The sequence below is a fragment of the Pseudomonas sp. ok266 genome, assembly GCF_900110195.1.
In the GTDB taxonomy this organism is placed as follows: Bacteria; Pseudomonadota; Gammaproteobacteria; order Pseudomonadales; family Pseudomonadaceae; genus Aquipseudomonas; species Aquipseudomonas neuropathica.
In genome coordinates, this window is sequence record NZ_FOCU01000006.1 from 229,605 (window position 1) to 283,966 (window position 54,362).

Genomic DNA, 54,362 nt, shown 5'->3' on the forward strand with positions numbered 1-54,362 from the left:
TTGATGCCATCCAGCGCAACCTGCGCATGTGCATCAGCACGCTGGAGATCCTTGGCAACACGCGACCGGATGCCAGCGACCCCGAGGCCATGGCGCATCTGCAATCAGCGCTGAAGGCCGAGCACCGGCAGATTCGCGTGCAACTGATCGGCATGGCCCGAGCGTTGAAAACCGGCGCTTCGCAACGCCTGGACAAGCCGCTCGAGTTGCCGGAAGCCAACCTCGATGCGCCGGTTTACAGCACGCTGGATGGCTACCGACTGTTGACCCGGCAACTGGCAGCGAACATCGGCGAGATGCGCCAGCGCCTGGCGAAAAGCGCACCGCACTGGAACATCTGAGGGTTACTGCGCAGCCAGCCGCCGGGACTTCAGGCCCCAGCCTTGTTGCATACCGGCGGCGGCCAACAGAATCGCCGCCACGCCGACCCATTGCAGGATTTCCAGACGATGGCCGAACGCGAACCAGTCGACGAAGATCGCCGCGATCGGGTAGATGAACGACAGTGCACCGGTCAATGCGGTCGGCAATTTCTGGATCGCGCCGTACAGCAGCACATACATCAGACCGGTGTGGACGATGCCCAATGTGACCAGGCTGGCCCAGGCACTCGGTGCTTGCGGCAATGCGCTGAAGTGCGCAAAAGGCGCCAGCAACAGAACCCCGGTGCAGACCTGAATCAGCGCGATCAAATGCGGTGGCGTGCCGGTCAGGCGCTTGATGATCAACGCGGCAATCGCATAGAGAAACGCCGCACCCAAGGCCAGCGCAATGCCCATCAGATAGTCATTGCCGCTTTCACTCTGGGTGCCATGGGCACTGACAATCGCCAACATGCCCATGAACGAAATCGCCAGCCAGAACAGCTTTTGCAAGGTGATTTTCTCGCCAAGAAACAGCGCCGCCAAACCGACCAGCATGAACGGCTGCACGTTGTACACCGCCGTGCCGATGGCAATCGAAGCCCTTGAATAGGAGGCAAACAACAACACCCAGTTACCGACAATCGCCATCCCGCTGAGCACTGCAAGCAGGAAGGTGGTTCGGGTCAGAATGCCCGGGCGCAGGAAGCCGAATACCGCGCAGATCAACAACAAGGTGCCAGCGCCGAACACGCAGCGCCAGAACACCACGTCCAGCACCGGTTGCCCGGAGACCAGCACAAACCAGCCGATCGTCCCGGAAATCAACATGGCGGCAGTCATTTCGAATGAGCCGCGCCGCAGGGTCTTGTCCATCATCAATCTCCTCAACAATTGAACAAAGTATGCCAAGGCGTCCCGGCGGCGCTCCAGAGCAAAAAGCAGGCTAAACTCGTAATCTGCCTTCTTTATCGTGGGTGGTTTTCATCATTCACCTAATACTGGAGTTTTTATGACTGATGACATTGATCAGATCCTCATCGGCGCATTGATGGAGGATTCGCGGCGTTCGCTCAAGGCGCTGGCGCAGATCAGCGGCTTGTCGTCGCCGAGTGTGGCCGAACGCTTGCGCCGACTGGAGGAACGCGGTGTGCTCAGGGGCTACACAGTGGAAATCGATCCGAAGTTTTTTGGCTATCAGTTGCAGGCAATCGTCCGGGTTCGGCCGCTGCCGGGACAACTGCAGGAAGTCGAGCGGCAGATTCTGGCGATTCCCGAGTTCACCGAGTGCGACAAGGTCACCGGCGAGGACTGCTTCATCGCTCGCCTGCATGTGCGCTCGATGGAACAGCTCGACACCCTGCTCGACCGCCTCAATACCTTGGCCGAAACCAACACCGCAATCGTCAAGAAAACCCCGGTCAAGCGTCGATTGCCGCCGATGGCCTAAGAGCTTTTTCCGCATGTTCGGCGTAAATTGAGGTTTTTCCGGCGAAGGATTGGCGGTATGAAAGTTCAGGCAATGATGCTGAGTGCATTAGTGTTGAGTGGTTGCGGGACAGTGCAAACGGTCATGCGCGACGATCAGGTCGCCGTGGACGATTTGAGATCGAACAAATCCTATTGCGGAGCGGTGCCGAGAATCTACAGCGGCGTGATGTATGACTTCTGCAGTCTGCATGCGCCGATAGACCAAGGTAACAAGTACAACGCCGCCCTGCCCGGCTGGGCGATTGATGCTGTGGCGTCCGGGGTGCTCGACACGTTGTTGTTGCCTTACACCATTTACAAACAGCAGACTGATGGCAGCATCCTGATCAACTGAAAAAAGCCTGCGCACGCCGAAACGTGCGCAGGCTTTGCGCTGCTTACTCCAGCAGTTGCTGCAGGCTCGGGTCACGAATGACTTTCTGCAATGGCTTCGGCGTGGCGTTGTTGGTGGAATTGAGCATTTTCAGTTTCATGTCCGACGCTTTGCTGCACGCGTTCTTGCCGTCGGCGTAGATGCCGCTCATGTCGCATTTCCACTCGAAGTAATTCACCAGACCGCCGGACAACTGCAGGCTGTAGTCAGTGCTTTGAGTGCCCGGCGTGAAAGCATGGCCGGCCGGAATGTTCTGGAACCACTTCATCCATTCAGGCGAACCCGGCTTCGGCGCATTGGCCTGGAACGTTGGATTCATGATCGCCACTTGCGGCGTTTCGGCGGTCGCATGGCAGCTCAGGCAGGAACTGTTGGGGTTGTCCACCGGACCATTGAGGCGACCATTCCAGCCCAGATGGGTGGGTGGCAACTCTTGGGTCTTGGCGTTGATCGCGGTCTGTTGCAACGCGGGGTTGATCTTGGTCTGCGTCGGTTGCGGGTTGGTGAAGTCGTTGCCGATTTCTTCCGGATCGTTGCCCCACATGATCCCTACCGGGACGAGGTTGTCCCAGCCAGGCTTGCCGGTTTTCGCGCCGTTGTACTGAAAGGTGCCGAAGATCCAGCCGGTGGCGCTCATGCGCTTATCGCGCACGGCGATGTCCATCTGGATCAAGGCGACATCCTTGATCTTGCGATTGGCCGAGGTGAACGTCTCGGTGACGTAGCCCTTCCATAACACCGGGTTCACCAGGAACGGCACGGTGCTGCGATCAATATCGGCGAACAGGGCTTTGCAGACTACGGTGCCGTCGGGGAAGCTGTTGGGTGCCGATGTGTATTTCGGATCAGGGTTGTTCGGGTCTTTCCAGACCTCTCCGATGGTATAGGCGCCGATGTCGTTATAGATGCCCACCGCGTAAGTCTGGCCAGTAGCGGTCTGCGTGGGGGCGAGTTGCTTGACCTGGATCTGCGCCTCTTTGGTCAGGCCGTGAATCCCTTCGCGTCCCAGCGGGCCGTAGTGCTGCCACGGCATGTGATACCACTGACGTTTTTTATTGTTCTGCACGTACCAATCAGCCTCGACGTTGCCTTCGAGGCAATAGGTTTTGACTTCCTCCATGTACGCACGCCAAGTCTCAAAATTGTTATCTGGCTTGGTCGGTAGATTCTTGAAAAAACCGGGGAGCGGTACTTTCGGCGCTGTGGCCGGGTAACTCTGGCTCAACTCGAACAGTGGACCAGAGTATTGGCTGGAAGGTGGTTGATAGCCGAAGTCAGGATAGACGCCGGCGAGGGTTGACGCGCTGAACAGCGCGGTGGTGACGGCCAGTACAGCCAGTTTTCCTTGGGGCTGGTTCATCGATGATCTCCTTGATTGGGACAACGCCTGCAATGGCAGGGCCTCCATTATTTTTTTCTGGTATCAGGGCCCCGGTCGTTCGCCGGGATACGGTCACGGTGCATGGCATTTGGCGTGGTTCACCTCCCGGTTTTCACTGGACGAACGAATACAGTCGCTCTCGACCGAAAGGCCTGGCGATCAACAGCAAGGGAAGTGAATGCGAGGGACGCAGGATTACACGAGGGGTGCTGGTTACCGACTCCTGTCGATCAGGCTACTGCTCTTCCTTGGTAATTAGGTGTAGGTGATTTCCAAAAAGACGCCACTATTTTCAGATCATTTTGTACGTAAAAGGCCACTACGCTTTTCGGCGAGCAACAAAAAACCCGCCGAAGCGGGTTTTTTGTTGAAACGACTAACGATCAGTCGTCGCGGCTCATGATGCCGAAGATCTGCAACAAGCTGATGAACAGGTTGTAGATCGATACATACAGGCTGATGGTCGCCATGATGTAGTTGCGCTCGCCGCCGTGGATGATGGCGCTGGTCTGGAACAGGATGCACACCGACGAGAACAGCACGAAACCTGCGCTGATCGCCAGTTGCAGGCCGCTGATCTGGAAGAAGAAGCTCGCCAGCGTTGCACCCAGCAACACGAAGAAACCAGCGGTGATGAAACCACCGAGGAAGCTCATGTCCTTGCGGGTGATCAGCACGTAGGCCGACAGACCACCAAACACCAGGGCAGTCATCGCGAACGCCGAGCTGACCACTTCAGCGCCGCCCTGCATGCCCAGGTAACGGTTGAGGATCGGGCCGAGCAGGAAACCCATGAAACCGGTCAGCGCAAAAGCGGACACCAGGCCCCAAGCGGAGTCACGGAGTTTGTTGGTGAGGAAGAACAGCCCGTAGAAGCCGATCAGCACCACGAAAATGTTCGGGTAGCCAACGCGCATCTGCTGAGCAACGAAAGCCATGACGCCGCTGAATGCGAGGGTCAGAGCCAGTAGGCCGTAAGTGTTGCGCAGGACGCGGCTAACCTCTAGCTGCTCAGCCTGCACGCTGTTATTAACTGCGTAATCCTGTTCGCGCATGGCGACACTCCTGTTGGTTTGAAACGTTCAGTCGCAAAGATCATAACAGACGCTCTGTAACAAGCCATGCAGAGAGTTTGACAGTGTGTTTCATTCAGGTATTATGGCGCCCGCAACGCAACGGAGGTGTGGCCGAGTGGTTTAAGGCAACGGTCTTGAAAACCGTCGACTGTAACAGGTCCATGAGTTCGAATCCCATCGCCTCCGCCATATTTGGTACCGACAAAGCCCTGATTATTCAGGGCTTTGTCGTTTCTGGCATTCGGAAATCTTGCTCCTCTTTTTATGGATCGTTTCCACATTTTTCCGGTTATTGCCGCATCCCTGCCCTGGCGACGCTACTACGCTTGGGCAAATCGAATCACTCGAAGCAGAGCGCGTTGATTGCATTGACTTTGGTCAACAGGCAGCTTTCGGCCAGAAGCAGATCTCGCCCAGACGACGCCCTCAGACCAAAAAAGGGTTTCTCTTAAAAATGCCGATAGGCTTATGTATTTGCTATCAGTAAAAATCCAGGCGAAAGGACATGGCAATTTCTAAAGGTGATTTCATAAAACTGATCAGCGTTGATCAATCAAAGGTAGTTTTCACTGATTGGATTAGCTCTCGAGAGGCGGCACCGGGAGATATCGCATTGGTGGAGGAAGTTTCTTTCGCAGAGGATGGGCGGATCGTTCGCCTTCTGTGCGAGGACCGTCCAGGTTTTCTAGAGTGGCGAACGTGCCTTTATGAGGCAGGGTTGATCTATGAGGTCCTTCTCGGCCCCACTGAAGTCGCCACTTAATTCTTTGCATCAGACAATTGTTGCTCGCCACCACGAGCTGATTATTGCCTATCGAGATCGAGCGTCAGGTTCGGACGGAAAGCGGACCCGACCCGGTAAGCCCGTTCGATTTGACTGACAGTCAGATTGCCTGGTTGTCATATGCTTACTCAAACGGTTGAATTCGTGGCTGGATGGGCTATTGCTTAACCCCATATCACATGGATTGGAGCAAGCGCATGGAACAGGGAATGAGGGCCGCTGCGCTGACCAGCCTGGTGTTGTTCCTTTTACACTGTCTCGTCACGCAGATTCGCCGAGTTCGGAAATGGAGGCTGGACGTTCAAACGGACTTTGAAGCCGCGCTACAACGCCTGAACATCGATAGCTATGATTTCCTTGCAAATCGGAACACACCGCCCGGCATGCGCAGACCGCCCGATGTCTATCGAATTCTGCGCGATCAGCAAGGTCGCTACTTCTTATACCTGCACTCGGGCGCAAACCCTGGCGTTTTCCACGCACTTACAGAGGAGCGTGCACTTTTGGCTGCAAAGCTGAATGGCTAACCTGGCATTCGCCTGTGGCAGACCTACACCCATCCAAGACTCTCAATTGCTGATGCCACTAGACATCAAATAGGTTTGCTCATCTATACCACTGGCCCGTGAATGGATGTCTGCTATGGGTCAGAAACAGCATATTTCGAACGGCAGTTTCTGACCGTTTTCTGCCTGTCACTCAGCCGAATGCAGGTTGAGTCCCGGACAGAGCAAACCTGAACACTAACACCACCCGCAGTTTAGAAATTGCAGCTGTATTGATATTCGAAGGGAAAAAAGACAGTGTCGACCACTAGAGAAAATGGCGCGTCGATCAGTAAAAAGGGAATCAGTTTTCCTTTGGACGTGCCCACCAACCACCAGTCAAACCGAATGCCGATGTAGGGGCAACGGTGCTTGTCATAATCCATACGCATGGCGGTTGCCATACACCCACTCAGGCTGGCAGTCAGCACCAGTAGAATCGCCTTTCGAACCACGTAACGTCCTTATTACTTCTTTGCGCAGACTTGCATAGACGCTGTTGCGCAATGTTAGTCACCCTCTCTCAAGAGCCACCAGTATCTTCTATCCCGGAACGTGCTGCATCCAGTAGGTGATGCCAGACAGTCGACATAAAGGAGCTTCATTTTGCGCAAGGACTACCTAGCCTTTTTCACCTCGCTGTTTCTGTCGCGGCTGGCGGATCAGATCCTGCTGTTCATCGTGCCGTTGGTGGTGTTCCAGACCACCAACAGCGCCTCCTGGGCAGGTCTGGCGTTTTTCGTCGAATCGCTGCCGCGGTTTCTCGCGTTTCCGCTGTGCGGAGCCTTGTGCGACAAGTTTTCGCCCATCCGCATCCTGCACATCAGCCAGGTTTACCGGGCACTGCTGTGCCTGATCGCGGTGGCAATGTTTGCCCTCTTCGGCGGTATCGCCTGGGTCGTCGTGCTGTCGGCGCTGTGTGGCGTGCTGACCACCCAGGGCATCATGGCCCGCGAGGTGCTGATGCCGCATATTTTCCAGCACTACAGCTACACCAAGACGTTGTCCTATTCGCAGATCGCCGATCAGACTGGACTGGTTCTCGGGCCGCTGGTGGCTGCGCTTTTGCTGGAGGTATGGGCCTGGCATTGGGTGGTGCTGTGGGTCGCCGGGCTCTTCCTGCTGGCGGACCTGAGCATGCTGGTATGGCAACGCCTCAGCCGTATCACGCTGGAAGTGTTCGAGCAGCATCAGGACATCTGGCTGCAACCGCTGCGTATCGCTTTCGGGCATATACGTGAGCTGGCGGAACTGAAAAAAATCATCCTGTTGGCCGTCGGCGTCAATCTGATCGTCGGCGTCACGCTGGCCACTTCGGCGGCGATGGTGATCGGCGAGTTCGGTGCCGGCAAGGATGCCTACGCCGGTCTACAGGCAGCGGGCGCGGTCACCACCATCGTGATTCTGTTCTTCCTCGCCCGGGTTGAGATCCCGCAACGGTTACTGGGCGGGCTCGCTTACTCGATGATCGCCGCTGGCGCCCTCATCAGTGCACTGAGTCCGAATCTGGCCGGCTATGTGCTGGGGTTCCTGCTGATCGTCGGCTTCGACAAGATGTTCAACATCTACATGCGCAGCATCCGCCAGCGGGTGATTCCGGCCAAGGACTTTGGCAAGACCGTAGGCGTGATCACCTTGCTCAATAATCTCTCGCAACCTTTGGCGGGGTTGCTGGTGGCGCTGCTGGCCTCAAGCCTGGGTACGCAAGGAGTGATCCTGATTCTGGCCGTGCTGACTATGCTGTTGGGCGCCGCAGCGGTATGGTGGTTTGCCGTCAGCAGAGGACCCCTGAATGCCGAAGAAGCCACCGGCCCCTGAACACAAAGCTACCGCCGCAGACATCGAGCGTTCGATCCAGGCGTTGAACAAAATGGCCGAGCGCCTCTGGGGCGAAGGTCGAGAGGCCGAGGCCAAAGCCCTGCTCGATGCGCTCGATGCGTTGAACCGGGCGCTGGACAGAATCAGGATTGGCGAGAGTCGTCGGATTGTGACGCTTCACTAAGAAGCCGTGCCTAGAACCAACGTTATGAATCAGCTGTGCCCAATTGGCAGGGCCAAGGATGAAGACAGATGCGCGCGATAAAAACTTTCTTCGGCATTTTGTTGCTGCTATTCGGTTTCGACTTCACCTACGAAAAACCCCGCCGAGTCTTCACGGCGGGGTTTGTCCGAGTTTGCATGGTGGTCGCTTTTGCAGAATTGCTGATACTCCATATGATTTATAACGGCCCGGCGCGTTAGCTCTACGGTTTGAGAATCAGCAACGGCTCGCCCTTTTTGACGATGTAAGTCGCCAGCTCCGACCCCTTGTCCGCACCCACGTTCTTGGCCACATGCGCCACCCCTTGCGGAATGAACAGCGAATCCCCCGCCTTCAACGTCACCGGCGCCCTGCCCTCCAGTTGATATTCGAACGTGCCGCTGATCACGTAAGCGACCTCGACACCCGGGTGCGCATGCCGGGGCGAGGTCACGCCCGGTTCGAAATCGACTCGCGCCTGAATCACTTCGCGCTCGGCAGCACCGAGGTCCTCGCGCACCAGATCGGTCCGGCTCAAACCTTGTTGCCAGCTCTTGGCTGGCGCGTCAGCCGCGTGGACGATGCCGATCATTGAAGCGAGTAGCGCAGCGCTGGCCAGTAACAGTGGACGATGCATGATGTTGCCCTCTCAAACGCAGTGGTGGTGTGACCGCTACTTTGGGAGTCGCGTGTATGGCTGATGTGTCGTAAACCCCGGGTTTATTGTTCGCGTGTGTCTGCGCGGCAACTTGATACACGCTTATACAAAAGCGTCTTTGCCCGGTGACAGTGCCAACAGCCATGTCCTGAATGCCACGATCTTCTTCGATTGCGCCGTTTCATGGGGCGCTACCAGATAAAAACCCAGCTCATCTTGCAAGCGCAGATCGAACGGAGCCACCAGACGCCCGGCCCGCAGATCGTCCTCGACATAGGTTGAACGGCCAATGCACACACCCTGCCCGTCAACCGCTGCCTGTACCGCCATCAGCGCCAGATCGAAGGTCAGGCGCGGGCCTTCAGCGAGTTGCGGCCGTTGGCCTGCGGCACGCAACCAGGCGCTCCAGTCACCGGCCGTCGCGCCACTGACTTGCAGCAATGCGTGATTGGCCAGGTCTGCGGGCGTTCGCAACGTCTTCGCCAATGCCGGGCTGCATACCGGGAAAACATCATCGGACATCAGAAAATCGCCACGCAAACCCTTCCAGTCGCCGCGCCCATAACGGATCGCCGCATCAATCGTGCCCTTGCGAAAGTCGACCAGCTCAGTGACCGCACTGATTCGCACATCGATAGCGGGAAACGCCTGCTGAAAGGACGGCAACCGCGGCAACAGCCACTTCGATGCAAACGACACCAGCGTACTGATCGTCAGCACGCTTTTATCGCGAGACGCGAGCAACTGCTCAGTCGAATACCGCAGCTCATGAAACGCTGCACGCACACCCGGCAAATAGGCGTGCCCGTCCTCGCTCAGCACCAACCCCTCGTTGAGCCGCAAAAACAGAGGCCCGCCCAGCTCGGTTTCGAGTCGACGGATCTGGTGACTGACAGCGGTCTGGGTGACATTGAGTTCTTCGGCAGCCTTGGTGAAGCTCATGTGCCTGGCGACCGTTTCAAAGGCGCGCAAGCCTTTCAGCGAGGGAAGTCGGACCGTCATGGTTCTGAGTGCTCATGAGATTTTGTCATACGCTAGCACCGTAAATGACCTTTGCGAAAGCCGCTTCGGCAATGGAATCTGGCGCTCTCTCTCAGCAAGGAAGCGCCATGAAACTGTATTTTGCGCCCATGACCTGTTCGCTTTCCCCGCACATTGTGCTGCGAGAACTGGGTTTGCCGTTCGAACTGGTTCGCGTCAACAACCAGAGCAAACGCACCGCCGATGGCCGCGACTTTCGCGAGATCAATCCGAAGGGCTACGTTGCAGCGCTGGTTCTGGATAACGGCGAGGTACTGACGGAAGGGCCGGCGATCCTGCAGTTTCTACTCGATCAGGTGCCCGCCAACACGCTGGCGCCACCCTTGGGTTCATGGGAGCGCACGCGTTTGCAGGAACATCTGAACTTCATCAGTACGGAAATTCACGGTGGCAGTGCACCGCTGTTCAATGCGCAGATCCCGGAATCGGTCAAAACGATTTTCCGCCACACACTGTTCAAGCGCCTCGACTACCTGAATCAGCAACTGTCGGCTCGGAACTATCTGATGAGCCAATTCGGCGTCGCCGATGCTTATCTGTTTACGGTACTGAAATGGCTGCCGACCTTTGCCATCGACATACAGGACTGGCCGGCACTTGCCAGCTACATGCAGCGCATCGGCGCCCGCCCCTGCGTTCTTGCAGCCATCGCGGCGGAAGCCGCGACGCAGCCGGTCTGACCGGCCTCTGTTGCCACGGAGCGGGCCATGTCGACGCTGTATCTGTAAACTGCGGCCATCTTCACTCGCTCACTCAAAGGATCAGCATGGCTAACCAAGACATCACCTTCACTCCAGATCCGGACGCCGACTCGATTTCCTCGGACGTTGCCACATTCAACGGCATCATGGTTTCCACCCAGATTCCAACCCGTGCCGACGGCAGTCTGGAACTGGGCGATATCACCGCGCAAAGCGAATGCACCCTGCAAGCGCTGAAAGTTGCGCTGGAACGTGCCGGCAGTTCGATGGATCGGGTGATGCACTTGACGATCTACCTGACCGACATGGCCGATCGCGCCGCATTCAACGAGGTGTACAAGCGCTACTTCGCCAAGCCTTGGCCGGTGCGTGCGGCGGTGGGTGTGGCGTCGCTGGCGGTTGAAGGGATGCGCGTGGAAGTCACCGCGATGGCGGCCAAAGCCTGAGCGCCACTCCTTTCAGGTCATCAGCCGCCGCCTCATAGAGGCTTAAAACCCGAGCCAAGCCTGTAAAGGCTGGCTCGCGTCTTTTCAGGATCGCTTCCGGGCTTCAAGTGGCCCAGTGGCAACAAGCGATAACTTTCCTTCCTTTACGCGATATTTTTTGACTTCACCTTGGTCTTCAAACTCAAAGTCGAAGTGGAAATTGGCGGTTATCGAACCGTTCGCGTCATTTCTCTGAAACTTAATTTTTCCCGCCTTGGCATAGATGATATTTGGGGTCATTGTGATGAGCCCTTGAACACTACTACCCAGCCCCCCTATGTCGTGTTCTCCATCGGGTAGCTCGTTATCAATAACGAACGACATTATTTCGATAATGTTGTTCGCATCCTCTCGATGGTGCGCGATAAGGCTAAAGGTTTCGGCGGATCCGAAGTACAGAGCTTTACCTTCTTGGGTTGCCTGAAATACCGGCCCGACAAGGTGCGGATGGGCAGGGTCAATCACTGCTTTGTAGTAAATTTCCGGCGCGTGGGCCCCTCTGTTCAAATTATTTTTGTTGATACCTAAATAACGAAAATGGTCTTTATCGTTCATAGCAACATGTCCTTTTCGTAATGAATGGTCGGCGAATGACTTCGTTACTATTTCCAACTTACGTCTGAACAACAACTGACAGGTCTGACAGTTGTGCGAATCCGCGAAACGTGACAAGCGCGATTTGCAGACCATCGGTACATAGGTGCCGACATGTCGTTTCACGGGTAGAATGCGCGCCTAACCGTGACAGCCTGACTAAAAAAACTATGTCCTTGCCCAAGCATCACCTGGAATTGCTCAGCCCTGCCCGCGATGTCGCCATCGCCCGTGAGGCGATCCTGCACGGCGCCGACGCCGTGTACATCGGCGGCCCGAGCTTCGGCGCGCGCCACAACGCCTGCAACGAAGTCAGCGAAATCGCCGAGCTGGTGGAATTCGCCCGCAAGTATCACGCGCGCATTTTCACGACCATCAACACCATCCTGCACGACAACGAACTGGAGCCGGCGCGCAAGCTGATCCATCAGTTGTACGACGCCGGTGTCGACGCGCTGATCGTTCAGGATCTGGGCGTGATGGAGCTGGACATTCCGCCGATCGAACTGCACGCCTCGACGCAGACCGACATCCGCACCCTTGAGCGAGCGAAGTTCCTCGATCAGGCCGGTTTCTCGCAACTGGTATTGGCCCGTGAGCTGAACCTGCAGGAAATCCGCGCGATCGCCGACGAAACCGACGCCGCCATCGAGTTCTTCATTCACGGCGCGTTGTGCGTGGCCTTCTCCGGCCAGTGCAACATTTCCCACGCGCAAACCGGGCGCAGCGCCAACCGTGGCGACTGCTCGCAGGCTTGCCGCTTGCCGTACACCCTCAAAGATGAAAAGGGTGGCGTGATCGCCTACGAAAAACACCTGCTGTCGATGAAAGACAACAACCAGAGCGCCAACATCCGCGCCCTGGTTGAAGCCGGTGTGCGCTCGTTCAAGATCGAAGGTCGCTACAAGGACATGGGCTATGTGAAGAACATCACCGCCTATTACCGCCAGCGCCTCGACGACGTGCTCGAAGACCGCCCGGATCTGGCCCGCGCCTCCAGCGGCCGCACCGCGCACTTCTTCCTGCCCGATCCGGAAAAGACTTTCCACCGTGGTAGCACCGACTACTTCGTCACCGATCGCAAGATCGACATCGGCGCTTTCGATTCGCCGACCTTCACCGGCCTGCCAGTCGGCACCGTCGAGAAAGTCGGCAAACGCGACATGCAGGTCGTCACCCAGGAGCCGCTGTCCAACGGCGACGGCTTGAACGTGCTGGTCAAGCGCGAAGTGGTCGGTTTCCGCGCCAACATCGCCGAAGCCAAAGGTGAGTTCGAAGAAGACGGCGAGAAGTGCTACCGCTATCGCGTCGAGCCGAACGAGATGCCCGAAGGCTTGTACAAGCTGCGCCCGAACCACCCGTTGAATCGCAACCTCGATCACAACTGGCAACAGGCGCTGCAGAAGACCTCTTCCGAGCGTCGCGTGGCCCTGAGCTGGGTCGCTCGTCTGCGTGAAGAACAGCTGGAAGTGACTGCCACCAGTGAAGAAGGCATCAGCGCCAGCGTCAGCCTCGCCGGTCCGTTCGGCGTGGCCAACAAGCCTGAGCAAGCGCTCGAACAGCTGCGCGATCTGCTCGGCCAGCTCGGCACCACGCAGTACCACGCCACCGACGTCAAGCTGGATGCGCCACAGGCGTTCTTCATCCCCAACTCGCAGCTCAAGTCGCTGCGTCGTGAAGTGATCGAAGCCCTGACCGCTGCCCGTGTCGCCGCTCATCCGCGTGGCGGCCGTAAAGCCGAAACCAGCCCGCCGCCGGTGTATCCGGATTCGCACCTGACCTTCCTCGCCAACGTCTATAACCAGAAGGCGCGCGACTTCTACCACCGTCACGGCGTGAAGCTGATCGACGCTGCGTACGAGGCTCACGAAGAGCCGGGCGAAGTGCCGGTGATGATCACCAAGCACTGTCTGCGCTTCTCTTTCAACCTGTGCCCGAAACAGGCGAAAGGCGTGACCGGCGTGCGCACCAAGGTTGCACCGATGCAGTTGATCCACGGCGATGAAGTGCTGACGCTGAAGTTCGATTGCAAGCCGTGCGAAATGCACATCATCGGCAAGATGAAAGGCCACATCCTCAACCTGCCGCAACCGGGCAGCGTGGTCGGCCACATCAGCCCCGAAGACCTGATGAAAACCATCCCGCGCGCACCGCACTGAGTGGATGACGTGCGCGGTGCTTCGGCGCCGCGCACGCCTGCCCTGCACCACCGGGCTAAATCGCAGGCATAAAAAAACGCCAACTTCTTGCGAAGTTGGCGTTTTTTTCGAATATGGCAGGGGCGGCTGGATTCGAACCAACGCATGGCAGGATCAAAACCTGCTGCCTTACCGCTTGGCGACGCCCCTACTGCTCTTTCCAGCTACTCCGTTAGTTTCGCTGTGAGAACGGGGCGCAATTTACCAAGGTTTTTTTGCTTTGGGAAGCGCGAAGTGAAATATTTTTTGTTTTAAAACAGCGACTTAATATTTTGGCCTGAATCAGGTCCAGGGGGAGTCGGTTTCGCCGCCGTGTATCACACTGTGTACGCCCCCCGCCGCGACACATCGACTTTCAACAAAGCCGTTCTTCGACACAGGCCAGATACGTCTCCGCGCTCAAATGCACTCAAGGTTTCAGGTGTTCATTCAGAACCCTTGGCCAAAGGCTCGCAAAGGAGACGTCACCATGAAGATGGCACTGCACACCCGCAAAACTGCATTCGGCTTGTCGATTCTGGCTGTGGCGCTGTTCGGCGCTTTTGGCAGCGCTCAGGCGCAAACCACTGAACCGGCCGCCGTCAGCTATTCCGCGCCCTCACCCTTCGGCCCGCTCAAGCAAGTGAAGGCTGGCGTGCTTGACGTCGCCTATGCCGAAACCGGCCCAGCAGACGGCCCCGTGGTGATCCTGTTGCACGGTTGGCCCTACGACATTCACAGCTACGATGAAGTCGCGCCGCTGCTCGCGGCCAAGGGTTATCGGGTGTTGATGCCCTATGCGCGCGGTTATGGCGATACGCAGTTCCTCTCCAAAGACACCCTGCGCAACGGTCAACCAGCGGCGCTGGCCAGTGATGTCATCGACTTCATGGATGCGCTGAAGATCAAACAAGCGGTGCTCGGTGGTTATGACTGGGGCGCGCGTTCGGCGGACATCGTTTCGGCGCTGTGGCCGGAACGCGTGAAGGCATTGGTTTCGGTCAGCGGTTATCTGATCGGCAATCAGGCCGCCGGGCAAAACCCGCTGCCGCCCAAGGCGGAATTGCAGTGGTGGTATCAGTTCTACTTCGCTACCGACCGTGGTCGTGCCGGTTACGAGAAAAACACTCACGACTTTGCCAAGCTGATCTGGCAACTGGCCTCGCCGCAGTGGAAATTTGACGACGCCACGTTCGATCGCAGTGCCAAAGCGCTGGAGAACCCCGATCACGTCGACATCACCGTGTTCAACTACCGCTGGCGTTTAGGCCTGGTTCAGGGTGAAGCGAAATACGCCGCGCTGGAACAGAAGCTCGCTACCGCGCCGTCGATCAACGTGCCGACCATTACCCTCGAAGGCGATGCCAACGGTGCGCCGCACCCGGCGCCGGAGGATTACGCCAAGCGTTTTACCGGCAAGTATCAGTTCCGCTTGATCAATGGCGGGATCGGGCACAACTTGCCGCAGGAAGATCCGCAGGCGTTTGCCAAAGCGGTGATTGATGCGGATCACCTGTAGAAACAAAAAAGCAGTCAGCCGCAATGGCTGACTGCTGATCCTTAACGTGTGCAACTACTCGGTTGGCACAACCAGATCCAACGCCTTATTCACCGCCAACTCCCCCAACATGACCACTTGCGCTATGCCCAGCAGGGTATGACGGCTTGATCCCTCCAGCACCCCGGCAAAATTGCCGAGCATCACCGAGGCGGACGCCAACGACCCGCAAGCATTGGTCAGCAACGACTCGGTGTCTGCTTGCGGGTTGGCCATGAACAGAGCGTTTGGCGTATAGGGTTCGGCCATGATCGCGGCAGGCAACAGGTAATGGTCGAGTGCACGCTCTGCCGCTTCGTGGAGCTTTCTTGAATTGGGCGAGGCGTACGGCGATATCAGGTCAGTGACCGGTGGTTCGGGTGGCTGGGACATCAGCTGAAACTCCAGACAAGAACCGTTGGCGGCTCTTTGATAGAAGGCGTGAAGCGCCGCGATTACGGACGCTTCTGTGCAATGAGGGAGCGAGCCCCCTCACCCATCTGCTCCGCGACTAGTGCGGCAAGCGCTGGTTGTCCAGAACTCGGCCGACCACCAGCTCGCTGAGCATGATCACCTGTTGCAGGATCAGCATCTTTTTGCGCTGTGAGGGTTCTATCGAATCGGCGAGTTCACGGGCCATGTCAGTGGCGGAGGACAAGGTTTCAGTGGCTTCGACGAGCAGGGTTTCGTTATCCACTGTGGGGTCGATGAGGTAGATCTTGCCGGTCTTGCGGGTGGGTACTGAGGTCTTCAGCGCTGAGGGGTTGAGATAGAAGTTGATCGCGCGGTCGGTGGCCTCTTTGATGTTTTGAGGTTCGAGTGCGGCGTCGTAGGGGATTGGATCGGTTTCTGGCGGGTTTGGCGTAATTTTGAACATAGATGACACTCGCTTAGCAAAAAATAAGGAGCCATCACTCACGCTACCAAACGAGGTGGTGACCATTGCGCAGGTTGGTAGACCGGTCTAAGCGAGTAAACCCCGGCGCTCCCGAAGGAGCCCCACGCATGGCCACCATAAAAAACCGAGCCCCGAAAAGAGACTGCATATAGCGGCGCATAACGCTTAGAAAACGGGCTACCAAACCCGATCACTGTTTTGCAGTGACAGGGAAACGATACAGCCCGCCTCAAGGCGCGTAAGCCGGCGGATTCTGGCGTACGCGTAGGCAACGGCGCAAGGTGTTGTAGCCGTTATGGCGTAACAGTGCGTGTAAGTTAAACGTGCGTGGGTGATAGCGTTTAAAAGCCCCTCACCCTAGCCCTCTCCCAGAGGGAGAGGGGACTGACCGGGGTGTTTGGGAGAGCTACGCCGACGTGGGATACCGAGGTGAATTCAGGTGGGTGACGGCTTGGGTTATTTGACCAGGCGTTTTTCTTTTGATGGGCGATAGCCGAAATATGAGCTGTAGCATTTGCTGAAATGACTCGGCGAGACGAAGCCGCACGCGACCAGCACTTCCACTTGTGAAAGCTCAGTGTGCTGCAACAACCGTCGCGCTTCGGTGATGCGCAATTCCAGGTAATAGCGCTGCGGCGTGGTGCCCAGTTGTTCCTTGAAAAGACGTTCCAACTGACGACGAGAACGGCCGGCATACACCGCCAGTTGCTCCAGCTCCAGCGGCTCTTCCAGATTGGCATCCATCAGCTTCACCACTTCACGCAACGGCGCACTGACGCAGATGTTCTCGTCTGGTTTGATGCGCCGGTAACGCGATTCCTCGAAGGCGAGGATGTCTTCGATCCCTTCGACCAGGGCTTTGCCGTGCAGGCTTTTGATCCAGTCGAGTGCCATGTGGAAAGCGCCGGACGGACTCGATGCAGTGAGCCGGTCGCGGTCGATCACGTAAGGCTCACTGCTGACATGGGTGGTTTTGGCGATTTCAGTCAGCGCCGGGCGATGTTCCGGGTGGATCGCGCAGCGATAGCCGTCGAGCAATCCGGCGCGGCCGAGGAACCACGAACCGTTCCACAACCCGGCGAGGCTGATGCCCCGCTCCGCTGCAACCTGAAGCAAATGAATAAACTCCTCACTCGCCCGCAACTCGGTGCGATACCCGCCACACACCACCAGCAGATCCAGTTGCGCCAGCGCGGCTGAATCCAGACGTGCGTCAGGGCGGATGACCAGCCCCAGATCACTGATGACTTCACCGTCACCCAAGCCAAACGTGCGCGACGAAAACAACCCCGGACGCAACAGGTTGGTAGTGACAACGGTGTCCAGCGCCTGGGTAAACGCCGGTAGCGAAAAGTGTTCCAGCAGCAGAAAACCGGTGCGGGTCATGCGCGGGTCATCCGCGCTTTGCTCATTCAGATAGCGGAGGTTTTTCCCCTTCATGCCTCCGCTGAATTGGCGTCGTTCGATCAAGTTCGGGTCCATCGGTCATGTTGTTGTGCGCCGATAGTTGGCTTGATCGGTCAAAGAGTCAATCACGCCGGTGAATGGCGAACAGTTTCAGTGGGGGGGTGTCCGCCAATCCATCTCTGACTCAAACAGCCGAGAAAACCCCGGCGCCTAAACGCCCCTCGAGACGCCCACACAGCACGTAGTGCTGATAGCCGCTGGAGAACGATCCCTGGGAAATCGCGATCCTGACATCGTCATTCAATCGAAGGTACTGGGCTTCATCAAAGTTTTCTGCGCTGACTTCACCCGCACGCCCGAGACGCTCGCTGTCCACCGTGAGACCTTGGCTGGCGAAGTGCTCGAAATCGATGATGCGATTCACCGCGTGCCGCTCCAGCACACCCTGATTGGGATGCATCGAGTAGATATGCAGGCCTTTATTGGCGCAGCGGTCGCACATGTCGACACAGTTTTTCTGCGTCGATTTACGCCGCGTCAGCTCTTCAAGCGGCATGTCGAGGTACTTGCCAACCTGATACTCGGTCTGATTGAAGATCGTGCAGCAAAGCACCGTGTTGCCATTGCAGTCGATGACCAGCCAGTCATCCTTGAGCGTGCACGCCATCTTGGGAAATTGCTGGATGACGTTGACGAGATCGTCGTACGGCGGCAATGCGAGGCGTTTCAGGGTGTCAATGTCCGTAGCCGTGACAGACGGGTCACGCTCGACAATGGCCAGTGTCTTCTCCAGCGGCATCATCACCGAATACCCGGTGGTGAAGATGAAGCCAAGACGCTCACTGAACGCGCGCATCAGTGATTCTTCTTCGATGTTATCCAGGTAGCGGTGATAGTAAACATCCACACGGGTTCTCAGACCCAGGCGCTGTTTGATCTCCTGCAGGGCGATCATGTTTTGTTTTACAACTTCGATATCGCCGCCGACATGGCCCTTTTCGTAGGTCTCCTGGTAAAAACCCGAGAGCGAAATACGGAAGTAACTCGGCTCGGCCATCAGGGCCTTTTCCATATTCTTGGCGAGATTAAGGTTGGTGCTGATACCGCTGCCCATGCCGGCAGCATTAATGATCTCGATAAATTCGCCAATTTTTGGATGAATCAGCGGCTCGGTCCAGTTATAGAGGTAGATGGTGTCGACGCCCTCTGTCTTGGCCTTATCGACAATCTGCTTGAACATGTCGAGCTGCATGGCTTTTTTGAAATTGAGATTTTCCGAGTTGCCCATTGGGCAAGACGGGCAGCTCAGATTGCACGCACCGACGATATCGATGTACATATTCATGCGGGTGAAGCTCCTAGAATTGAAAGCCATGCATCTCATCACTACGGGCTTTCAAGTCGCCTGATTGTGTTGGTATTTTGACGGCACTGGCACAGCAGCTAGCAATAACTGCACCACAATGCTTCTACGCCATTAACTCAACGACCCAATCGATGAACACGCGCAATTTCAGGCTGACATGCCGGTTCGGCGGATAAGCAATGTAGAGCGGCATCGGCGCGAGTTTCCAGTCTTCGAACAGCGGCACCAGCTCGCCACGCGCTTGATGGGCGGCAGACATGTATTTGGGTAACCACAGCACGCCCATGCCCGCCAGACCTGCCGCGAGATAAGCGTTGCCGTCATCGACTGCCAATACGTGCCGTCCCTTGATTTGCAGGTTTTCAGTGGCGTTGTGCAAGGCATATGGCACCGGTTTGCCGGTGCGTGCCCAGAGAAAACCGACCACGCGATGGTGGCTGTCTTCCAGGTCTCTCGGGTGCGCGGGGATGCCCGCGCGCGCCAGGTATTGCGGTGCGGCAAACACCCCCAACTGCAGATCGGCGACCTTGCGTGCCATCAGCGACAGGTCCATGAGTTCGCCGCCGCGCACCACGCAATCGACGTTCTCATCAATGATGTCGACGATACGGTCACTGACGCCCATGTCGATCTGGATATCCGGATAGCGCGCGTGAAACTCAGGCAGGGCCGGCACCAGAATCAACCGTGCGAGCGGACTCGGGACGTCCACTCGCAGCCGGCCCGAAGGTGATGCCGCCGCGCCTGGCAGGCTGGTTTCGGCATCATCGAGGTCGGCGAGCAAGCGGATCACGCGTTGGTAATACGCCGCGCCATCGGCGGTGACATTGACCTTGCGCGTGGTGCGATTGAGCAACTTGACCCGCAGGCGCGCCTCCAGTTGCTGAACCAGTTGGGTCACGGTGGTCTTGCTCATGTGCAAGGTTTCCGCCGCTTTGGTGAAACTCCCCGCCTCGACCACTCGGGCGAAGGCCTGCATTGCGTCAAAACGGTCCAAGGTGTGCCCTCGATTGTTTGGATTTCACAAACAGTGAACGCCAAGCTTGCGCGTTTATCGCTGGCCTGCAAATACCTACAGTGGCTCCATCAACTCAAATGAAGGAGACACTCCCATGACTCAGCGCGATGTTGTTTTTCCATCCGCACGCCGCACGCTTTACGAACGCCACCGTTACTCGCCAGCCATTCGCTCCAACGGTTTTCTGTTTATCTCGGGACAGGTCGGCAGCACCGAGGACGGCACGCCAGAGCCAGACCTGAAAAACCAGGTGCGTCAGGCGTTCACTAACCTCAATGCAATCCTTGCAGAGGCCGGTGCCAGCTTCGATGACGTGGTGGATGTCACCGTATTCATCGTTGATCCCCAGTCGAAATTCGAGACGATCTGGGATGTGGTGCTGACCGAGTTCTGGGGCGAGGCGCCGCATCCGACGGTGACGGCGGTTGGTGTGACCTGGCTGTATGGGTTTGATTTCGAGATCAAGGTGATTGCCAGGTTGCCGTAAATATCCGGACACATCCATTCGTTTGCCATTTCAGAGGTCGTCTGTTTGCATGCTGCCCCACATCAGCATTCAGATCAGGGAGAGGATCGATGAACATTTTGGTGGTGGGTGCCAGTAAAGGCTTGGGCCGAGCTTTTATCGAAGGTTTGGGTAACGCGGGAGACACACTGATTGGTGTGTCCCGCACGCGTCCCGAAGGTTTGGTGTGCGAGGCAGAGCATCCAGTACGCTGGGTGGAAACCGATCTGATGAACCCGGCCAAAGCCGCGCACGCCATCGAGCATGCGGTCGTCGACGATGGGCTGGATACGCTGATCTACAACCTCGGCATCTGGGAAGAGTCGGCTTTCGATCCAGCCTATGACTTTCTCGACAGTCCGGACGACGAATTGCAAGCCATCGTCAGTTGCAACATCAGCGCAACAATCCTGTTGATCAAACGCCTGCTTCCCCTTCTGCTGAAAAGCCCCCATCCCAGAATCATCCTCACCGGATCAACCTCGGGCCTGCCACAAAGCGGGCGTCCGGAAGTCGCCTTCGGCGCCTCCAAATTCGCCCTGCGCGGGATTGCCGATACGCTGCGCGAAGGCTACCGGCAGCAGCGTCTGGCGGTGACTTGCCTGAATCTGGGGTATCTCAACACCGAGGATCGGCTGAGCACGCTGCGAGATCTGGCTGCGCAGCGTGGCGAGGGTCAGCTGATTCCAGTTCACGATGTCGTTCAGGTGGTGCGCATGATTCTGAGTCTGTCTTCGGCCAGCTACGTCAAGGAACTCACCCTGCCGGCAATCCTCGACGAACGCTTTTGACCGTTCCTGCCCTGATGGCGCTGGCCTTTACGCGTGCGAATACGTATAACCTCGCCGATTCGTCTACCCTCACGTTGCGCCCTGGTTCAGCACTTCACACTTTTTGACGCTCACGAAACGGAGAATTCCATGCTCAAACGAACACTGGCACTGACCGCCGGCCTGGCCCTGTCCTTTTCTACTTTGGTGGTGCAAGCCGCTGACGTTTTGCGCGTCAGCGCGATTCCCGATGAAGCCCCGACCGAGTTGCTGCGCAAGTTCGAACCACTGGGTGCTTATCTGGAGCAGCAACTGGGCATGAAGGTGCAGTTCGTGCCGGTGGCCGACTACCCGGCAGTGGTTGAAGCACTCGCGACCGATCGCCTCGACATGGCCTGGCTCGGCGGTTTCACGTTCGTGCAGGCACGTTTGAAAACCGACGCAACGACGCCAGTGATCCCGTTGGTACAACGCGAACAGGATGCGCAGTTCACCAGCAAATTCATCACCGCTGACCCCAATGTGCATAGCCTCGCCGACTTGAAGGGCAAGACCTTCGCTTTCGGTTCGGTGTCGTCGACTTCCGGCAGCCTGATGCCGCGTTACTTCATGCTGAAAAACGACAACATCAAGCCTGAGGGCTATTTCAGCCGTGTCGCCTACTCCGGCGCCCACGACGCCACCGTGGCCTGGGTGCAGGCTGGCAAGGTTGACGCCGGTGTGCTGAACGCCAGTGTCTGGCAGAAACTGGTCGACGCCGGCAAGGTCGACACCAACAAGGTCAAAGTCTTCGCTACCACCCCGACCTACTTCGATTACAACTGGACTGTGCGCGGCACCCTCGACCCAGCACTGGCCGCGAAGATCAAAAAAGCCTTCCTTGATCTGAACCCGGCCAACCCTGAGCAGAAGAAGATTCTTGATCTGCAGGCCGCCAGCCGCTTCATCGAGACTAAACCCGAGAACTACAAGGGCATCGAGGAAGCCGCCCGCGCCGCCGAACTACTGAAATGACCCTACGCCTCAAACAAGGCAACCTGCGCCACGCCAATGGAGTCGACGCCCTGCGCGGTGTCGACTTGCAGATTGGCGTCGGCGAACAGGTGGCCATCATTGGCCCGTCCGGGGCCGGAAAATCGAGTTTGCTCAACCTGCTGGCCACCGCACTGCGGCCCAGCAGTGGCGAGATTGAAGTGCTGGGCGAACGCGCCTGGCACTTGTCCGCCCGCCTGCGTCAGCGTCTGCGCGCGCGGATCGGCCTGGTGCATCAGGCGCCGCCACTGCCACCGCGTCAGCGCGTGGTGACGGCGGTGCTGGCCGGCAAGCTCGGCCAATGGAGTCTGGGTAAAAGTCTTTTGAACCTGTTGCATCCGCTGGATGTGGCCGGTGCACGCGCGGCGTTGGCGCGACTGGACCTGGGCGACAAATTATTCGCGCATTGCCAGCAATTATCTGGCGGCCAGTTGCAACGCGTCGGCATCGCCCGCGTGTTATATCAGGCGCCGGAAATCCTCTTGGCCGACGAACCGGTGTCAGCCATGGACCCGGTCATGGCCGGGCACACGCTGTCGATCCTCTCGCGACATGCCCGCGAACGTAACGTCACGCTGGTGGCGAGCCTGCATGCGGTGGATCTGGCGCTGTCGCACTTCCCGCGAATCATCGGTCTGCGCGACGGGCAGATTCTGTTCGACAGCGCCTCCGCTCAAGTCAGCCCCGAGATGCTCGACGCGCTGTACGCCAACGAAAAGCTGCAATCGCCGACCGCTGCGTTGGCGCCTTTGACTGTGCAGATTCCACGATGCTGAAAGCCGATTCACGCGATCCCGCTGCATGGCCACGTCTGCTGCTGACGTTGCTGGCGATAGCTTTGCTGTGGCCGGGCATTCAGCTCAGCGAGCTGAATCTGGGCGTATTGCTCCCCGACAGCCAGAATGAAATGGGCCGTTTTGTCGCGCAGTTCTGGCCACCGGCGCACGACGAAGCGTTTCTGCAGTTACTGCTCAAAGCCACCCTGCAAACTCTGGCCATCGCCACCGCCGGCATGGCTCTGGCGCTGGTGTTGGCGATACCGGCGGGCCTGGTCGCCAGTCGTGCGCTGTCGCTGTCTGCCGCGTCACGCGGTGGCGTGCCGAGCCGACTGGGGCGTCTGTTGCGCTGGCCGGTGCGCGGACTGTTGATTTTCCTGCGCAGCGTGCCGGAAATTGTCTGGGCGCTGCTGTTTGTGCGCGCCGTAGGGTTGGGGCCGGCGGCCGGTGTGCTGGCCATCGCCATCACCTACAGCGGCATGCTCGGCAAAGTCTATGCGGAGATTTTTGAATCGACCGATCAGCGTCCGGCGCACGCACTGTTGCAGGCTGGCAGCGGGCGTCTGGCGGCGTTTGCTTACGGCACGTTGCCCAACGTCGGGTCCGAACTGCTCTCGTACACGGTCTATCGCTGGGAATGCGCGATCCGCGCGTCAGTGGTGATGGGGTTTGTCGGCGCCGGCGGCCTGGGTCAGCAGATCGACCTGTCGATCCGCATGTTCGCCGGCGGTGAAGTCGCCAGTATTCTGCTGTGCTTCCTGGTGCTGGTATTGGCCGCCGACCAACTCAGTCGCCTGCTGCGCTGGAGGCTGACATGAACCGGCTGATCAACTTGCTGCTGATCGCCGGAATCGCGCTGGCTGTCATCGCGTCTTTCGCTTATCTGGGACTGGATCTGGGCGAGGTGGGCAGCGCCACCAGCCTCAAGCAGATGGGCGCGTATGTGCAGCGTTTTCTCAGCCCGGACTTGAGTGCGGACTACCTGAAAGCCATCTTGCATGGTTCGATGGAAACTCTGGCGATGTCGGCCCTCGGCACCCTGCTCGCCGCTGTGTTCGGCATCATTCTCGCCCTGCCCGCCGCCGGGCGTTTCGGCTGGCCGCTGCAAAGTGCCTCGCGCTTGCTGCTCAATGCCTTGCGGGCGATACCGGAACTGGTCTGGGCGGCATTGATGGTGCTCGCCGCCGGCCTCGGCCCGAACGCCGGCACCCTCGCCCTCGCCCTACACACCACCGGGGTGCTCGGTCGCTTGTTCGCCGAAGCCTTGGAAAACACGCCACCGCAACCGGCCGAAGCCATTCGCTTGCAGGGCGGCAACCCGATTCTGGCCTTCTGCTACGGCACCCTGCCGAACCTTGCGCCGCAACTGCTCGCCTACGTTCTGTACCGCTGGGAAAACAACATCCGCATGGCCAGCGTGCTGGGTTTTGTCGGCGCTGGCGGATTGGGGCAGATGCTCTATGTGAGCCTCAGCCTGTTTCAGGAAGCGCAAGCCAGCACGGTGATTCTGGCGATGCTGGTGCTGGTGTTTGTGGTCGACTGGTTGAGTGCGTGGAGCCGGCAACGCGGGGTGAATGCGTGAGTATCAGTGGTAACCGGCGCCTCATTCGGCGCCGGCCCGACGAGACTTTAGTCAGATCTCGATGGTTTTCACCTCGGGGTTATACATTGCCCCGATAATTTCCCGTGCGCCTGCCAATGGAGATTCTTTGGTGATACTGACAATTGCGCCAATCGACGAACTGATCAACTCACTGTTGCCGCTGGCAATACCTTTGTCCAACGCCTCAAAGAATCCGCTGATGGTCGTGGCCCTCTCCTTGAACATCCCCGAGAGATACTGCTCCAGCACTTTGCGTTGACCTTCGATTCTGGCCAACTGCGTTTCTTTATAGGCGTTGATTTCCGTTCGTTTGGTTTCTTCAACCTCGGAAATTTTCTTGTACTCGGACCAAGCCGACACGAGCATTTTAAAAGACTCGCCGGCGGTATCAGCCGGATTGACGGGGAGCTTTCCTACCAGGCCTGCAATTTCATTTTTCATGGTCTCAGTCCAGGGTCAGAATGCCGGTAAGTGTGCGTTTAATGTCTTTAGTTGCGCCGCCGTCATCGGCAATGATCGCGACATCCAGGACCTTCTTGAGCCCCACTCCCAAAGCCAGCATTTGTTCGAATGCGACGGGGTCATTATCGTTATCGACTTTGACCTGCTCGAAACGTACGACTAACTCATTGATGGTGTTGGTGATTTCCTTGGCATTGGAGCGAACGCCTTTGAGTGTGGTCTTGACCACCTCCATATTGGCAATTGCCGTGGCAACCTCCGCTTCATACTGGTGTGCCTTGGTCAGTGCTTCTTCCGCTTTGCTGGCCATCATGAAACCGCCGATGGCCAGCGCCGGGCCCAGCACAATCCCACCCAACGCCAACATACCGCCAGCCATGCCAAAACCGCCTGCACTGAGTGCCCCACCGCCAAGCCAGGCCAGCGTGGCATTGGTGGCCGCGACGCCTGAAAGTCCGGAAATGGCAGCTCCGGTGGAGGCGCTCGCCAGCGCACCGACCGAACCGTAGGCACCGATCGCGGCCAACGCGCCCCCGCCGATACCGGAAGCAAGACCCTTTTCAATTTCCAAAGAGTTGAGTACGAGCTTTTCGTAATCCTTGAGCTCTTCGATCGTCAGGTCTTCGTTAAACCCTTTCAGCGTGCTTTTGGCGTTCTTTTGTTTCTTGATCGCTTCGACCAGATATTTGATCTGGTGGGTGAACGTGTGAACCTTCAATTCACCCAGCGCTTCCAGCTCGCCTTGAGTCTCCTTGCGAGACTTGTCGAGGCTTTTGGAAGCCTTGTTGTATTGGGCTTCGGCCTCTTCGCCAATCTCCTTGGCTTTATCGAAGTTGCCCGATGCCTGAACCCCCTTCACGACGCCTGTAGCCGCCAGTGCAGCTGCTGCACCCCACAAAATAAACGGTAATGGCATTTCAGATCCCTCTCGATTAATTAGCGACAACAATCAAATTCTGCTGCTGCATTTCCTTACAAGCGTGAGCGTTCGCAGCGTAGTAATCCTCAAGGCGCATCGTCCCCGCCAGTCGCTGATCGTAAAAATCATCAATCCGGCAGATCAGCGGCCTCTTATCGTAAATACGGCACAGATAAGTGCTTACTTCGAAATTGACGCACACGCCATCTCCCCTGTTCAAAGAGGCATAGAGGGGTGATTTATCAAGATTTCTGCAGCACAGACCGCACTTAGTGCAAGGAAACATGATGACTTTTGAGTAGCGATCCTTTGCTCATCCTTCACATCCTGTGTTCGTCATTGGCACATGGCCGGGGAGAAGTGAGGAGAAAGATAGCTCAGTGCCATCACGACGTCTATCTTCACCGCAAACATCTCAGCCGCCTCGATCATAGAGACTGGCGAGTGGATATCTGCCAGAAGCTGATTATGCTCAAAGAAACCTTGCAAACGTGCGAGGCGGTCAGACTGTGCAGGTTTCACGCGAGAGCAATGGCGGCATTTGCCACAAGGCCAGAGTACGACAAGCAACAACGGGGGACTCCGGCCTACAACAATAAGCACGACGGAGAACACCCATGGCCACAACCTACACAACGTCCACCGGCAGTCCACCGCGCAGCGGCGGCATCACCAAGGAAGAGCGCAAGGTCATCTTCGCTTCGTCCCTTGGCACGGTTTTCGAGTGGTACGACTTTTATCTCTACGGTTCACTGGCGGCGATCATCGCCAAGCATTTCTTTGCCGGTGTCAACGAAACCACCGCGTTTATCTTCGCCCTGCTCGCCTTCGCCGCCGGGTTTGCCGTGCGGCCGTTCGGGGCGATTGTGTTTGGCCGGCTCGGCGACATGATCGGGCGCAAACACACGTTTCTCATCACCATCGTGATCATGGGCGTGTCGACCGCGATAGTCGGTCTGTTGCCCGGCTACGCGACCATCGGCGTCGCCGCACCGGTCATTCTGATCACCCTGCGCTTGCTGCAAGGCCTGGCGCTCGGCGGCGAGTATGGCGGCGCCGCGACCTACGTGGCCGAGCACGCGCCACGCAACAGACGCGGCTTCTTCACCTCGTGGATTCAAACCACCGCGACCCTCGGCCTGTTTCTGTCGCTGCTGGTGATCCTCGCCTGCCGCACGGCGCTGGGCACTGAAGCCTTCGAAGCCTGGGGCTGGCGGATTCCGTTTCTGTTGTCGATCCTGCTGCTGATCGTTTCGGTGTACATCCGCCTGCAACTGAGCGAGTCGCCGGTGTTCCAGAAAATGAAGGCCGAAGGCAAGGCGTCGAAAGCGCCGCTGACCGAATCCTTCGCGCGCTGGGACAACCTCAAAGTGGTGATCATGTCGCTGCTTGGCGGCACGGCCGGGCAAGCGGTGGTCTGGTACACCGGGCAGTTCTACGCGTTGTTCTTCCTGCTGCAAACGCTGAAGATCGACCCGCAAACCGCCAACCTGTTGATCGCCGGTTCGCTGCTGATCGGCACGCCGTTCTTCGTGATTTTCGGCAGCCTCTCCGACCGCATCGGGCGCAAGCCGATCATCATGGTCGGGTGCATGCTGGCGGCGCTGACGTACTTCCCGATCTTCCACGCGCTAACCCAGTACGGTAACCCTGATGTGTTTATCGCCCAGGAGAAGAACCCGGTCAAAGTGATCGCCAACCCGGATCAGTGCTCGTTCCAGTTCGACCCGGTGGGGAAGGCCAAATTCACCAGTTCCTGCGACCTGGCGAAGACCCTGCTGGCAAAACGGGCGATCCCGTATGAGAACGTGATTGCCGAGCCGGGCACCGTCGCACAAGTGCGCATCGGCGATAAAGTCGTCGAGAGTTTCGAAGGCAGCGCCCTGCCGGCCGCCGACTTCAAGACCCGCAACGATGCGTTCACCGCGACTCTCGGCACCGCGCTCAAGGAAGCCGGTTATCCGGAGAAAGCCGACCCGGCGAAAACCAACTACCCAATGGTGTTGCTCCTGCTGACCGTGCTGGTGATCTACGTGACCATGGTTTACGGCCCTATTGCCGCGTGGCTGGTCGAGCTGTTCCCGACCCGCATCCGCTATACCTCGATGTCGCTGCCGTATCACATCGGTAACGGCTGGTTTGGTGGCTTCCTGCCGACGGTGGCGTTTGCCATGGTCGCCGCGACCGGGGATATCTATTACGGCTTGTGGTATCCGATCGTGATTGCGGTGATGACAGCGATACTGGGCACGTTCTTCCTGCCGGAAACCAAGGATCGCGACATTCTCAAGGACTGACGCTGATTACCGTGCAGGAGCTGCCGAAGGCTGCGATCTTTTGATCTTTTTTTGAATATCAAGATCAATAGATCGCAGCCTGCGGCAGCTCTTACAAGGGAGTCAGCGAGTTCAGAATGGCCCCTGAGTGACCACACGGGTGTCGATGATCTGCTGTAGAACCTGAATACGCTGCTTGTAGATATCCGTCAGGCATTTCACATCAGCCGCGCATTGGCTACGCTTTTTCAGCCAGGTGTGCTGCTCCCCGATCAAAGCGTCACGCCCGCCCATGGGCAGAAAACGCCGGTCGAGCTTGTAGAGCAGCGCCATGCTCACGTCCATATCGTTAAGCGCGCGATGGGCACACACCGCTTTTTCGTCGGCGGCCTTGGCGCGCTCGCAGTCGAAACTGGCGGCGTGGCTGGCCCCGCCGATCATCAAAACAGACACACCGAGCACAGCTGCAAAGAGGCTTTTCGGGGACATGGCGTCAGGTATCCGGACAGTCGTGGATTGAATCGGTTTGGGCCATCGTGTGGCGTATAAGTTCTGCGCACCGCTCATCCCGGCGTCTCGCAAAAATATCGAACGCCCACCGCAACGTCACCTCCAATGTTTACATCACTGGAGGTCAGCACCATGATTAGCGATGACAGCAAAACCCCGAACGCCCCGCCCACCGACACCTCCGGCGAACCGGTGAATGTGGTCGAGCGCGATCTTGAAGACCGGGACGACGACCCCGAAGCCGTGGACGAGGTGATCACGCCTTCATCCACCCGCGTGAAGGAACAGGACGCCGAGACGCTACAGCGCAAGATCGATGAGATAGAGCGCAAAGTGGCCGATGGTAATTAGTGGTTTGCAGGCGATCGCAACAGTCTGCGGGATCTACCCCCTCACCCCAGCCCTCTCCCCCAAGGGGGCGAGGGGGAAAGGGAGCCGATTTGTGTGCTTTTCACGATCTGAGTTCGACGCGCAATTGCACATCGGTAACTTGCATGAACACCCCGGTCAGGTCCCCCACCGTCCGGGAGAGGAGGAAAGGGGCCGGTTTTTGTGCTCTTCAAATCTTGCGTTCAACTCGGTATTTCAAGTCGGTGTAACTTGCATGAACACCCCGGTCAGTCCCCCCACCATCCGGGAGAGGGGGAACGGGGCCGATTTTTGTGCTCTTCAAATCTTGCGTTCAACTCGGTATTTCAAGTCGGCGTAACTTGCATGATCACCCCAGTCAGTTCCCCCACCGTCCGGGAGAGGGGGAAAGGGGCCGATTTTTGTGCTCTTCAAATCTTGCGTTCAACTCGGTATTTCAAGTCGGCGTAACTTGCATGAACACCCCGGTCAGTCCCCTCTCCCCCTGGGAGAGGGCTAGGGTGAGGGCCTCTTCGCCATATTGAGTTTCACGGCCGCCCGAATCAGCGCAATCAACGCTTTCTCATCAATCCGGTCACCCTCGTGGAAATCAATCGCCCGTCGCGTATTGCCCTCCAGACTGGCATTGAACAACCCCGCCGGATCATCAGTGACGCACCCTTGGCAAAGGTATTTCCACCGCAGCCTTGTACGTCTCGCCAGTTCAGCGCTCAACGCACATTGCGATACAGCATCAACCGCGCACTTTCATGCAACCCCCGCGTCAGTTCCAGCAAGCGCTGAAACTCCTGCGGGTGTTGCTCGGCGACGTTGTCCCGCGGCGTGGCTGAGCGCAGGTCATGCAAGGTCGGCGCGCTGCCGTCGTGTTGCATTTGCAGCAGATGATGCTGGGTCACGCCGCCGATCAACGGGAACGTACCTTCGCGCAACACCAGCGGCACCACGCGCTCGCCTTCCGGCGCCGGCTGCTGAATGTCGCGGCCCATCGCGCCGTTGCTGAACGGGATACCGGCCATGCCCGCCACGGTCGGCAGCAGGTCCACTAGCCCCACCGCTTCATCGATCACCTTGGGTTTAAGCAAGCCCGGCGCATGAATCAGCATGGGCACATGGTTGCTTTCCAGCCCCAGTTGTTCGAAGGCCGGTGGCATGTGCGGGATCTGGCTGATGCGGGTGTTGTGGTCGCCGAAGAACACGAAAATCGTGTTGTCGTAATAGCCGCCGGCCTTGGCCAGTTCCATCAGCTTGCCAATGTTGAAGTCCAGCAGGCGCACGGCATTGTATTGCTCGACGCTGCGTGAACCGGCGGCTTGCACCTGCTCCAGCGACAGATTACTGATCTGGAAGCCGTCGTTGTCTTTGGGAATGGTGAACGGCCGATGGTTACCCGACGTTTGCACGTAGGCGAAAAACGCTCGGTCCTTGGGCAAGTCACGCAGGATGCGGTCGCTTTCCTTGAACAAGTCCAGATCGGAAATCCCCCAGACATCCACCAGCGGCGAACGCCAGTCGCTCTCCTGATACAGCTTCACGCCCTCGATACTTTGCTGGATCAGCGCATTGATGTTCGCCCATCCGGCATTGCCACCGATCATGTAGAGCTTCTGATAATCGCTGAAGGCGTTGATCAGCGTGTGCTGGCGGGTGATCAGCGGATGCCGGGTGGCAGTCTCCTGACGGGTAACGTCCGGCACCCCGGTGATGCTGGCCCACACGGTTTTCGCAGTACCGGTGACAGGCACGTAGAAGTGGCGGAAAAACCAGCTCTCGGTCGCCAGTCGATCAAGATTCGGCGTCGGGTTCAGCGGGTTGCCATAGGCGCCCACCGCGCTGGTGCCCAACGATTCGAGCATGACGAACATCACGTTCGGCGTTCCGGCGACACGATAGGGTTGCACCGTTTGTTGCCGCTCGAACTTCAGCGTCTGCGCATCCGGTTGCGCCACGCCCAGATAGCGCGCAATCACCGGGTAATGCTCGCGCACCTGCGCTTCATCGAACTGCGCCTGTCCAGCCTTGAGCGTGTCGTAGAGGAACAGCACCGGGTTCAGGCCTACGGCGGCAATCTGCGCATTGCCGGAGAAAAACGCATCGCTCCAACGCAACGGCACCGGGTTTTCCAGGTTGAGATTTTCCACGCGACCGAGCAACGCCAACAGCACAGCCACCAGGCCCACGCTGCTGGCAAATATCAACGAGGTACGGCGGATGGCCCGAGGTTCACGAGCCAGCGTCGCGCGTTCCAGGCGCAGAAATCCGTAGAACCACAGCAACAGCACCGCCAGCCAACCAAGGGCGATCGACATTACCGGATAGGTTTCCCAGACCATTTGCTGCGAGATCTGCGCATCTTCCAGATAACGCAGCACCGTGGCGTTGATGCGCACGCCGAGGTAGGCGTAATGGCCGAAATCGATGATGTAAACCAGACCAACTACGCCCAGCGCCAGCAACCAATAGACCCGCGCCACACGGCGCAGCAACGGCACTCGCGTGAGGTTCCAGCGCGGCAGCCAGGCCAATATCGCCAGCGGCAACATCAGCAACACGGCAAGGCGCAGATCGAAGCGCAAGCCGATGCCGAGGGTTTCACGCAGTTGCGGGTTATCGGCGAACGCGCTGACATCGACACCGGAAAAGCCCAGCACAAACCCCAGCCGCAGAAGGGCCAAGAGTAAAAACGTCAAACCTGCCGCCCCTACGCCGTAGCGCAGGCGCCGCGATTGCAACCACCCCATCGTTGACCTCAGTGTCGTGATTCAGTTTGAAGATGTCGGCACGGCCAAGACCGGCCGCAACAGGCGCCAGACTTCGCGGATGCAAAACGCAGCGCCGGCGACCAGGCAGTAACCGACCAGCAGCGGATCGATCAGATAATCCCAATAGTTTTCTGAGGCTTTGAGGCGCAGCGCGAAGGCCAGCGTGCCAAGCGCCAGCATCGCTACGCCCAATCCGTTGCGCAGCCACAACAGCGCCAGTGTGATCAGCCCGATCAGCACAATCATCGGTCGCGGGTTGAAGCCCCAGCGGTACGGATCGACATAGGTCAGGCCCATCGTCGCCGGGTACAGGATCAGTGCCATAAGACCAAACAGCACCAGCACCTGGACCCGTTTGAGCGTGGGCAACGGCTGAACCACGCCCAGGCGCAGCAGGCTGAACCAGGACAGCAACACCAGCGTGGTGATCGCCAGATCGTCGGTAAAGCTGCGCACATAGGCCGCCAGCGGCAGCTCGCTGACCGGGACAAAACTGGCCAATGCCAACAACGGCAGCAGCCACGGCCGCCAGCGCCGGGCCAGGCCAAGCGCACTGAGCAAAACAAAACCGAGCAGGATGAAACTGAAATGGGCTTGCCAGGGAAACATCATCACAGGCGCTCCGCCAGCCACGCATCGTTGAAGCTGACATGTTTGATAAAGGTGTTATTCCACGAATACACCAGGTGATAGAGACCGTCCGAACCCCGGCTGAAATACGGGTATTCGTACTCGAAATCACAGCCGCGTGGCTTGCACACGCGGTAATCGAGATTGCTCAGAAAGCGTTGCTCCAATGGCAAGCGGCGCGCGCCACTGGAGGCCCGGAAGCCTTCGCCAATGATCGCTTTGTAGGCTTCGGGGGCGAACGGCTGGCCGAGCGGATCGGGCGATTGATCCAGATCGATGACGGCGCGCCAATCGTTGAGGTTGGCATCGGTGCCGTACAGGCTGAGTTTGAAACGGCCGTCCTGCAAATCGTTGAGCGCCACCAGCAAGCCGTCGTCAGCCGTGCCCACCGCCGCCAGCGACGAGTTGGGGTTGGCCGGTTCCAACGGATACGGTTCGCTCCAGGTCTGACCGGCGTCATTGGTGCGACTGGCGAGCACGCGATGATGGGTCTCGCCGGCATAGCGCAACATCGCCACGGCGCGGTGGCCGTCCAGCGGCACGATGGTCGGTTGCAACGAGTGCTTGCCACGGCTGATGCGGAATTTATCGATCACCGCGCCGTCCGCGCTCAGATACAGGTATTCGGCAAACTTGCCCATGAATTCGTGATACACCGGCAAACCTATCGAGCCGTCGGCATGGAACACCGGCGCGGCGCGCACCAACGTGCTGATGTTGAAAAACGGCGAGGTGACTAACTGTCGAGGCGTCGACCAGTTGCGCCCGAAGTCCTCGGACACCATCACGTTGATCGCACTGGTCGCCCAACCGCCAACGGACACCGAGACATAGAACATCCACAAACGCTGGTCCGGCGCGAGGGCGATCACCGGGTTACCGAGTTTGCGGATGTAACGGCGCGTGCCGTCGCGGGTGGATTCACGGGTCGCCAACACGTGTTCGGCGCCCCACTCCGCCGTCTTCGCGTCGAACCGCGCCGTGCGGATCTGCACGTCGGCAGCGCCTTCGCGCGAGCCGGCAAACCACACCGCCATCAGGTCGCCGCCGGGCAGCGCGGTGACCGACGACGAATGAACAAAATCGTCCAGTTGCGAGGAGACGAAACGGCTGCTGTACATCGGCTCGGAAGGTGGCTGCGCGGCATCAACTGGCGCAGTCGAGAGCGCGAATGGCGCCAGCACGTGGGTCGGATGACTGCGCCACGCCGTCAGAAAGATCAGGCACACAGCGAGGCTGCCGAGGGTAAATGTCAAGCGAAAGGACAACGCACGCATAGGAGACTCGCGGCAAGGACAAGAGGGTTAACAATGGGCAGACATCCTTGTCAGCGCGTCGAATCATCCGGCAATCGGCGACGGCGTCCTGTGAGCATCGACAACGGCAAGTTGTCGCGAACCTGAAAACTTTCAAACACAGCAGCCGCGATGTGGACGCAGACCAAAATCAGCAAACCATCGGCAGCGCGTTCGTGTACGAGCAGCGGCCAATCGGCGCCCCACAAAGCGTCGACCTCCTCCATCGCCCAACCACTGAGGCCGATGGTCAGCAATGCCAGCAACATCAGGATCATCACCAGCGCGCCAATCGGCGAGTGGCCGAAGCGATGCTCGGGCCGCCCGGCCAGCAACGACCGTGCATGGCCGAGCAAACGCGATGGCGTTGGCCAGAAGTCCGTCCAGCGTGCACTGCGCGGCCCGACGAATCCCCACACCATCCGCACCGACATCCAGCTCATGGCGTAATAGCCGAGCCAGACATGCCAGTCATCACCGGCCTCATTGAAGAAGTAATTGGCGACGAAGACGCCCGCGATCGACAGATGAAACAGCCGTACCACGGGATCCCACAGGCGCAGGGATGCGTCCGGCATCAGCCCTTGATCTCGGTCTTGACCGCTTTACCGCTGACCGGGTCGTGGTAGATCTCGACCTTGCGTTTGTCCTTGTCGAAGCCGTAGATCTCGTAGCAGTTGCCGTCGGTGACCTTGAACTTGCTGATCTCGTAGCCCTGGGCTTTCAGCTGTTCCTGAAAGGCGTTCTGGTCTTGCCATTGCGAGCGCTCGGCGGTGGTGCATTGCGGGCCGGCGACGGCCAACGGGCTGGCGATGATCAAAGACAACAGCAGCAGTTTGCGCATGGAATCACTCTCGCGGGATGAGGAAGGCCTCACTGTGCAAAAGCAACCTTAGCGAAAGCTTAGTTGGCAACGAGTCGTTACATCTTTCCCGTCGGATAGCCTGCCACGGCGCGATGTGTGGCGGCATCATGCCGCCCATCCAACACCCTATTGTTCACAGAGAACCGCCCATGCGCCTGCTTCTGGTCGAAGATGATCGTGCCCTCGGACAAGGCATTCGCGTTGCCCTGAGCAGCGAAGGCTACACCCTCGACTGGCTGCAGGACGGTGTCAGTGCCTTGCATGCGCTGCGCAGTGAAAGCTTCGATCTGCTGCTGCTCGACCTTGGCCTGCCCCGCCTCGATGGCCTGACCTTGCTCCAGCAATTGCGCGGCGAGCAGCAGGATTTGCCGGTGCTGATCCTCACCGCGCGCGATGGCACCGCCGAACGCATCGCCGGCCTCGACGCCGGTGCCGACGACTACCTGATCAAACCGTTCGATGTCGATGAGTTGAAGGCGCGCATCCGCGCCTTGCTGCGGCGCAGTCAGGGCCGTGCGCAACCGGTGCTGGAACATGCCGGCGTGTGCCTTGATCCGGTCAGTCAACAAGTCACCTGGCACGGCAACGAGGTGGTGGTGACGCCGATGGAATATCAACTGCTGCATCAACTGCTGGCCCGGCCTGGCAAAGTCGTCACCCGCGAGCGTCTTTCGGGGGTGCTGTATGGCTGGCAGGAACGGGTCGAGAGCAACACCCTCGAAGTGCTGATCCACAACCTGCGCAAAAAACTCTCGACCGAGTTGATCCGCACCGTGCGCGGCGTCGGTTACGTGGTGGCGGGCAAAGCATGATCTCGATACGTGCGCGGATTCTGGTACCGGTGCTGATCCTGGTGTTGATGGGCGATGTGCTGATCAGTTGGCTGGTATTGCGCGACAGCCATCATGAAATCGAAGAGGTCTACGACGCACAACTGGCGCAGAGCGCACGCCTGCTTCAGGGTGTGCTGGCGCAACGCGCCCCAGGCGATAACGACTGGCAGCGGCTGCATCAGGCCTTCGATGAAGCGATGAGCCGGGTCGGCGATGGCGAGGCAGCACATCCCTACGAAACCCGTCTGACCTTTCAGGTCTGGCGCAGCGACGGGCAATTGCTGATGCGCTCGGCCGAAGCACCGGAACTTACTGCGCCGCCGACCACCCTCGGTTCTCATGATCTGATGGAAAACGGCCGCGACTGGTGCGCCTTTCTGCTCAAGGACGCGCAGCAAGGGTTGTTGATCTGGGTGGGTGAACGCGATGACATTCGGCAGGATCTGATCGAGCGTATTGTTGGCCACACGTTGTGGCCGAGCGTGATCGGCGTACCAGTGCTGACGGTTCTGATCTGGCTGACGATTGGCTGGGGGCTGCAACCGTTGCGAGCCATGGCGCAGACCATTCGCGGGCGCAACACCGACAGCCTCAAGCCGCTGAACCTCAGGCCCCTGCCCCACGACCTTGAACCGATGCAAACCGCGCTCAATCGCCTGCTGCAGCAGATCGACAATCTGCTCGCCCGCGAACGCCGCTTTATCGCCGATGCCGCCCATGAATTGCGCACGCCGCTGGCGATCCTGCGCATCCATGCGCAAAACGCGCAGCTTGCCAGTACCGCGCAACAACGCGAAGAAGCGCTGGAGTTTCTGGTCAGCGCCGTAGACCGCGCGACCCGTATTGCCAGCCAGTTGCTGACCATGGCGCGCATCGAGCCGCGCCTGGCCAACCCGCAAAATAGTCCGGTGGAACTCACCGCGCTGGTGCGCGAAGAACTCGCTGAACTGGCGCCACTGGCCTGGGAAAAGGACGTCGAACTGATTCTCGACAGCGATCATCACTGCCCGGTCGAAACCGACCCTGTGGCGCTGGCCATCGCCCTGCAGAATCTGGTCACCAACGCCTTGAACTTCGCGCCGCCGGGCAGCGAAGTGCGCGTGCAGGTCCAGCCGCAGGCATCCGGCGCGGTGTACATCAGTGTCGAGGACGCTGGTCCCGGCATCGACGAAGCCGACTACGCGCGTCTGTTTGAGCGTTTCTACAGCCACGGCCACGCCAATGGCGCCGGATTGGGCCTGGCGATTGTGCAGATGATCGTCAGCAAGGTCGGCAGCACCTTGCAGCTGTACAACCTGCCGCAGGGGGGCTTGTGTGCTGAATTGCGCATCAACGAGAAACCCGCGTGACGTGCTGCACCTGACGTCAGGCGCAATGGTTTTGACGAAATTTTCATATCGACCTGTTAAGATCCGCAGCCTCGTTGGGGAGTAGCCTGTTTCCGAGCCTTTCGGAAGCGTTCGTATCAACATTCTCGGCAACATGCCGTGGTGCGAACACCTTTTGGTTGGTGAGACCGACGACACAGCCATGCCTAAAGTCGGGCGTGTGGTTGTGTCGTTGACTCATAGCCCGACTGGAAGTGTGCCCCCGTGAATCCTGTTTCCCTCATTTTCCTCGCTCTGGCCATGTCCACGGATGCGTTCGCCGCCGCCATCGGCAAAGGCTCCAGCCTGCACAAACCACGCCTCACCGAAGCCCTGCGCACCGGTTTGATCTTCGGCGTGATCGAAGCCATCACGCCCATCATCGGCTGGTTGATCGGTCAGGCAGCCACTCGCTGGGTGGCTGAATGGGACCACTGGATCGCCTTCACCCTGCTGCTGGTTCTCGGCCTGCACATGATCTACAACGGTCTGAAACACGAAGAAGAAGAGGAAGAAAAACCCGGTTCGCACTCCTTCCTGATTCTCGCCGTTACTGCGTTTGCCACCAGCATCGATGCCCTCGCGGTCGGCGTCGGCCTGGCGTTTGTCGACGTGAACATCTGGGTCGCGGCAGCGGCGATCGGTCTGGCGACCATGACCATGGTGACTATTGGCGTGATGCTCGGCCGAGTGCTCGGTGCTGTGGTTGGCAAGCGTGCGGAAATCGTCGGGGGCGTGGTGCTGATGATTGTCGGTGCGACGATTCTGTATGAGCACCTGTCGGCCTGATTCAAGCGGAGGTCAGCGTCGCCAGCGCCAGGGCATTGCCCAGCGCCGCGCCGCTGGCGGTATTGTCGAAAATGCACCAGGTCGTGGCACCTGCAGCGGTCGCTGACAGCAAGGCGTGTGCGAGGTGTTGCAGATAAGGTGAATCGTAGGCGCTGTGGTAAATGCGCGGTGAGCCGTGCAGGCGCCAATACTGGGTTCCCGTCCAACCGGCTGGCGAAATATCACGGCGGATGCGCGAAGGATCGACTGCTGCTTGGGCGATCCGGTGAGTCATTAATATCGACTCAGCGCTGACCCACGATTCATGCCTTGGCTCGAGCACCACTGCGCCGGAAAACCGTTCGCGCAATGTCGTGAAAAAGGTTTCGGCGCTGGCGGCGTCAAACGCCAGCGAAGGTGGTAACTGCACCAGCAAGCAGCCCAAGCGTTCGCCCAGACCGCCGCATTCAGCCAGAAACCTGTCCAGCGCCGCCTCGCAACCTGCCAGGCGTAACTCATGGGTGATGTGTTTGGGCGTTTTCACCGAAAACCGGAAGGCCTCCGGTACGCCATCGGCCCAACGCTCATAGGTTTGCCGGCGATGCGGACGGTAGAACGAGCTGTTGATTTCCACGCCGTTGAGTCGCGTGGCGTAGCGCTGCAAATGCGTGCCCTCCAGGGGAAATACCGGCCAGTGTTCGCGCCCCAGACTCCAGCCGGCACAACCGATGAAAATCAAAAGCACACCTCCGGGTTTCTCCTGCCTGATCGTTCCTACGCTCTGCGTGGGAATGCCTCAAGGGACGCTCCGCGTCCAGTGACGCGGAGCGTCACGGGCTGCATTACCACGCCGAGCGTGGGAACGATCAAACCTGTGCGTTTACCGGTTATTTTTTCCCGGGTAACACCGCGCCGAGCACCTGTTTGGCGGTTTGCACGATCACCCCGGCTTCATCCGGATCGCCCTTGAGCAATGTCGTGGCGAATTTCTTCGCCTGCTCAAGCTTGATGTGCGGCGGCAAGGGCGGCACGTTCGGGTCGGTCTTGAACTCGATCACCACCGGCACTTCCGAGGCCAGTGCCTTTTCCCACGCAGCGGCGACGTCTTCTTCGCGATCGACAAAGATGCCTTTCAGGCCAATGGAAATGGCGAACAAGTGGTAAGGCACGTCCGGGATACTTTGCGACGCTTCGAACTTCGGATCGCCCTCCATCACCCGCTGCTCCCACGTGACCTGATTGAGATCCTCGTTGTTGAACACCGCGCAGATCCATTTCGGACTCGCCCACTGCCGCCAGTATTTGGCGACGGTGATCAGTTCGGCCATGTTGTTCATCTGCATTGCGCCGTCACCCACCAGCGCGATCACCGGACGTTCGGGATAGGCGAATTTGGCGGCAATCGCGTAGGGCACAGCGGCGCCCATGGACGCCAGACCACCGGACAACGAGCACTGCATGCCACGGCGTATTTTCAGGTCGCGGGCGTACCAGTTGGCGCAGGAGCCGGAGTCGCTGGTGATGATTGCAGCATCGGGCAGGCGCGGCGACAGCTCATACACCACCCGTTGCGGGTTGACCGGGTCGGCTTTGGCCATCGCACGTCTTTCGAGGGTTTTCTCCCAACTGCTGCGCCAACCTTCGATTTTCTTGCGCCACTTGTTGGAGGTTTTCTGTTCGAGCAGTGGCAATAACGCGGCGAGCGTTTCCGCCGAGTCGCCGACCAGATTGACCTCCATCGGATAACGCAGGCTGAGCATGTCCGGCTGCAAATCGATCTGCACGCCGCGCGCTTGGCCTTCCTTGGGCAGAAATTCCGAATACGGAAAACCCGAGCCGATCATCAGCAAAGTGTCGCATTCGCTCATCAGTTTGTAGCTCGGTTCGGTGCCGAGCAGGCCGATGCTGCCGGTGACCCAAGGCAGATCGTCGGGCAACACGGCTTTGCCCAGAAGCGCCTTGGCGACGCCGGCACCGAGTTTTTCCGCCACGGCGATGACTTGATCGGTCGCCTGCAATGCCCCGGCGCCAACCAGAATGGCGACCTTCTCGCCCGCATTCAAAACCTCGGCGGCACGCTGCAGATCCTCGTCATAAGGCAGTACTTTGGGTTTCGTGTAACCCACGCCGGAATGCGCGGTGCCATGGGCGCGAGCCGGTGCTTCGTATTTCAGCTCCTGCAAATCGTTGGGCAGGATCAGCGCGGTTACCCGCCGTTCGCCCACGGCCGTGCGCACTGCGCGATCAAGCAAATGCCGCACCTGCGAAGGCGCCGACGCCTGCTGCACAAATGCCCCGGCGACATCCTTGAACATCGACACCAGATCCAGCTCTTGCTGATAGTGGCTGCCCAATGCCGTGCGTGCCTGTTGACCGACGATGGCGAGCACCGGCATGTGGTCCATGCGCGCGTCATAGAGGCCGGTGATCAGGTGCGAGGCGCCCGGGCCGGACGTGGCGATGCACACACCCAGCTCGCCGGTGAACTTGGCATGCGCCGAGGCCATGAACGCGGCCATTTCTTCATGCCGCGCCTGAACGAATTCGATTTTGCCCTTGGCCCGACTCAGCGCGCCGAACACGCCGTTGATGCCGTCGCCCGGATAACCAAAAATTCGCGTAACACCCCATTCACTGAGCCGCTCAACCAGAAAATCTCCCACTGTCATCGTCATCTCGATCCTCGTCTTTCTCCGCTGCATGGAGCTGCCCCGACAGCACATCCGCCGGGAGGTGTAAGGGTCTGGACAGTTGGGTTGTTGGCGAAGTTTCGATTGGTTTCCTCAGGCCAATCCTTGTTTGTTTTTCTGAGTTCCCCACAAGACCTGTCGATCGGTGGTGAGTCCATTCGCGAGCAGGCTCGCTCCCACTGGGAATTGAGTTGCAAATGTGGGAGCGAGCCTGCTCACGAAGTTGGTAGAACAGCCACTGATGACGCGGAGGCTTTCAACGATGCGGATGCACCGTGAACGCCACCAGTTTGATCACGATCGGCCGCAGGACCAGGATGCACAGGAACGCCACCGGCATCGCCAGCTTATAGGCGTGCAAGGCATTACTAAGGTAGTTGTTATCAATGCCCGAATTGGCAGCGGTGATCACCAACGACATCAGGAACGCCATGATCGTCGCCATGTACAGCGCAAACACATAAGGCGTAGCACGTGGCGACAGTTTGCGACGGCTGATGATCAGGGCTTCAGAGCTTGTCGGTTGATTCATATGGCTTTTCCATCCATTGACAGGGAGCCCGCACGTTAACAAAGCCTTTCTGCTGCAACTAGACGGTTAATCGCAGGTACTTTATAAAGCAGAACTTACGAATCAACCCTCAACGGGACGATGAATGAACCTGCTGACGGCGATTGCCTGTTTTATCAAAGTGGTCGAAGCCGGCTCGATTGTCGGCGCCGCCAAGACCCTGGGCGTGAGCGCGGCGGCGGTGAGCCAGACGCTCAATCGGCTGGAAGCGCACCTTGGCGTGCGTCTGTTGCAACGTACCACGCGCAGCATGGCGCTCACCGAAAACGGCGCGGTGTACTACGAGAAAGTCCGCCGGATTGCCGCGGATCTGGAATCGGCACAAAGCTCGATCAGCAGCGATGAAACCCATTTGCAGGGTCGGCTGAGTATCGCCTCGACATCGGCGTTCGGCCGCCACGTACTGGCGTCGCTGATTGCCGGTTTCGGCGCACTGCACCCGCGCCTGCTCATCGAACTCTCCACCACCAACGGCAAGATCAACCACATCCAGGACGGTATCGACCTGAGCCTGCGGATCAAACCGCAACTGGAGGACGGCATCGTCGCGCGCAAGATCGTTTCGCTGCCCTTCATCATGTGCGCCGCGCCAGCTTATCTGCAGCGTGCCGGGTGGCCGCAATCGCCGGATGATTTGCAAAACCATGCCTGCCTGGCCTTTCGTTATCCCCTGGACGGGCGTTTTCTGCGCTGGAGTTTTATCCGCGACGGGCAGCGTTTCGACGCCCCTGTCAACGCCACCGCCATCAGTGATGACATTGATGCACTGGCGCAAATGGCGGTTCACGGTGCAGGGATCACGCGACTGGCGGAGTTTGTTGCAGCGCCTTTCCTGGCGACCGGGCAACTGGTGCCGCTGTTTGAACACAGCGTCGTCCAGCCAATGGACATCTATGCCTGCGTGCAAGAACGCGCGGCGATGACGCCGAAGGTCAAAGCCTTTCTGGATTATCTGACAGCGCATCTGGCCACGCGCTGGCCTATGGAAAATGTTTAAGATTCTGGGTTCAAAGAGGCTCGCTGAAGCGCGCGAAATCGGGCAAAGTCCACCTCGCCCAATCGGCCTATCACGGAAGATAACAACAATGAAAAAAACGCTCGGTGCCCTACTACTGATCTGCTTGAGCAGCCACGCCTTCGCTGACGCCCAACCCGTTGGTTTCCAGTACGCCACGCTGGCGGATCCGCGCAATGAGCGCCCGGTAGAAATGGTCGTCTGGTACCCGAGTGCGACCACCGCTGCGACACCACAATTGTTCGGCGACAACCCGGTATTCGTCGGCGCCCCTGCGGTGCTCAACGCCCCGGCCGCCAAAGGCGAGCATCCATTGGTTGTGCTATCCCACGGCAATGGCGGGAGCTGGATCAACCAGACGTGGTTGGCCAGCGCGCTGGCCCGTCAGGGTTACATCGTCGCAGCGGTCAACCACCCCGGCACCACCAGCCGTGATCGCAGCCCGCAAGCCGCAGCGCAGTTGTGGCAGCGCCCCGTTGACCTCAGCCGCGCCATTGATGCGGTGACGGCGCAACCGGAGAAATTCGGCGCAGTGACCCAGGATCGCATTGCCATAGTCGGCCATTCGCTCGGCGGCTGGACGGTCCTCGAAGCCGGCGGCGCGCGCTTTGACCCCGAGCGTTTTGCCGAAGACTGCAAGGTTCACACGCAACTCGCCAGTTGCACCGCTTACCAACAAATGAACACTGCAAACACCGCGCAAGCGAAAGCTCAATTGGCCGCCGACTGGCGTGACAAGCGCGTCACTGCCGTGGTTTCACTGGATCTGGGCCTGTCGCGCGGGATGACCGACGCCAGCCTCGCGGCCTACCCCGTGCCGATCCTGGTGATCGCTGCTGGCGTGCCGTCGAAAGAACTGCCCGCTGAACTGGAGTCCGTCGACCTCGCGAAACGTCTGCCAAAAACCTCATCGCGTTATGTCGAGATCAGCGACGCCAGTCACTTCAGTTTCATGGCAATCTGCAAACCTGGCGCCGTGGCCATGCTCGACGAGGATGTACCGGGCGACAGCATCATCTGCACTGATGGCGAGGGCGGCCGCCCACGCGCGCAGATTCAACAACAGGTGATTTCCCTGATTACCGGGTTTCTGTCGCAGTCACCTGCCCCCTTGAAACAAGCCATTACCTACAAGGATTCGCAATAACAATGCTCACGCCCTCCCCTCAGACCTTCCGGGGCAGTTGCCTGTGCGGAGCGGTGAAATACCAGATCCGTTCACGGCCCAAGGCGCTTTCGCATTGCCATTGCAGCCAGTGCCGCAAAAGCCACGGCGCGGCGTTTGCCAGCTATGGCAGCGTGCAGCGCCAGAACCTGGAGTTGCTGGAAGGTGCTGACCATCTGAAGTCGTATCAATCGTCTGAATCGGTACAACGCCAGTTCTGCACGCACTGCGGCTCGTCGCTGTTCTGGGCAAGCAATCAAGGGGAGTTCAACGGCTGAATCTCGGTTGCGCTGGGCACGCTCGACACGACGTTCACCACGGAAAAACAGCAACATGTGGAAGTCACGTCGAAGGCGCCGTGGTTTGAAATCAAGGATCAATGGCCGCAGCGCTGAGGCTGAAAGATTCATTTATCAGACGTTGCTTCACCCGTTGGAGATCAGATGAAACGCTCAAAAATTGCGGCGTTGGCTGCGCTGGTAATGGCCGCAATAACCGTCATTTCACTGCAGATGTTTCTGTACGACGCCGAGATAACCATGGCTCAGGCATCCATGGGCAGCGTGCCTGTCCAATTGGTCGCACAAATCCTGATCACCATCGCCACTCATCTGTTCGTCGTCCTGATGGTGCCAACGCTCTTGATCGCCTACAGGAGGTACCTCGCCGGCTATGCGGTGCTTGCCCTGTCCCTCGCGGCCTACGCCCAGATGACCACAGGGCTGGGTGTGATCGGGCCGATGATCGCGGTCATCGCCGTCTCGATCCTGGGTTTTTATGGTTTCAGAAAAGCCAGCGAATGGATTCGCTACCTGCGCGCGAAATGACTGATGAGACCGATCAATCGCACTCTGGATCAGGAAGCGGGTTCTGTGGTGTGCTGTCTATTATCAGCGAGGTATTTTTTCCACTTGCCAAGATGAGGCCCCTTACATGAGCAAAGCACCGTACGTTCCGCCCCAGGTCTGGAAAAACGAAGCCCCGTCCGGTGGCCAGTTCGCCAGTATCAACCGGCCGGTTGCCGGGCCGACCCATGACAAGACGCTGCCAGTCGACAAGCATCCGTTGCAGCTCTACTCGCTGGCCACGCCCAACGGCGTCAAAGTGACGATTATGCTGGAGGAGCTGTTAGCGCTGGGGCACAGCGCTGCCGAATACGATGCCTGGCTGATCCGCATTGGCGAGGGCGATCAGTTCTCCAGTGGTTTCGTCGAGATCAACCCGAACTCGAAAATCCCCGCGCTACTGGACCGTAGCGTTGAGCCGCCGATTCGTGTGTTCGAATCCGGTTCGATCCTGCTGTACCTGGCGGAAAAATTCGGCGCATTCCTGCCGAAGGATCCGGCGGGCCGCACCGAAACCTTGAACTGGCTGTTCTGGCAGATGGGCTCGGCGCCCTACCTGGGCGGCGGTTTCGGACACTTCTATGCCTATGCGCCGGAGAAGATGGAGTACCCGATCAACCGCTTCACCATGGAAGCCAAGCGGCAACTGGACGTGCTCGACCGGCGTCTGGCCGAAAGCGCCTATCTGGCCGGCGACAGCTACACCATCGCTGACATCGCAGTCTGGCCGTGGTACGGGCAATTGGTGCGCAACAACGTTTATTCGGCGGCCGAGTTTCTCGCCGCTCACGAGTACACCCATTTACAGCGCTGGGCCGAGGACATCGCCCAGCGGCCGGCGGTCGTTCGTGGGCAACGCGTCAATCGCACCTGGGGTGATGAAACAACCCAAGTACCCGAGCGTCACCAGGCTGAAGATTTGAACTGACAGCCCTTTCATCACGTTCAGCAGCGGGCCGATCACAAGCGTTTGTGATCGGCCCGTTTTGCTTCTATCTCGCCCCCGAAAAACCACGACTCTGCGCCAACCCGCGCCGTAGAGCGCCCGCCCGATTGTGAAAAATTCGTTAACTAACTGAGCCGTACGCCTTTCTTCACCCGGAATGATCTGACAGACTAATGCGAATAATTCCTACACGCACTCGCACTGGATTCGTTTTCGTATCATTTGGGGAAGCAGATTGATGTCGTTTTGCACCATACACCGCCGCTCAAACCGTTCACCAAACCTGTTGGCACTCGCCATTTGCATGGCCAGCATCACACCGGCGCTGGCCGACGAGGCAACACCTGCCACGTCTGAAACAGCCGCGCCGGCCACGCTGGAACTGGACGCGACAGAAATCGGCGCGACCCAGATGAGCAGCACCACCGAAGACACCCAGTCCTACACCACCGGCCCGATGCGGACGGCGACCAAGCTGTCGCTGACCATGCGCGAAACACCCCAAGCAGTAACAGTGATCACCCGTCAGCGCATGGACGACCAGAACATGACCAACATCAACGACGTGGTGAAAGGCACGCCGGGACTGTTCCTCAGTCAGGCCAGCGGCCCGGGTCGGCAGACTTACAGCTCGCGCGGTTTCGACATCGACACCATCATGTACGACGGCCTGCCGAGCTCCTATTCGCCGTTCTCGATGGCGGTGCAACCGAATCTGGCGATGTTCGACCGCGTCGAAATTGTCCGTGGTGCGACCGGCCTGGTCACCGGCGCCGGCAACCCTTCGGCGGCGATCAACCTGGTGCGCAAACGCCCGACGGCCGATCAGCGTGTAACCCTCACCGGCGCCGCCGGCAGTTGGGATGACTACCGTGGCGAGATCGACGCCTCCAGCCCGTTGAACGAAAGCGGCACCCTGCGTGGCCGGGTGGTCAGTTCCTATCAAGGCGCCGACAGCTTCCGCGACAAGGAAGAAAACGACCACGGCCTGTTCTACGCCATCGGTGAAGCCGACCTCAGCGACAGCACTACCGCGACCCTCGGCTTCTCGCGTCAGAACGAACAGACCAACTATTTCTGGGGCGGCCTGCCGATCGGCACCAACGGCCACCACCTCGACCTGCCCCGCTCCACCTACCCGGGCACCGACTGGGAAAACCGCAAGCTGCAGATCGATACTGTGTTCGGCGAAGTCGAGCATCGTTTCGACAACGACTGGAAACTGCACGTCGCCGGCTCGTCCTCGACCCTCGACGGCGAGTTCTCCGGGACTTACCTGTCGCGTTACGCCGGCCCGCTGGAAACCACGGCCTATCAATCCCATCACACCGACAAGCAGCGCTCGCTCGACGTGTTCGCCAGTGGCCCGTTCGAAGCGTTCGGCCGCAGCCACGAACTGGTGGTCGGCGCCAGCAACCGGGTGTATGACGCGACCACCAAGGAATACGATCCGTACACCACGGCCTGGCCGATTGGCGCGCCCAAGCCTGATTTCGTACGGGACGGCAAAACCCGCACCGTCACCACTCAGGACGCCGTCTACCTGACCACCCGCCTGAGCCTGGCCGACCCGCTGACACTGATTCTCGGCGGCCGCCTCGACTGGTACGACTACGACGACCGCACGGCCGATGGCGACTACAAAGTCACGCGTAACCTGACCCGTTATGCCGGCCTGATCTACAAACTCGACGACCATCATTCGGTGTACGCCAGCTACACCGACATCTTCACCCCGCAAACCCAGAAGGACCTCGGCGGCAAGGTGCTCGAACCGATCGTCGGCGAAAACTACGAGGTGGGCATCAAGGGCGAGTACTTCGACGGCGCCCTCAACGCCAGTCTGGCGGTGTTCCAGATGGACCAGACCGGTCGTGCCACCCAGGCCGACAATCAGTTCGGTTGCCCGGTCCTGACCTGCTACGGCTCATCGGGCAAGGTACGCAGCCAGGGCGTGGACATGGAACTGCAAGGCGCGCTGACCGACAACTGGCAGGTCGGCGCTGGCTATACCTATACGCGCGCGCACTACATCAAGGACGAAAACCCGGCCAACAACAATCAACGTTTCGAAACCGACACGCCAGAGCATCTGTTCAAGGTGTCCACCGTCTATCGCTTCCAGGGTCCGCTGCAACACTTGCGCGTGGGTGGCAACGTTTACTGGCAGAGCCGCATGTACAACGACGTCGCTCTGGCCAATAACGGCAGCTACCGCCTTGAACAGGGCGGCTATGCGGTCACCGACCTGATGGCCGGGTACGAGGTCAACAAACACCTGGATCTGCAGGTCAACGCGAACAATATCTTTGATCGCGTCTACTACTCGGCCATCGGCTCCAATGTTACGTGGGGCTCCAACGACAACTACGGCAACCCGCGCAGCTATATTCTGACGGCGAAGTACAAGTTCTGAGTCGCTGACCTTCTGATCAGCAACAAACAAGGGCGCCGGGGAAAGCCACGGCGCCCTTGTACTTTCTGGCCTCTTCATTAGTCATGAGCAGCAATAACCGTTAGTCTCTGAGCGAACTCTTCACGAAGCATCGCGCCATGACCAATCCGGCCTTTACCCCTGACATTGACGCGATCCGCAGCATTGACGCAGTGCCAGTCATCCTGAGCATGGTCAAACACCTCACTGGCATGCGTTTCGCCGCAGTCGCGCGGGTCACCGAAAGCAACTGGGTGGCATGCGCTGTCGATGACTCCATTGATTTCGGGCTCAAACCCGGTGGCGAACTGGTACTTGAATCGACCATCTGCCACGAGATCCGCCAGCATAAGCAGCCGGTGATCTTCGGGCACGCCAGTGCGCACCCGGTTTTTTCGCTGCACCACACGCCGAAAACCTATGGGCTGGAAAGCTACATCTCCATTCCCATCGTCAAAGCCAATGGCGACTTCTTCGGCACGCTGTGCGCCATCGACTCGGTCCCGGCCAATATCGACGAACCCGCCATCACCAAAACACTGACCCTGTTCGCTCAATTGATCGCCATGAACCTGGACACGCAACGCCATCTGGAAGCGACCCGAATCGAGCTGAACAACGCCAATGAACTCGGGCGCCTGCGCGAGCAATTCATCGCCGTTCTCGGCCACGACTTGCGCACACCACTGAGCGCGGTGCGCATGAGCGCTGACTTGCTGGAAAGCAAAACCGAAGACAAACGTTCACTCAACCTGATTGCGGCGATTCGCAACAGCTCGGTGCGCATGGGCGTGTTGATCGAAAACATCCTCGACTTTGCCCGAGGACGTCTGGGTGGCGGGATTCCGGTGCAGCGCAAGTTGGTGGACGACTTGCAGCACACCCTGCAATTGACCCTCGCCGAAGTCCAGGTCTCCCATCCCAAAGCGGTGTTTATCCATGAACTGGATGTGCCGGCGGGCATTTATTGCGATGCGCTGCGCATCAGCCAATTGCTTTCCAATCTGCTGGGCAACGCGGCCACCCATGGCTCGAACAGCGCGCCAATCGTCCTCAAGGCGTATGCGGAAAATGACGAGATCGTGATCTCCCTGACCAACCAGGGCACACCGATTCCAGCGCAACTGCTGCCACTGCTGTTTGAACCGTTCTCCCGCGCCGAGGCCGGGCAACGTTGCGAGGGTTTAGGGCTGGGGCTGTATATCGCCTCGCAGATCGCGATGGCGCACAACGGTACCTTGAGCGTGACCTCAGGCGCCGAGTCGGGAACCTGCTTCGTGGCGAGACTCCCGGCCCGGTACAAATGGCTTTAAGCCGCCTGCCGCCGCATTGTCAGAATCGCCGCGCCAAAACCGATAAAGGTCGAACCAACCACACGACTGACCCAACGGGACAACGCCGGACGGGTCAGCACGCCCTTCGCGCGCGAAGCCAGCGCGGCGTACACACTCAGTGACGACACTGACAACGCCATGAAGATCGAGGTCAGGATCAGGAACTGCGGCAGCAACGCCGCGCCCTGATCAATGAACTGCGGAAACAACGCAGTAAAAAACATCGTCGCCTTGGGATTGGTCACCGCCGTCAGGAACGCCGACTTGTACAGCTTGCCGCGAGTCGGTCGCACCCTGCCCGCCTCACCTTCAATCCCATCCGGCAGCATCGGCCCCTTTTTGAACAATTGCTTGACCCCGAGGTAGAACAGATACCCGGCCCCGATGATCTTCACCGCGTTAAACAGCACTTCAGAACTGGCCAACAACGCCCCCAACCCCAACATCGCCGCCGCCGACAAACAGAACAGCCCACTGGCATTGCCCAGCGACGACCAGATCGTGCTGCGCTGCCCGTGAGCCAGACTGTTATTGATCGCCATCAACGTCGCCGGCCCCGGACTGGCGATGGCAATTGCGGCGACCAGAGTGAAGGTCAATATCGAGTGAGAATCCATTTTCGCTGCTCGCAAGGTTGAAGATGCCGCATCTTACAACAACCGACTGCATAGCCCAGATCAAAAGCCCCTCACCCTAACCCTCTCCCGGAGGGAGAAGGAACTGACCGAGGTGATTGCCAGAGTCATGCCGACGTGAAATACCGAGCTGAACTCAAATCCAGAAGCAGATCAAAAGCCCCCTCACCCTAACCCTCTCCCGGAGGGAGAGGGAACTGATCGAGGTGATTGCGAGAGCTACGCCGACGTGAAATACCGAGCCGAACTCAAATCCACAAGCAGATCAAAAGCCCCCTCACCCTAACCCTCTCCCGGAGGGAGAGGGAACTGATCGAGGTGATTGCGAGAGCTACGCCGACGTGAAATACCGAGCCGAACTCAAATCCACAAGCAGATCAAAAGCCCCCTCACCCTAACCCTCTCCCGGAGGGAGAGGGAACTGACCGAGGTGATTGCGGGAAATACACCGACATGAAATACCGAGCTGCACTCAAATTCGGAAGCAAATCAAAAGCCGCACCCACCCCGCTCTCTTCACCACTCAACAGGATGAGCGTTAGCTCGGCTGCAGCTCTTGATCTTGACGCACCGGCCCCGTCGGCAGGCTGAGTGGAGGGATTGATCCGGGTGTGGGAGCGCAGCGACCGTTTGGCGAAGCCAAACACAGCGAGAGGAGGTGCAGCGAAGCAAACCGTAGGCGCTGCGCCCGGATCGATCCCGGAGCGAAGGAACCCCGAGCCCCAGCGAGCGGGCCGAACGCCGGGGCCCAGCCTTTTGCTTACTTTTCGGCGTCTGGAAAAGTGAGTCGCTGTAAGAGCGAAACCGCCAGCGGCGACACCCGCAGAAACGGATATTCACAAAGAACACCCAGAGCATGGTCGGCCCAAAGGCCGCCAAGCCAAAACAAAAAAAAGCCCCGCAACCACACAAGGGCGCGAGGCAAAAAATTGGTTGGTTGCGGCCAACCAAAGGAGCTCAGTCAATACGTAAAAAAGCCAAAATCAGATGCAATCCTGCGCCGCCCGCTCAAAACTCGAAGGCAAAAGATTCGAAGCCAGCAAATGGCGCTCATAGATAAACACCTTGCCGCCATTACCGGCCTTATAAGCCTCCAGCACGTTGTCAGCAGAAATCTTGCTCGGCACCACAATCCGATAACTACGCTGAGTCTGCGAAACCGTCGGATTCAACGCACTGCCCTGCAACTTCGGCACAACACAATCGGCGTACTGCGCAGGCGTCTTGCTGGTCTGCAACGTCAGGCTCGGATTGTTCGGCGCCGAAGCGCAACCGGCGAGCAGCAAAGAGGCAACGGCCAGAGCGGGCAAAAATAAAAGACGCATCGGTGTCATCCTGAAAATAAAGGTTCGGTTCAACCGGCAACGGTTCAGCCTCACGGAGCCGCCGTCGCCATTTATGTTTTAAGTGATCAGCTCGACGCCACCAGCGCCTTGAGCGACACATCGAATTGCTTCAACGCGTTGAGTTGCAGGTCACGCTGCTTGCCGATCTGTGCAGCGATGGCCGGTGCCGCCTGGTTATGCACCCAGACCGAAGGCAACTGCTTCTCGACGGCGCCTTCTGCCTTGCCGATGTATTGCAGGTCGGCGTCGTAGAAGCGTGCGGTAAAACGCGCTTCAACCAGACTGTTGCGCTGCGTCAGCAAGCGGTTGAAGGTGTCGAGCTTCACCACCACGTCCGGATGCGCCTGTACCAAAGCATCAAGGTTGTCGTAAACGGTCACCGACAAGAACTGCTGTTGCAGCGAACTCACCAGCCAGTCGATGGCCAGCTCCGGATCGGAACTGTCGACGAACGCTTCACGAATCCGCGAATCCAGCGCGTCTTTCGCGCCGTTGACCGCCATGTTGTGGTAACGCTCAAGGTATTGCAGGTTGTCCAGGGTGTTCTCGCTGAGCAACACACCCACGGTTTGCGAATGCTGCAACGTGGCGCTGCTGCCCGTGATGGTCTGGAAGTGACACGACCCGGCGTCGGCTGCGTAAGTCGGAGCTGTGAACAGTGCGCCGCCTGTCAGCAGGGCGACAAAAGCCAGTCGGGTCAGGGTGTTCATCGCGCAAATTCCTTGAGCTGCGTGTTCGATGGAAGCGATTTTCCGCCGAATGCCGACAAAGCAGAACTTGCGTTTCGTGATGGTCACTATTACTTCTAGCAATAGTTGCGTGACGTGCAGACTGCTACACACTCAACCACAACGAGAAAAACAGCCCGTGAGGAGTTCGCCTTGAGAACGTTTGACCTGATCCGTGACGCCGTTCTGCCCGATTTTCGCGAGCGTGTGGCCGAATACCTGGTTCAGTACGAAAGCGTATTGCTGGACAAAGGCATTACCGACCCGCAGCTCATCCAAGACACCGCCAACCAGTTGCGCGGTTACCTGCGCGGGCTTAACACCACCCGGGTGCTGGGCATGGCCTATTGGGAAGAGCTGGATCGCCGAGTTGTCGACACCTGGCTTGAGCCCAAGCCATGACCGATCGGCACGGCGGTCAGGGCGGCGGCGAGCGACCGCGCCCTCCCCGCTGCCAATGATCTGCGCGGCAACACGACCTCTGCGAAAAAACCGCCCGAACGCTTACAATCGCCGGTCAAACTGCCACTCAGACAGGCTCATCAAGAAATGCCGCTCGACCCACCTACGATGCTGACCCTTTCCATCGCCCTCGCAGCCGCCGCAGCGCTGTACCTGGCGATCGAATGGCGCAGCATTCGTGAGCCTTCGCTGCTGTTCTGGAGCGCCGGTTTCGCCACCATCACGGTCGGTTCCACCCTGGCCCTGCTACGCAGCAGCGGCTTTTTGCTGATCGGCATCTGGTTCGCCAACGGCCTGCTGGTGACCGCGCATTTCCTGTTTCTGCTCGGCGTGGCGCGTTTCACGCAGATACGCTTGTCGACGGCCTGGTACCTGATCTTTGTCACCTGGCTGGTCTTGCTGCTGTTGCCGGAGGGGCCGCTGTGGTCGAAGGTCATGCTGGCGGCCAATTCGTTGCTGGTGGCGCTGTCGACCCTCAAGGCCAGCTCGCTGCTGCGCCCCCATGGCAAATCGTTGAGCGTCGGCGCGGTGCAGTTGCGCTATGTGCTGCTCGGTCACGGGCTTTTCTACGTGGCCAAAGCGCTGACTGTGGTGATCCCCGGCACGCTGATCGATCTGGCGGCGTTTCGCGGCGAGATCATTCAGATTTCCCTGGTCGAGGGCGCGATGGCAATCATGTTGATCGCCCTGTCGATGACCGGCACCGAGCGTTATCGCCGCGAAAAACAGATCGCCCGCCTCGCCGAACGCGACCCGCTGACCGCTTTGTATAACCGCCGCGCCCTGGAAAAACGCGCGCCGCGCCTGTTCGAACAGGTTTCGCCGGCGCATCCCGGCGCCTTGCTGCTGATCGACATCGACAACTTCAAACTGGTCAACGACCAATACGGCCACACCGCCGGCGATCGTTTGCTGATTACCTTGAGCGAGATGATCCGCTCGGTGCTGCCGCGCAATGCGCTGACCGCACGCCTGGGCGGTGACGAGTTCGTCATTTTGCTCAGCAGCACCTCAGGTGAGCGCGTCATGGAACTGGGCAACGCGTTGCGTGAGCAGTTTCTGAGCATGACCTCCCAGACGTTCCCGACCACCGCTGCGGTGACCCTGAGCATCGGCGCTAGCCTATTCGACAAGCCGCCCGCGCACCTGACGGCGCTGATCGAACAAGGCGACGCCGCCCTCTACGAATCGAAACGCGGCGGACGCAATCGTCTGCGCCTGACCGGACTCACCCCTCCAGGATAATAAAAACCATGTCCAGCCTCGTTACCCCTTTGCAAGACCTCGCAGCACCCGAAGGCGTTTGCTACGGCTGCGGTGGCCGCAACCCGCACGGTCTGCACGTCAAAAGCCGCTGGCACGAAGACGGTGTTCACGTGATCGCCGAACACCTGCCGGACGCCAAGTACTGCGGCTGGCCGGACCTGGTCTACGGCGGCCTGCTCGCGATGCTGGTCGACTGCCATTCCAACTGGACGGCCATGGCCTACCACTACCGCGCCGAACACCGCGAACCCGGTAGCCTGCCGCGCATCGACTGCGTCACCGGTAACCTCGGCATCAAATTCATCAAGCCGACACCGATGGGCGTGACGCTGACTCTGCGCGCGAAAGTCGAGGGTGACGTCGGGCGCAAGACCCGGGTGATCTGCGAGGTGTTTGCCGGGGAAGTGCTGACGGCGGTGGGCGATTCGGTATTTGTGCGTGTCGATACCGGGCAACTGGCGGATGCGGCACACGGGCGATAAACCTGGCGAGACTGCCTGGCTTGTCAAACCGTTACCGGCAGGCCCTGGCGACTGTTCAACTGACCACAGCCCCTTTGGGGCCGCTGGCAATCAGGGCGGCGCCACAAGCGGTTTTCATGCCGTCCAACGCCACAGGCGTGCCATCAACGGTGTAAGTGCTACTGCCCTCGGCGATGGGGAAAATCCCTTTGCACAGAGGGCAGCTTACCTTGTGTCCGACACCGGCAATGGGCTTGCCATTGAGATCGGTTTGAGAGAATGCCTCAAGGACCGTGCCACCATGCGTGGTGGAGTCACCCAAGCGAATCGCGTCTTTCACAGCATCACTCCTTTGCCGTTCAATCAGGCCCGACGGTCTGACCTTCGCCCCCTCATTCTTCAATCTCCCACGCCAATCCCGGGTCCGCTTTGCCGTGTTCGCAAAAATACAGCAACGCTTTCCGGGCACTTTCTTTGCCGACAACCTGGTTTTTCGGGTAACTCCCGGACTGCCCACCGACGACGACATCAACCGTCTCATCGCTTGATGCATCAGGAGTAGTCAGTGTGTACAGCTTCTCGTCGACGTTGACCGCGATAAACACAACATAGCGATGGTCGTTCCCCCCGCCCACGCTCATGTAGTTATCGTCATCGAGCAAAAACAGTGTCGAACTGCACGCCTTTCCATCCAGTCGATCCAGAGTTTCGAGTACCTTTGCGCGGTCGGGACTCAAGTGCTCTCGCTCTTTGAAAGTCTCGCCCTTTGCTTCGTCTTCTATGATTTTTTCCAGCTTCATGATCACTACTT

General features: G+C 58.8%; 62 protein-coding genes, 2 tRNA genes, 2 pseudogenes and 1 riboswitch (2 of these 67 cut by a window edge). Of the genes and pseudogenes, 34 read left to right on the forward strand and 32 right to left on the reverse strand.

What is annotated here, in order from left to right:
• Positions 1-341, forward strand: the 3' end of a protein-coding gene (locus BMY54_RS13045) for an FUSC family protein (RefSeq protein ID WP_175559593.1). 700 nt of this gene lie to the left of the window's left edge; only the last 341 of its 1,041 coding nucleotides appear in the window; its start codon lies beyond the left edge, outside the window; the stop codon is at positions 339-341.
• A 3-nt stretch (positions 342-344) separates the two neighbouring features.
• Here BMY54_RS13045 and BMY54_RS13050 read toward each other — a convergent pair whose 3' ends face one another.
• On the reverse strand, positions 345-1,238 hold the full coding sequence (locus BMY54_RS13050) for a DMT family transporter (RefSeq protein ID WP_093433072.1): 894 nt from the start codon (positions 1,236-1,238) through the stop codon (positions 345-347).
• A 136-nt stretch (positions 1,239-1,374) separates the two neighbouring features.
• Here BMY54_RS13050 and BMY54_RS13055 point away from each other — a divergent pair, with 136 nt between their 5' ends.
• Both BMY54_RS13055 and BMY54_RS13060 read left to right on the forward strand, forming a co-directional pair.
• Positions 1,375-1,812 (forward strand): Lrp/AsnC family transcriptional regulator, encoded by a 438-nt coding sequence (locus BMY54_RS13055; RefSeq protein ID WP_093433074.1) that lies wholly within the window; start codon positions 1,375-1,377, stop codon positions 1,810-1,812.
• A gap of 57 nt (positions 1,813-1,869) precedes the next feature.
• Complete coding sequence (locus tag BMY54_RS13060; RefSeq protein ID WP_093433076.1) at positions 1,870-2,187, forward strand: YceK/YidQ family lipoprotein; 318 nt, start codon at positions 1,870-1,872, stop codon at positions 2,185-2,187.
• A 43-nt stretch (positions 2,188-2,230) separates the two neighbouring features.
• Here BMY54_RS13060 and BMY54_RS13065 read toward each other — a convergent pair whose 3' ends face one another.
• A complete protein-coding gene (locus BMY54_RS13065) occupies positions 2,231-3,586 on the reverse strand; it encodes a hypothetical protein (protein WP_093433079.1) in 1,356 nt (451 codons plus the stop codon).
• A gap of 404 nt (positions 3,587-3,990) precedes the next feature.
• Positions 3,991-4,662 carry a Bax inhibitor-1/YccA family protein gene (locus BMY54_RS13070; RefSeq protein ID WP_008081508.1) on the reverse strand — a complete coding sequence of 224 codons (672 nt, stop codon included), beginning with the start codon at positions 4,660-4,662 and terminating at the stop codon, positions 3,991-3,993.
• Between the two features lie 122 nt (positions 4,663-4,784).
• Here BMY54_RS13070 and BMY54_RS13075 point away from each other — a divergent pair.
• From BMY54_RS13075 to BMY54_RS13085, 3 genes are all read left to right on the forward strand, one after another.
• Positions 4,785-4,872: transfer RNA gene (locus BMY54_RS13075), tRNA-Ser, on the forward strand.
• Between the two features lie 316 nt (positions 4,873-5,188).
• Positions 5,189-5,446, forward strand: coding sequence for a hypothetical protein (locus BMY54_RS13080; RefSeq protein ID WP_093433082.1), 258 nt, complete (start codon positions 5,189-5,191; stop codon positions 5,444-5,446).
• 218 nt (positions 5,447-5,664) lie between these two features.
• On the forward strand, positions 5,665-5,994 hold the full coding sequence (locus BMY54_RS13085; RefSeq protein ID WP_093433085.1) for a hypothetical protein: 330 nt from the start codon (positions 5,665-5,667) through the stop codon (positions 5,992-5,994).
• Positions 5,995-6,227: 233 nt separating this feature from the next.
• Here BMY54_RS13085 and BMY54_RS13090 read toward each other — a convergent pair whose 3' ends face one another.
• On the reverse strand, positions 6,228-6,467 hold the full coding sequence (locus tag BMY54_RS13090; RefSeq protein ID WP_093433088.1) for a YceK/YidQ family lipoprotein: 240 nt from the start codon (positions 6,465-6,467) through the stop codon (positions 6,228-6,230).
• Between the two features lie 151 nt (positions 6,468-6,618).
• Here BMY54_RS13090 and BMY54_RS13095 point away from each other — a divergent pair, with 151 nt between their 5' ends.
• The 3 genes from BMY54_RS13095 (at position 6,619) to BMY54_RS30600 (ending at position 8,253) form a co-directional block, all read left to right on the forward strand.
• Complete coding sequence (locus tag BMY54_RS13095; protein WP_093433091.1) at positions 6,619-7,830, forward strand: MFS transporter; 1,212 nt, start codon at positions 6,619-6,621, stop codon at positions 7,828-7,830.
• The gene (locus BMY54_RS13100) at positions 7,805-8,014 is read left to right on the forward strand and encodes a hypothetical protein (RefSeq protein WP_093433094.1); all 210 of its coding nucleotides are present in this window, start codon (positions 7,805-7,807) and stop codon (positions 8,012-8,014) included. The genes BMY54_RS13095 and BMY54_RS13100 overlap by 26 nt, the downstream gene beginning before the upstream one ends.
• Positions 8,015-8,082: 68 nt before the next feature.
• A complete protein-coding gene (locus tag BMY54_RS30600) occupies positions 8,083-8,253 on the forward strand; it encodes a hypothetical protein (protein ID WP_175559594.1) in 171 nt (56 codons plus the stop codon).
• A gap of 2 nt (positions 8,254-8,255) precedes the next feature.
• Here the strand turns inward: BMY54_RS30600 and BMY54_RS13105 are convergent, their stop codons facing one another.
• Entirely contained in the window at positions 8,256-8,669 is a 414-nt protein-coding gene (locus BMY54_RS13105; RefSeq protein ID WP_093433097.1) for a cupin domain-containing protein, read from the reverse strand.
• A 123-nt stretch (positions 8,670-8,792) separates the two neighbouring features.
• A complete protein-coding gene (locus tag BMY54_RS13110) occupies positions 8,793-9,692 on the reverse strand; it encodes a transcriptional regulator GcvA (RefSeq protein ID WP_093433100.1) in 900 nt (299 codons plus the stop codon).
• Between the two features lie 107 nt (positions 9,693-9,799).
• On the opposite strand from BMY54_RS13110, the gene gstA reads away from it, so the two are divergent.
• A complete protein-coding gene (gene gstA / locus BMY54_RS13115) occupies positions 9,800-10,411 on the forward strand; it encodes a glutathione transferase GstA (RefSeq protein ID WP_093433103.1) in 612 nt (203 codons plus the stop codon).
• 86 nt (positions 10,412-10,497) lie between these two features.
• Complete coding sequence (locus BMY54_RS13120) at positions 10,498-10,878, forward strand: RidA family protein (protein WP_093433106.1); 381 nt, start codon at positions 10,498-10,500, stop codon at positions 10,876-10,878.
• A gap of 84 nt (positions 10,879-10,962) precedes the next feature.
• Here BMY54_RS13120 and BMY54_RS13125 read toward each other — a convergent pair whose 3' ends face one another.
• Entirely contained in the window at positions 10,963-11,472 is a 510-nt protein-coding gene (locus BMY54_RS13125; protein WP_093433109.1) for a hypothetical protein, read from the reverse strand.
• A gap of 209 nt (positions 11,473-11,681) precedes the next feature.
• Here BMY54_RS13125 and BMY54_RS13130 point away from each other — a divergent pair, with 209 nt between their 5' ends.
• A complete protein-coding gene (locus tag BMY54_RS13130) occupies positions 11,682-13,670 on the forward strand; it encodes a peptidase U32 family protein (protein WP_093433112.1) in 1,989 nt (662 codons plus the stop codon).
• Between the two features lie 114 nt (positions 13,671-13,784).
• On the opposite strand, the gene BMY54_RS13135 is transcribed toward BMY54_RS13130, so the two are convergent.
• Positions 13,785-13,859 (reverse strand) — tRNA-Gln (locus BMY54_RS13135).
• Between the two features lie 319 nt (positions 13,860-14,178).
• On the opposite strand from BMY54_RS13135, the gene BMY54_RS13140 reads away from it, so the two are divergent.
• Positions 14,179-15,207 (forward strand): alpha/beta fold hydrolase, encoded by a 1,029-nt coding sequence (locus BMY54_RS13140; protein WP_093433115.1) that lies wholly within the window; start codon positions 14,179-14,181, stop codon positions 15,205-15,207.
• A gap of 54 nt (positions 15,208-15,261) precedes the next feature.
• On the opposite strand, the gene BMY54_RS13145 is transcribed toward BMY54_RS13140, so the two are convergent.
• From BMY54_RS13145 to BMY54_RS13165, 5 genes are all read right to left on the reverse strand, one after another.
• The gene (locus tag BMY54_RS13145) at positions 15,262-15,618 is read right to left on the reverse strand and encodes a DUF6124 family protein (RefSeq protein WP_093433118.1); all 357 of its coding nucleotides are present in this window, start codon (positions 15,616-15,618) and stop codon (positions 15,262-15,264) included.
• 118 nt (positions 15,619-15,736) lie between these two features.
• Positions 15,737-16,102, reverse strand: a complete 366-nt coding sequence (locus tag BMY54_RS13150; protein WP_093433121.1) for a DUF6124 family protein — start codon at positions 16,100-16,102, stop codon at positions 15,737-15,739.
• A gap of 477 nt (positions 16,103-16,579) precedes the next feature.
• Positions 16,580-17,605, reverse strand: coding sequence for a GlxA family transcriptional regulator (locus tag BMY54_RS13155; RefSeq protein WP_093433124.1), 1,026 nt, complete (start codon positions 17,603-17,605; stop codon positions 16,580-16,582).
• 109 nt (positions 17,606-17,714) lie between these two features.
• The gene (locus BMY54_RS13160) at positions 17,715-18,875 is read right to left on the reverse strand and encodes a radical SAM/SPASM domain-containing protein (protein ID WP_093433127.1); all 1,161 of its coding nucleotides are present in this window, start codon (positions 18,873-18,875) and stop codon (positions 17,715-17,717) included.
• 124 nt (positions 18,876-18,999) lie between these two features.
• A complete protein-coding gene (locus BMY54_RS13165; protein ID WP_093433130.1) occupies positions 19,000-19,893 on the reverse strand; it encodes a LysR family transcriptional regulator in 894 nt (297 codons plus the stop codon).
• Between the two features lie 115 nt (positions 19,894-20,008).
• Here BMY54_RS13165 and BMY54_RS13170 point away from each other — a divergent pair, with 115 nt between their 5' ends.
• The 6 genes from BMY54_RS13170 to phnE all read left to right on the forward strand — a co-directional run bounded on the left by BMY54_RS13170 (position 20,009) and on the right by phnE (position 24,579).
• Positions 20,009-20,401, forward strand: coding sequence for a RidA family protein (locus tag BMY54_RS13170; protein WP_093433133.1), 393 nt, complete (start codon positions 20,009-20,011; stop codon positions 20,399-20,401).
• An 89-nt stretch (positions 20,402-20,490) separates the two neighbouring features.
• Positions 20,491-21,210 carry an SDR family NAD(P)-dependent oxidoreductase gene (locus BMY54_RS13175; protein ID WP_093433137.1) on the forward strand — a complete coding sequence of 240 codons (720 nt, stop codon included), beginning with the start codon at positions 20,491-20,493 and terminating at the stop codon, positions 21,208-21,210.
• Positions 21,211-21,339: 129 nt separating this feature from the next.
• Entirely contained in the window at positions 21,340-22,203 is an 864-nt protein-coding gene (locus BMY54_RS13180) for a putative selenate ABC transporter substrate-binding protein (RefSeq protein WP_093433140.1), read from the forward strand.
• Positions 22,200-22,997 (forward strand): phosphonate ABC transporter ATP-binding protein, encoded by a 798-nt coding sequence (locus BMY54_RS13185; RefSeq protein ID WP_093433142.1) that lies wholly within the window; start codon positions 22,200-22,202, stop codon positions 22,995-22,997. Before BMY54_RS13180 ends, BMY54_RS13185 begins: the two co-directional genes overlap by 4 nt.
• Complete coding sequence (locus BMY54_RS13190; protein ID WP_093433144.1) at positions 22,991-23,815, forward strand: PhnE/PtxC family ABC transporter permease; 825 nt, start codon at positions 22,991-22,993, stop codon at positions 23,813-23,815. The genes BMY54_RS13185 and BMY54_RS13190 overlap by 7 nt, the downstream gene beginning before the upstream one ends.
• Complete coding sequence (gene phnE, locus BMY54_RS13195) at positions 23,812-24,579, forward strand: phosphonate ABC transporter, permease protein PhnE (RefSeq protein WP_093433147.1); 768 nt, start codon at positions 23,812-23,814, stop codon at positions 24,577-24,579. Before BMY54_RS13190 ends, phnE begins: the two co-directional genes overlap by 4 nt.
• A gap of 51 nt (positions 24,580-24,630) precedes the next feature.
• On the opposite strand, the gene BMY54_RS13200 is transcribed toward phnE, so the two are convergent.
• From BMY54_RS13200 to BMY54_RS31310, 3 genes are read right to left on the reverse strand one after another with little or no spacing between them, the layout of a single operon-like run.
• Positions 24,631-25,041, reverse strand: coding sequence for a hypothetical protein (locus tag BMY54_RS13200; protein WP_007919113.1), 411 nt, complete (start codon positions 25,039-25,041; stop codon positions 24,631-24,633).
• A 4-nt stretch (positions 25,042-25,045) separates the two neighbouring features.
• Complete coding sequence (locus tag BMY54_RS13205) at positions 25,046-25,978, reverse strand: hypothetical protein (RefSeq protein ID WP_093433150.1); 933 nt, start codon at positions 25,976-25,978, stop codon at positions 25,046-25,048.
• 16 nt (positions 25,979-25,994) lie between these two features.
• Positions 25,995-26,267: a YkgJ family cysteine cluster protein gene (locus tag BMY54_RS31310; RefSeq protein WP_371914439.1), complete on the reverse strand. Its 273-nt coding sequence runs from the start codon at positions 26,265-26,267 to the stop codon at positions 25,995-25,997.
• 331 nt (positions 26,268-26,598) lie between these two features.
• On the opposite strand from BMY54_RS31310, the gene BMY54_RS13215 reads away from it, so the two are divergent.
• A complete protein-coding gene (locus BMY54_RS13215) occupies positions 26,599-28,278 on the forward strand; it encodes an MFS transporter (RefSeq protein WP_093433152.1) in 1,680 nt (559 codons plus the stop codon).
• A gap of 111 nt (positions 28,279-28,389) precedes the next feature.
• On the opposite strand, the gene BMY54_RS13220 is transcribed toward BMY54_RS13215, so the two are convergent.
• Complete coding sequence (locus tag BMY54_RS13220) at positions 28,390-28,746, reverse strand: lysozyme inhibitor LprI family protein (RefSeq protein WP_093433155.1); 357 nt, start codon at positions 28,744-28,746, stop codon at positions 28,390-28,392.
• A 153-nt stretch (positions 28,747-28,899) separates the two neighbouring features.
• Here BMY54_RS13220 and BMY54_RS13225 point away from each other — a divergent pair, with 153 nt between their 5' ends.
• A complete protein-coding gene (locus tag BMY54_RS13225) occupies positions 28,900-29,118 on the forward strand; it encodes a hypothetical protein (RefSeq protein ID WP_175559595.1) in 219 nt (72 codons plus the stop codon).
• Between the two features lie 513 nt (positions 29,119-29,631).
• On the opposite strand, the pseudogene BMY54_RS13230 reads toward BMY54_RS13225, so the two are convergent.
• The 6 genes and pseudogenes from BMY54_RS13230 to BMY54_RS13255 all read right to left on the reverse strand — a co-directional run.
• A pseudogene (locus BMY54_RS13230) lies at positions 29,632-29,839 on the reverse strand (DUF1801 domain-containing protein); the annotation flags it as partial.
• A gap of 7 nt (positions 29,840-29,846) precedes the next feature.
• A complete protein-coding gene (locus tag BMY54_RS13235) occupies positions 29,847-31,874 on the reverse strand; it encodes an LTA synthase family protein (protein ID WP_093433157.1) in 2,028 nt (675 codons plus the stop codon).
• A 21-nt stretch (positions 31,875-31,895) separates the two neighbouring features.
• Positions 31,896-32,507, reverse strand: a complete 612-nt coding sequence (locus BMY54_RS13240) for a hypothetical protein (protein WP_093433159.1) — start codon at positions 32,505-32,507, stop codon at positions 31,896-31,898.
• Complete coding sequence (locus tag BMY54_RS13245; RefSeq protein WP_093433161.1) at positions 32,507-33,802, reverse strand: sialidase family protein; 1,296 nt, start codon at positions 33,800-33,802, stop codon at positions 32,507-32,509. The genes BMY54_RS13240 and BMY54_RS13245 overlap by 1 nt, the downstream gene beginning before the upstream one ends.
• A 50-nt stretch (positions 33,803-33,852) precedes the next feature.
• Positions 33,853-34,398 carry a cytochrome b/b6 domain-containing protein gene (locus BMY54_RS13250; RefSeq protein WP_093433164.1) on the reverse strand — a complete coding sequence of 182 codons (546 nt, stop codon included), beginning with the start codon at positions 34,396-34,398 and terminating at the stop codon, positions 33,853-33,855.
• Positions 34,398-34,664: a PepSY domain-containing protein gene (locus BMY54_RS13255; RefSeq protein ID WP_093433166.1), complete on the reverse strand. Its 267-nt coding sequence runs from the start codon at positions 34,662-34,664 to the stop codon at positions 34,398-34,400. Before BMY54_RS13255 ends, BMY54_RS13250 begins: the two co-directional genes overlap by 1 nt.
• A gap of 170 nt (positions 34,665-34,834) precedes the next feature.
• Here BMY54_RS13255 and BMY54_RS13260 point away from each other — a divergent pair, with 170 nt between their 5' ends.
• From BMY54_RS13260 to mntP, 3 genes are all read left to right on the forward strand, one after another.
• On the forward strand, positions 34,835-35,497 hold the full coding sequence (locus BMY54_RS13260; RefSeq protein WP_093433168.1) for a response regulator: 663 nt from the start codon (positions 34,835-34,837) through the stop codon (positions 35,495-35,497).
• Positions 35,494-36,867, forward strand: a complete 1,374-nt coding sequence (locus tag BMY54_RS13265; protein WP_093433170.1) for an ATP-binding protein — start codon at positions 35,494-35,496, stop codon at positions 36,865-36,867. Before BMY54_RS13260 ends, BMY54_RS13265 begins: the two co-directional genes overlap by 4 nt.
• Before the next feature lie 64 nt (positions 36,868-36,931).
• A riboswitch (yybP-ykoY riboswitch) is annotated at positions 36,932-37,104 on the forward strand.
• A gap of 6 nt (positions 37,105-37,110) precedes the next feature.
• Complete coding sequence (mntP, locus tag BMY54_RS13270; RefSeq protein ID WP_093433172.1) at positions 37,111-37,674, forward strand: manganese efflux pump MntP; 564 nt, start codon at positions 37,111-37,113, stop codon at positions 37,672-37,674.
• Position 37,675: 1 nt separating this feature from the next.
• On the opposite strand, the gene BMY54_RS13275 is transcribed toward mntP, so the two are convergent.
• From BMY54_RS13275 to BMY54_RS13285, 3 genes are all read right to left on the reverse strand, one after another.
• Complete coding sequence (locus BMY54_RS13275) at positions 37,676-38,392, reverse strand: DUF72 domain-containing protein (RefSeq protein WP_093433589.1); 717 nt, start codon at positions 38,390-38,392, stop codon at positions 37,676-37,678.
• Positions 38,393-38,540: 148 nt separating this feature from the next.
• Positions 38,541-40,328 carry a thiamine pyrophosphate-requiring protein gene (locus tag BMY54_RS13280; protein ID WP_093433174.1) on the reverse strand — a complete coding sequence of 596 codons (1,788 nt, stop codon included), beginning with the start codon at positions 40,326-40,328 and terminating at the stop codon, positions 38,541-38,543.
• Positions 40,329-40,599: 271 nt separating this feature from the next.
• Positions 40,600-40,875, reverse strand: coding sequence for a DUF2798 domain-containing protein (locus tag BMY54_RS13285; RefSeq protein ID WP_093433177.1), 276 nt, complete (start codon positions 40,873-40,875; stop codon positions 40,600-40,602).
• A gap of 124 nt (positions 40,876-40,999) precedes the next feature.
• Between BMY54_RS13285 and BMY54_RS13290 the strand changes: the two genes are divergently transcribed.
• The 7 genes and pseudogenes from BMY54_RS13290 to BMY54_RS13320 all read left to right on the forward strand — a co-directional run bounded on the left by BMY54_RS13290 (position 41,000) and on the right by BMY54_RS13320 (position 48,632).
• The gene (locus tag BMY54_RS13290; RefSeq protein ID WP_093433180.1) at positions 41,000-41,911 is read left to right on the forward strand and encodes a LysR family transcriptional regulator; all 912 of its coding nucleotides are present in this window, start codon (positions 41,000-41,002) and stop codon (positions 41,909-41,911) included.
• An 88-nt stretch (positions 41,912-41,999) separates the two neighbouring features.
• A complete protein-coding gene (locus BMY54_RS13295; protein ID WP_093433183.1) occupies positions 42,000-43,076 on the forward strand; it encodes an alpha/beta hydrolase family protein in 1,077 nt (358 codons plus the stop codon).
• Positions 43,077-43,078: 2 nt separating this feature from the next.
• Positions 43,079-43,489, forward strand: a pseudogene (locus BMY54_RS13300) (GFA family protein).
• Positions 43,490-43,537: 48 nt separating this feature from the next.
• Positions 43,538-43,921, forward strand: coding sequence for a hypothetical protein (locus BMY54_RS13305; protein ID WP_093433186.1), 384 nt, complete (start codon positions 43,538-43,540; stop codon positions 43,919-43,921).
• A gap of 106 nt (positions 43,922-44,027) precedes the next feature.
• Positions 44,028-44,867: a glutathione-dependent disulfide-bond oxidoreductase gene (yghU, locus tag BMY54_RS13310; RefSeq protein ID WP_093433188.1), complete on the forward strand. Its 840-nt coding sequence runs from the start codon at positions 44,028-44,030 to the stop codon at positions 44,865-44,867.
• A gap of 256 nt (positions 44,868-45,123) precedes the next feature.
• Positions 45,124-47,301 carry a TonB-dependent siderophore receptor gene (locus BMY54_RS13315; protein ID WP_093433191.1) on the forward strand — a complete coding sequence of 726 codons (2,178 nt, stop codon included), beginning with the start codon at positions 45,124-45,126 and terminating at the stop codon, positions 47,299-47,301.
• A gap of 137 nt (positions 47,302-47,438) precedes the next feature.
• Positions 47,439-48,632, forward strand: coding sequence for a GAF domain-containing sensor histidine kinase (locus BMY54_RS13320; protein ID WP_093433195.1), 1,194 nt, complete (start codon positions 47,439-47,441; stop codon positions 48,630-48,632).
• Here the strand turns inward: BMY54_RS13320 and BMY54_RS13325 are convergent.
• The 3 genes from BMY54_RS13325 to BMY54_RS13335 all read right to left on the reverse strand — a co-directional run bounded on the left by BMY54_RS13325 (position 48,629) and on the right by BMY54_RS13335 (position 51,344).
• Positions 48,629-49,270: a LysE family translocator gene (locus tag BMY54_RS13325; protein WP_093433198.1), complete on the reverse strand. Its 642-nt coding sequence runs from the start codon at positions 49,268-49,270 to the stop codon at positions 48,629-48,631. The two genes, BMY54_RS13320 and BMY54_RS13325, sit on opposite strands and share 4 nt — an antisense overlap.
• Before the next feature lie 1,001 nt (positions 49,271-50,271).
• Positions 50,272-50,613 carry a hypothetical protein gene (locus BMY54_RS13330; protein ID WP_093433200.1) on the reverse strand — a complete coding sequence of 114 codons (342 nt, stop codon included), beginning with the start codon at positions 50,611-50,613 and terminating at the stop codon, positions 50,272-50,274.
• A gap of 86 nt (positions 50,614-50,699) precedes the next feature.
• On the reverse strand, positions 50,700-51,344 hold the full coding sequence (locus tag BMY54_RS13335; RefSeq protein WP_093433203.1) for an ATPase: 645 nt from the start codon (positions 51,342-51,344) through the stop codon (positions 50,700-50,702).
• 171 nt (positions 51,345-51,515) lie between these two features.
• On the opposite strand from BMY54_RS13335, the gene BMY54_RS13340 reads away from it, so the two are divergent.
• The 3 genes from BMY54_RS13340 to BMY54_RS13350 all read left to right on the forward strand — a co-directional run bounded on the left by BMY54_RS13340 (position 51,516) and on the right by BMY54_RS13350 (position 53,572).
• A complete protein-coding gene (locus tag BMY54_RS13340) occupies positions 51,516-51,764 on the forward strand; it encodes a hypothetical protein (protein WP_093433206.1) in 249 nt (82 codons plus the stop codon).
• Positions 51,765-51,911: 147 nt separating this feature from the next.
• Complete coding sequence (locus BMY54_RS13345; RefSeq protein ID WP_093433209.1) at positions 51,912-53,069, forward strand: GGDEF domain-containing protein; 1,158 nt, start codon at positions 51,912-51,914, stop codon at positions 53,067-53,069.
• Positions 53,070-53,077: 8 nt separating this feature from the next.
• Positions 53,078-53,572: a PaaI family thioesterase gene (locus BMY54_RS13350; RefSeq protein WP_093433212.1), complete on the forward strand. Its 495-nt coding sequence runs from the start codon at positions 53,078-53,080 to the stop codon at positions 53,570-53,572.
• A 55-nt stretch (positions 53,573-53,627) separates the two neighbouring features.
• Here BMY54_RS13350 and BMY54_RS13355 read toward each other — a convergent pair whose 3' ends face one another.
• The 3 genes in view from BMY54_RS13355 to BMY54_RS13365 are tightly spaced (at most 52 nt apart) and all read right to left on the reverse strand, a layout consistent with a single transcriptional unit that may run on beyond the window.
• Complete coding sequence (locus tag BMY54_RS13355) at positions 53,628-53,891, reverse strand: PAAR domain-containing protein (RefSeq protein ID WP_093433215.1); 264 nt, start codon at positions 53,889-53,891, stop codon at positions 53,628-53,630.
• Between the two features lie 52 nt (positions 53,892-53,943).
• The gene (locus BMY54_RS13360; protein ID WP_093433218.1) at positions 53,944-54,351 is read right to left on the reverse strand and encodes an Imm1 family immunity protein; all 408 of its coding nucleotides are present in this window, start codon (positions 54,349-54,351) and stop codon (positions 53,944-53,946) included.
• 5 nt (positions 54,352-54,356) lie between these two features.
• Positions 54,357-54,362: the final stretch of an RHS repeat-associated core domain-containing protein gene (locus BMY54_RS13365; RefSeq protein ID WP_093433221.1), read on the reverse strand. The gene runs 4,722 nt beyond the window's last position; 6 of the gene's 4,728 nt are visible here — the last part of the coding sequence; its start codon lies beyond the right edge, outside the window — the gene reads right to left on this strand; it ends in the stop codon at positions 54,357-54,359.

Coding starts and splice junctions, on each gene's coding strand:
- BMY54_RS13050 (WP_093433072.1), bottom strand. CDS start 1,238: ATGGACAAGACCCTGCGGCGCGGCTCATTCGAAATGACTGCCGCCATG.
- BMY54_RS13055 (WP_093433074.1), top strand. CDS start 1,375: ATGACTGATGACATTGATCAGATCCTCATCGGCGCATTGATGGAGGAT.
- BMY54_RS13060 (WP_093433076.1), top strand. CDS start 1,870: ATGAAAGTTCAGGCAATGATGCTGAGTGCATTAGTGTTGAGTGGTTGC.
- BMY54_RS13065 (WP_093433079.1), bottom strand. CDS start 3,586: ATGAACCAGCCCCAAGGAAAACTGGCTGTACTGGCCGTCACCACCGCG.
- BMY54_RS13070 (WP_008081508.1), bottom strand. CDS start 4,662: ATGCGCGAACAGGATTACGCAGTTAATAACAGCGTGCAGGCTGAGCAG.
- BMY54_RS13080 (WP_093433082.1), top strand. CDS start 5,189: ATGGCAATTTCTAAAGGTGATTTCATAAAACTGATCAGCGTTGATCAA.
- BMY54_RS13085 (WP_093433085.1), top strand. CDS start 5,665: ATGGAACAGGGAATGAGGGCCGCTGCGCTGACCAGCCTGGTGTTGTTC.
- BMY54_RS13100 (WP_093433094.1), top strand. CDS start 7,805: ATGCCGAAGAAGCCACCGGCCCCTGAACACAAAGCTACCGCCGCAGAC.
- BMY54_RS30600 (WP_175559594.1), top strand. CDS start 8,083: ATGCGCGCGATAAAAACTTTCTTCGGCATTTTGTTGCTGCTATTCGGT.
- BMY54_RS13105 (WP_093433097.1), bottom strand. CDS start 8,669: ATGCATCGTCCACTGTTACTGGCCAGCGCTGCGCTACTCGCTTCAATG.
- BMY54_RS13110 (WP_093433100.1), bottom strand. CDS start 9,692: ATGACGGTCCGACTTCCCTCGCTGAAAGGCTTGCGCGCCTTTGAAACG.
- gstA (WP_093433103.1), top strand. CDS start 9,800: ATGAAACTGTATTTTGCGCCCATGACCTGTTCGCTTTCCCCGCACATT.
- BMY54_RS13120 (WP_093433106.1), top strand. CDS start 10,498: ATGGCTAACCAAGACATCACCTTCACTCCAGATCCGGACGCCGACTCG.
- BMY54_RS13125 (WP_093433109.1), bottom strand. CDS start 11,472: ATGAACGATAAAGACCATTTTCGTTATTTAGGTATCAACAAAAATAAT.
- BMY54_RS13130 (WP_093433112.1), top strand. CDS start 11,682: ATGTCCTTGCCCAAGCATCACCTGGAATTGCTCAGCCCTGCCCGCGAT.
- BMY54_RS13140 (WP_093433115.1), top strand. CDS start 14,179: ATGAAGATGGCACTGCACACCCGCAAAACTGCATTCGGCTTGTCGATT.
- BMY54_RS13145 (WP_093433118.1), bottom strand. CDS start 15,618: ATGTCCCAGCCACCCGAACCACCGGTCACTGACCTGATATCGCCGTAC.
- BMY54_RS13150 (WP_093433121.1), bottom strand. CDS start 16,102: ATGTTCAAAATTACGCCAAACCCGCCAGAAACCGATCCAATCCCCTAC.
- BMY54_RS13155 (WP_093433124.1), bottom strand. CDS start 17,605: ATGGACCCGAACTTGATCGAACGACGCCAATTCAGCGGAGGCATGAAG.
- BMY54_RS13160 (WP_093433127.1), bottom strand. CDS start 18,875: ATGAATATGTACATCGATATCGTCGGTGCGTGCAATCTGAGCTGCCCG.
- BMY54_RS13170 (WP_093433133.1), top strand. CDS start 20,009: ATGACTCAGCGCGATGTTGTTTTTCCATCCGCACGCCGCACGCTTTAC.
- BMY54_RS13175 (WP_093433137.1), top strand. CDS start 20,491: ATGAACATTTTGGTGGTGGGTGCCAGTAAAGGCTTGGGCCGAGCTTTT.
- BMY54_RS13180 (WP_093433140.1), top strand. CDS start 21,340: ATGCTCAAACGAACACTGGCACTGACCGCCGGCCTGGCCCTGTCCTTT.
- BMY54_RS13185 (WP_093433142.1), top strand. CDS start 22,200: ATGACCCTACGCCTCAAACAAGGCAACCTGCGCCACGCCAATGGAGTC.
- BMY54_RS13190 (WP_093433144.1), top strand. CDS start 22,991: ATGCTGAAAGCCGATTCACGCGATCCCGCTGCATGGCCACGTCTGCTG.
- phnE (WP_093433147.1), top strand. CDS start 23,812: ATGAACCGGCTGATCAACTTGCTGCTGATCGCCGGAATCGCGCTGGCT.
- BMY54_RS13200 (WP_007919113.1), bottom strand. CDS start 25,041: ATGAAAAATGAAATTGCAGGCCTGGTAGGAAAGCTCCCCGTCAATCCG.
- BMY54_RS13205 (WP_093433150.1), bottom strand. CDS start 25,978: ATGCCATTACCGTTTATTTTGTGGGGTGCAGCAGCTGCACTGGCGGCT.
- BMY54_RS31310 (WP_371914439.1), bottom strand. CDS start 26,267: ATGTTTCCTTGCACTAAGTGCGGTCTGTGCTGCAGAAATCTTGATAAA.
- BMY54_RS13215 (WP_093433152.1), top strand. CDS start 26,599: ATGGCCACAACCTACACAACGTCCACCGGCAGTCCACCGCGCAGCGGC.
- BMY54_RS13220 (WP_093433155.1), bottom strand. CDS start 28,746: ATGTCCCCGAAAAGCCTCTTTGCAGCTGTGCTCGGTGTGTCTGTTTTG.
- BMY54_RS13225 (WP_175559595.1), top strand. CDS start 28,900: ATGATTAGCGATGACAGCAAAACCCCGAACGCCCCGCCCACCGACACC.
- BMY54_RS13235 (WP_093433157.1), bottom strand. CDS start 31,874: ATGGGGTGGTTGCAATCGCGGCGCCTGCGCTACGGCGTAGGGGCGGCA.
- BMY54_RS13240 (WP_093433159.1), bottom strand. CDS start 32,507: ATGATGTTTCCCTGGCAAGCCCATTTCAGTTTCATCCTGCTCGGTTTT.
- BMY54_RS13245 (WP_093433161.1), bottom strand. CDS start 33,802: ATGCGTGCGTTGTCCTTTCGCTTGACATTTACCCTCGGCAGCCTCGCT.
- BMY54_RS13250 (WP_093433164.1), bottom strand. CDS start 34,398: ATGCCGGACGCATCCCTGCGCCTGTGGGATCCCGTGGTACGGCTGTTT.
- BMY54_RS13255 (WP_093433166.1), bottom strand. CDS start 34,664: ATGCGCAAACTGCTGCTGTTGTCTTTGATCATCGCCAGCCCGTTGGCC.
- BMY54_RS13260 (WP_093433168.1), top strand. CDS start 34,835: ATGCGCCTGCTTCTGGTCGAAGATGATCGTGCCCTCGGACAAGGCATT.
- BMY54_RS13265 (WP_093433170.1), top strand. CDS start 35,494: ATGATCTCGATACGTGCGCGGATTCTGGTACCGGTGCTGATCCTGGTG.
- BMY54_RS13280 (WP_093433174.1), bottom strand. CDS start 40,328: ATGACGATGACAGTGGGAGATTTTCTGGTTGAGCGGCTCAGTGAATGG.
- BMY54_RS13285 (WP_093433177.1), bottom strand. CDS start 40,875: ATGAATCAACCGACAAGCTCTGAAGCCCTGATCATCAGCCGTCGCAAA.
- BMY54_RS13290 (WP_093433180.1), top strand. CDS start 41,000: ATGAACCTGCTGACGGCGATTGCCTGTTTTATCAAAGTGGTCGAAGCC.
- BMY54_RS13295 (WP_093433183.1), top strand. CDS start 42,000: ATGAAAAAAACGCTCGGTGCCCTACTACTGATCTGCTTGAGCAGCCAC.
- BMY54_RS13305 (WP_093433186.1), top strand. CDS start 43,538: ATGAAACGCTCAAAAATTGCGGCGTTGGCTGCGCTGGTAATGGCCGCA.
- yghU (WP_093433188.1), top strand. CDS start 44,028: ATGAGCAAAGCACCGTACGTTCCGCCCCAGGTCTGGAAAAACGAAGCC.
- BMY54_RS13315 (WP_093433191.1), top strand. CDS start 45,124: ATGTCGTTTTGCACCATACACCGCCGCTCAAACCGTTCACCAAACCTG.
- BMY54_RS13320 (WP_093433195.1), top strand. CDS start 47,439: ATGACCAATCCGGCCTTTACCCCTGACATTGACGCGATCCGCAGCATT.
- BMY54_RS13325 (WP_093433198.1), bottom strand. CDS start 49,270: ATGGATTCTCACTCGATATTGACCTTCACTCTGGTCGCCGCAATTGCC.
- BMY54_RS13330 (WP_093433200.1), bottom strand. CDS start 50,613: ATGCGTCTTTTATTTTTGCCCGCTCTGGCCGTTGCCTCTTTGCTGCTC.
- BMY54_RS13335 (WP_093433203.1), bottom strand. CDS start 51,344: ATGAACACCCTGACCCGACTGGCTTTTGTCGCCCTGCTGACAGGCGGC.
- BMY54_RS13345 (WP_093433209.1), top strand. CDS start 51,912: ATGCCGCTCGACCCACCTACGATGCTGACCCTTTCCATCGCCCTCGCA.
- BMY54_RS13350 (WP_093433212.1), top strand. CDS start 53,078: ATGTCCAGCCTCGTTACCCCTTTGCAAGACCTCGCAGCACCCGAAGGC.
- BMY54_RS13360 (WP_093433218.1), bottom strand. CDS start 54,351: ATGAAGCTGGAAAAAATCATAGAAGACGAAGCAAAGGGCGAGACTTTC.